At 41.7% G+C, this 57671-nt stretch carries 61 protein-coding genes and 3 pseudogenes (1 of these 64 running past the window's edge); 1 reads left to right on the forward strand and 63 read right to left on the reverse strand.

Annotated features, from left to right (window positions below; translation table 11 throughout):
* Nucleotides 1-208: 208 nt before the first annotated feature.
* The 17 genes and pseudogenes from G4407_RS11665 to tnpC all read right to left on the reverse strand — a co-directional run bounded on the left by G4407_RS11665 (nucleotide 209) and on the right by tnpC (nucleotide 11879).
* Nucleotides 209-538, reverse strand: a complete 330-nt coding sequence (locus G4407_RS11665) for a TfoX/Sxy family protein (RefSeq protein WP_173689028.1) — start codon at nucleotides 536-538, stop codon at nucleotides 209-211.
* 33 nt (nucleotides 539-571) lie between these two features.
* Nucleotides 572-955: a VOC family protein gene (locus tag G4407_RS11670; protein WP_173689029.1), complete on the reverse strand. Its 384-nt coding sequence runs from the start codon at nucleotides 953-955 to the stop codon at nucleotides 572-574.
* Nucleotides 956-1318: 363 nt separating this feature from the next.
* Complete coding sequence (locus tag G4407_RS11675; protein WP_173689030.1) at nucleotides 1319-1741, reverse strand: YjdF family protein; 423 nt, start codon at nucleotides 1739-1741, stop codon at nucleotides 1319-1321.
* Between the two features lie 4 nt (nucleotides 1742-1745).
* Nucleotides 1746-2270: a PadR family transcriptional regulator gene (locus G4407_RS11680; protein WP_118701651.1), complete on the reverse strand. Its 525-nt coding sequence runs from the start codon at nucleotides 2268-2270 to the stop codon at nucleotides 1746-1748.
* A gap of 82 nt (nucleotides 2271-2352) precedes the next feature.
* On the reverse strand, nucleotides 2353-2973 hold the full coding sequence (locus G4407_RS11685; protein WP_173689031.1) for a CatB-related O-acetyltransferase: 621 nt from the start codon (nucleotides 2971-2973) through the stop codon (nucleotides 2353-2355).
* 13 nt (nucleotides 2974-2986) lie between these two features.
* Complete coding sequence (locus G4407_RS11690; RefSeq protein ID WP_330586069.1) at nucleotides 2987-3361, reverse strand: hypothetical protein; 375 nt, start codon at nucleotides 3359-3361, stop codon at nucleotides 2987-2989.
* Nucleotides 3303-3656: a CatA-like O-acetyltransferase gene (locus G4407_RS11695; protein WP_201856675.1), complete on the reverse strand. Its 354-nt coding sequence runs from the start codon at nucleotides 3654-3656 to the stop codon at nucleotides 3303-3305. Before G4407_RS11695 ends, G4407_RS11690 begins: the two co-directional genes overlap by 59 nt.
* A 25-nt stretch (nucleotides 3657-3681) precedes the next feature.
* A complete protein-coding gene (locus tag G4407_RS11700; protein ID WP_173689033.1) occupies nucleotides 3682-4335 on the reverse strand; it encodes a hypothetical protein in 654 nt (217 codons plus the stop codon).
* 34 nt (nucleotides 4336-4369) lie between these two features.
* On the reverse strand, nucleotides 4370-4846 hold the full coding sequence (locus tag G4407_RS11705; protein WP_173689034.1) for a GNAT family N-acetyltransferase: 477 nt from the start codon (nucleotides 4844-4846) through the stop codon (nucleotides 4370-4372).
* Nucleotides 4847-4856: 10 nt separating this feature from the next.
* Nucleotides 4857-5273: a hypothetical protein gene (locus tag G4407_RS11710; protein ID WP_173689035.1), complete on the reverse strand. Its 417-nt coding sequence runs from the start codon at nucleotides 5271-5273 to the stop codon at nucleotides 4857-4859.
* 15 nt (nucleotides 5274-5288) lie between these two features.
* Nucleotides 5289-5795: a flavodoxin domain-containing protein gene (locus G4407_RS11715; protein ID WP_173689036.1), complete on the reverse strand. Its 507-nt coding sequence runs from the start codon at nucleotides 5793-5795 to the stop codon at nucleotides 5289-5291.
* 49 nt (nucleotides 5796-5844) lie between these two features.
* A pseudogene (locus G4407_RS11720) lies at nucleotides 5845-6040 on the reverse strand (cysteine-rich KTR domain-containing protein).
* 14 nt (nucleotides 6041-6054) lie between these two features.
* Nucleotides 6055-6669, reverse strand: a complete 615-nt coding sequence (locus G4407_RS11725; protein WP_173689038.1) for a TetR/AcrR family transcriptional regulator — start codon at nucleotides 6667-6669, stop codon at nucleotides 6055-6057.
* Between the two features lie 146 nt (nucleotides 6670-6815).
* A complete protein-coding gene (locus G4407_RS16745) occupies nucleotides 6816-6941 on the reverse strand; it encodes a hypothetical protein (RefSeq protein WP_274597657.1) in 126 nt (41 codons plus the stop codon).
* Between the two features lie 396 nt (nucleotides 6942-7337).
* Nucleotides 7338-9188, reverse strand: coding sequence for a hypothetical protein (locus tag G4407_RS11730; protein ID WP_173689039.1), 1851 nt, complete (start codon nucleotides 9186-9188; stop codon nucleotides 7338-7340).
* 95 nt (nucleotides 9189-9283) lie between these two features.
* Nucleotides 9284-10051, reverse strand: coding sequence for a PHP domain-containing protein (locus G4407_RS11735; protein ID WP_179963148.1), 768 nt, complete (start codon nucleotides 10049-10051; stop codon nucleotides 9284-9286).
* Between the two features lie 115 nt (nucleotides 10052-10166).
* The gene (gene tnpC / locus G4407_RS11740) at nucleotides 10167-11879 is read right to left on the reverse strand and encodes an IS66 family transposase (protein ID WP_243259214.1); all 1713 of its coding nucleotides are present in this window, start codon (nucleotides 11877-11879) and stop codon (nucleotides 10167-10169) included.
* A gap of 51 nt (nucleotides 11880-11930) precedes the next feature.
* On the opposite strand from tnpC, the gene G4407_RS11745 reads away from it, so the two are divergent.
* A complete protein-coding gene (locus G4407_RS11745) occupies nucleotides 11931-12125 on the forward strand; it encodes a hypothetical protein (RefSeq protein WP_173689040.1) in 195 nt (64 codons plus the stop codon).
* A 64-nt stretch (nucleotides 12126-12189) separates the two neighbouring features.
* On the opposite strand, the gene tnpB is transcribed toward G4407_RS11745, so the two are convergent.
* The 46 genes and pseudogenes from tnpB to G4407_RS11975 all read right to left on the reverse strand — a co-directional run.
* Entirely contained in the window at nucleotides 12190-12549 is a 360-nt protein-coding gene (tnpB, locus tag G4407_RS11750) for an IS66 family insertion sequence element accessory protein TnpB (RefSeq protein ID WP_274597658.1), read from the reverse strand.
* On the reverse strand, nucleotides 12543-12926 hold the full coding sequence (gene tnpA, locus G4407_RS11755) for an IS66 family insertion sequence element accessory protein TnpA (protein ID WP_173689042.1): 384 nt from the start codon (nucleotides 12924-12926) through the stop codon (nucleotides 12543-12545). Before tnpA ends, tnpB begins: the two co-directional genes overlap by 7 nt.
* A 177-nt stretch (nucleotides 12927-13103) precedes the next feature.
* Entirely contained in the window at nucleotides 13104-13376 is a 273-nt protein-coding gene (locus G4407_RS11760; RefSeq protein WP_173689043.1) for a hypothetical protein, read from the reverse strand.
* Between the two features lie 263 nt (nucleotides 13377-13639).
* On the reverse strand, nucleotides 13640-13876 hold the full coding sequence (locus tag G4407_RS11765; protein ID WP_330586070.1) for a recombinase family protein: 237 nt from the start codon (nucleotides 13874-13876) through the stop codon (nucleotides 13640-13642).
* Nucleotides 13848-14009: a hypothetical protein gene (locus tag G4407_RS11770; RefSeq protein ID WP_173689044.1), complete on the reverse strand. Its 162-nt coding sequence runs from the start codon at nucleotides 14007-14009 to the stop codon at nucleotides 13848-13850. Before G4407_RS11770 ends, G4407_RS11765 begins: the two co-directional genes overlap by 29 nt.
* Before the next feature lie 13 nt (nucleotides 14010-14022).
* Nucleotides 14023-14628, reverse strand: a complete 606-nt coding sequence (locus tag G4407_RS11775) for a helix-turn-helix domain-containing protein (protein ID WP_173689045.1) — start codon at nucleotides 14626-14628, stop codon at nucleotides 14023-14025.
* 30 nt (nucleotides 14629-14658) lie between these two features.
* Nucleotides 14659-15318: a phosphatase PAP2 family protein gene (locus G4407_RS11780; RefSeq protein WP_173689046.1), complete on the reverse strand. Its 660-nt coding sequence runs from the start codon at nucleotides 15316-15318 to the stop codon at nucleotides 14659-14661.
* 152 nt (nucleotides 15319-15470) lie between these two features.
* Nucleotides 15471-16373: an ABC transporter permease gene (locus G4407_RS11785; RefSeq protein ID WP_173689047.1), complete on the reverse strand. Its 903-nt coding sequence runs from the start codon at nucleotides 16371-16373 to the stop codon at nucleotides 15471-15473.
* On the reverse strand, nucleotides 16373-17284 hold the full coding sequence (locus G4407_RS11790; protein ID WP_173689048.1) for an ABC transporter ATP-binding protein: 912 nt from the start codon (nucleotides 17282-17284) through the stop codon (nucleotides 16373-16375). The genes G4407_RS11785 and G4407_RS11790 overlap by 1 nt, the downstream gene beginning before the upstream one ends.
* 159 nt (nucleotides 17285-17443) lie before the next feature.
* Nucleotides 17444-18382, reverse strand: a pseudogene (locus G4407_RS11795) (erythromycin esterase family protein).
* An 80-nt stretch (nucleotides 18383-18462) separates the two neighbouring features.
* Complete coding sequence (locus tag G4407_RS11805; RefSeq protein WP_173689051.1) at nucleotides 18463-18645, reverse strand: cysteine-rich KTR domain-containing protein; 183 nt, start codon at nucleotides 18643-18645, stop codon at nucleotides 18463-18465.
* Nucleotides 18623-18877, reverse strand: a complete 255-nt coding sequence (locus G4407_RS11810; RefSeq protein WP_173689052.1) for a hypothetical protein — start codon at nucleotides 18875-18877, stop codon at nucleotides 18623-18625. The genes G4407_RS11805 and G4407_RS11810 overlap by 23 nt, the downstream gene beginning before the upstream one ends.
* A gap of 104 nt (nucleotides 18878-18981) precedes the next feature.
* Nucleotides 18982-19593, reverse strand: coding sequence for a GNAT family N-acetyltransferase (locus G4407_RS11815; protein ID WP_173689053.1), 612 nt, complete (start codon nucleotides 19591-19593; stop codon nucleotides 18982-18984).
* Between the two features lie 188 nt (nucleotides 19594-19781).
* Nucleotides 19782-20375, reverse strand: a complete 594-nt coding sequence (locus G4407_RS11820) for a TetR/AcrR family transcriptional regulator (protein WP_173689054.1) — start codon at nucleotides 20373-20375, stop codon at nucleotides 19782-19784.
* 232 nt (nucleotides 20376-20607) lie between these two features.
* Nucleotides 20608-21375, reverse strand: coding sequence for a zinc ribbon domain-containing protein (locus G4407_RS11825; protein WP_173689055.1), 768 nt, complete (start codon nucleotides 21373-21375; stop codon nucleotides 20608-20610).
* A gap of 332 nt (nucleotides 21376-21707) precedes the next feature.
* Complete coding sequence (locus G4407_RS11830; protein ID WP_173689056.1) at nucleotides 21708-23708, reverse strand: oleate hydratase; 2001 nt, start codon at nucleotides 23706-23708, stop codon at nucleotides 21708-21710.
* Nucleotides 23709-23840: 132 nt separating this feature from the next.
* Nucleotides 23841-24416: a TetR/AcrR family transcriptional regulator gene (locus G4407_RS11835; RefSeq protein WP_173689057.1), complete on the reverse strand. Its 576-nt coding sequence runs from the start codon at nucleotides 24414-24416 to the stop codon at nucleotides 23841-23843.
* A gap of 50 nt (nucleotides 24417-24466) precedes the next feature.
* Nucleotides 24467-25288 (reverse strand): purine-nucleoside phosphorylase, encoded by an 822-nt coding sequence (locus tag G4407_RS11840; protein WP_173689058.1) that lies wholly within the window; start codon nucleotides 25286-25288, stop codon nucleotides 24467-24469.
* A 36-nt stretch (nucleotides 25289-25324) separates the two neighbouring features.
* Nucleotides 25325-25450, reverse strand: a pseudogene (locus G4407_RS16750) (phosphopentomutase); the annotation flags it as partial.
* Nucleotides 25451-25467: 17 nt separating this feature from the next.
* Entirely contained in the window at nucleotides 25468-26445 is a 978-nt protein-coding gene (add, locus tag G4407_RS11845; RefSeq protein WP_173689059.1) for an adenosine deaminase, read from the reverse strand.
* A gap of 190 nt (nucleotides 26446-26635) precedes the next feature.
* Entirely contained in the window at nucleotides 26636-27286 is a 651-nt protein-coding gene (locus G4407_RS11850) for a thiamine diphosphokinase (protein ID WP_173689060.1), read from the reverse strand.
* The gene (rpe, locus tag G4407_RS11855) at nucleotides 27279-27941 is read right to left on the reverse strand and encodes a ribulose-phosphate 3-epimerase (RefSeq protein ID WP_173689061.1); all 663 of its coding nucleotides are present in this window, start codon (nucleotides 27939-27941) and stop codon (nucleotides 27279-27281) included. The genes G4407_RS11850 and rpe overlap by 8 nt, the downstream gene beginning before the upstream one ends.
* Nucleotides 27942-27944: 3 nt before the next feature.
* Nucleotides 27945-28832 carry a ribosome small subunit-dependent GTPase A gene (rsgA, locus tag G4407_RS11860; RefSeq protein WP_173689062.1) on the reverse strand — a complete coding sequence of 296 codons (888 nt, stop codon included), beginning with the start codon at nucleotides 28830-28832 and terminating at the stop codon, nucleotides 27945-27947.
* Nucleotides 28833-28844: 12 nt separating this feature from the next.
* Nucleotides 28845-30959 carry a Stk1 family PASTA domain-containing Ser/Thr kinase gene (gene pknB / locus G4407_RS11865; RefSeq protein WP_173689063.1) on the reverse strand — a complete coding sequence of 705 codons (2115 nt, stop codon included), beginning with the start codon at nucleotides 30957-30959 and terminating at the stop codon, nucleotides 28845-28847.
* Entirely contained in the window at nucleotides 30953-31696 is a 744-nt protein-coding gene (locus G4407_RS11870) for a Stp1/IreP family PP2C-type Ser/Thr phosphatase (RefSeq protein ID WP_117822698.1), read from the reverse strand. Before G4407_RS11870 ends, pknB begins: the two co-directional genes overlap by 7 nt.
* A gap of 3 nt (nucleotides 31697-31699) precedes the next feature.
* The gene (rlmN, locus tag G4407_RS11875) at nucleotides 31700-32737 is read right to left on the reverse strand and encodes a dual-specificity RNA methyltransferase RlmN (protein ID WP_173689064.1); all 1038 of its coding nucleotides are present in this window, start codon (nucleotides 32735-32737) and stop codon (nucleotides 31700-31702) included.
* Nucleotides 32737-34041 (reverse strand): 16S rRNA (cytosine(967)-C(5))-methyltransferase RsmB, encoded by a 1305-nt coding sequence (rsmB, locus tag G4407_RS11880; protein ID WP_173689065.1) that lies wholly within the window; start codon nucleotides 34039-34041, stop codon nucleotides 32737-32739. The genes rlmN and rsmB overlap by 1 nt, the downstream gene beginning before the upstream one ends.
* The gene (locus tag G4407_RS11885) at nucleotides 34028-34738 is read right to left on the reverse strand and encodes a zinc metallopeptidase (RefSeq protein ID WP_173689066.1); all 711 of its coding nucleotides are present in this window, start codon (nucleotides 34736-34738) and stop codon (nucleotides 34028-34030) included. The genes rsmB and G4407_RS11885 overlap by 14 nt, the downstream gene beginning before the upstream one ends.
* Nucleotides 34739-35087: 349 nt before the next feature.
* Nucleotides 35088-36026, reverse strand: coding sequence for a methionyl-tRNA formyltransferase (gene fmt, locus G4407_RS11890; protein ID WP_173689067.1), 939 nt, complete (start codon nucleotides 36024-36026; stop codon nucleotides 35088-35090).
* Between the two features lie 23 nt (nucleotides 36027-36049).
* Entirely contained in the window at nucleotides 36050-36520 is a 471-nt protein-coding gene (gene def, locus G4407_RS11895; RefSeq protein ID WP_173689068.1) for a peptide deformylase, read from the reverse strand.
* A gap of 24 nt (nucleotides 36521-36544) precedes the next feature.
* Nucleotides 36545-38773, reverse strand: coding sequence for a replication restart helicase PriA (gene priA, locus G4407_RS11900; RefSeq protein WP_173689069.1), 2229 nt, complete (start codon nucleotides 38771-38773; stop codon nucleotides 36545-36547).
* Entirely contained in the window at nucleotides 38752-40308 is a 1557-nt protein-coding gene (locus G4407_RS11905; RefSeq protein WP_173689070.1) for a UDP-N-acetylmuramoyl-L-alanyl-D-glutamate--2,6-diaminopimelate ligase, read from the reverse strand. Before G4407_RS11905 ends, priA begins: the two co-directional genes overlap by 22 nt.
* Before the next feature lie 153 nt (nucleotides 40309-40461).
* Complete coding sequence (locus tag G4407_RS11910; RefSeq protein ID WP_173689071.1) at nucleotides 40462-41979, reverse strand: Mur ligase family protein; 1518 nt, start codon at nucleotides 41977-41979, stop codon at nucleotides 40462-40464.
* Between the two features lie 33 nt (nucleotides 41980-42012).
* Complete coding sequence (gene cuyB / locus G4407_RS11915; RefSeq protein WP_008370818.1) at nucleotides 42013-42717, reverse strand: cysteate racemase; 705 nt, start codon at nucleotides 42715-42717, stop codon at nucleotides 42013-42015.
* A 25-nt stretch (nucleotides 42718-42742) separates the two neighbouring features.
* Nucleotides 42743-43954, reverse strand: a complete 1212-nt coding sequence (locus G4407_RS11920) for a carboxylate--amine ligase (protein ID WP_173689072.1) — start codon at nucleotides 43952-43954, stop codon at nucleotides 42743-42745.
* A gap of 116 nt (nucleotides 43955-44070) precedes the next feature.
* Nucleotides 44071-45324, reverse strand: coding sequence for a Y-family DNA polymerase (locus G4407_RS11925; RefSeq protein ID WP_173689073.1), 1254 nt, complete (start codon nucleotides 45322-45324; stop codon nucleotides 44071-44073).
* A gap of 218 nt (nucleotides 45325-45542) precedes the next feature.
* A complete protein-coding gene (locus tag G4407_RS11930; protein ID WP_173689074.1) occupies nucleotides 45543-45743 on the reverse strand; it encodes a hypothetical protein in 201 nt (66 codons plus the stop codon).
* A gap of 235 nt (nucleotides 45744-45978) precedes the next feature.
* Nucleotides 45979-46818, reverse strand: coding sequence for a tyrosine-type recombinase/integrase (locus tag G4407_RS11935; protein ID WP_173689075.1), 840 nt, complete (start codon nucleotides 46816-46818; stop codon nucleotides 45979-45981).
* Between the two features lie 188 nt (nucleotides 46819-47006).
* Complete coding sequence (gene rhaD / locus G4407_RS11940) at nucleotides 47007-47828, reverse strand: rhamnulose-1-phosphate aldolase (RefSeq protein ID WP_173689076.1); 822 nt, start codon at nucleotides 47826-47828, stop codon at nucleotides 47007-47009.
* A gap of 103 nt (nucleotides 47829-47931) precedes the next feature.
* A complete protein-coding gene (locus tag G4407_RS11945; protein ID WP_173689077.1) occupies nucleotides 47932-49368 on the reverse strand; it encodes an L-arabinose isomerase family protein in 1437 nt (478 codons plus the stop codon).
* A 42-nt stretch (nucleotides 49369-49410) separates the two neighbouring features.
* Nucleotides 49411-50820: a rhamnulokinase gene (gene rhaB / locus G4407_RS11950; RefSeq protein ID WP_173689078.1), complete on the reverse strand. Its 1410-nt coding sequence runs from the start codon at nucleotides 50818-50820 to the stop codon at nucleotides 49411-49413.
* Between the two features lie 129 nt (nucleotides 50821-50949).
* Nucleotides 50950-51927 (reverse strand): AraC family transcriptional regulator, encoded by a 978-nt coding sequence (locus G4407_RS11955; RefSeq protein WP_173689079.1) that lies wholly within the window; start codon nucleotides 51925-51927, stop codon nucleotides 50950-50952.
* A gap of 340 nt (nucleotides 51928-52267) precedes the next feature.
* Nucleotides 52268-54103, reverse strand: coding sequence for an alpha-amylase family protein (locus tag G4407_RS11960; RefSeq protein ID WP_173689080.1), 1836 nt, complete (start codon nucleotides 54101-54103; stop codon nucleotides 52268-52270).
* A 2-nt stretch (nucleotides 54104-54105) separates the two neighbouring features.
* Complete coding sequence (locus G4407_RS11965) at nucleotides 54106-56289, reverse strand: alpha-galactosidase (protein ID WP_173689081.1); 2184 nt, start codon at nucleotides 56287-56289, stop codon at nucleotides 54106-54108.
* 27 nt (nucleotides 56290-56316) lie between these two features.
* Nucleotides 56317-57159 (reverse strand): carbohydrate ABC transporter permease, encoded by an 843-nt coding sequence (locus tag G4407_RS11970; protein ID WP_117555417.1) that lies wholly within the window; start codon nucleotides 57157-57159, stop codon nucleotides 56317-56319.
* Nucleotides 57159-57671 carry the 3' portion of a carbohydrate ABC transporter permease gene (locus G4407_RS11975; protein ID WP_173689082.1) on the reverse strand. 363 nt of this gene lie beyond the right edge of the window, so 513 of the gene's 876 nt are visible here — the last part of the coding sequence; its start codon lies off the right edge, out of view; its stop codon occupies nucleotides 57159-57161. Before G4407_RS11975 ends, G4407_RS11970 begins: the two co-directional genes overlap by 1 nt.

The raw sequence follows: 57671 nt of genomic DNA on the forward strand, positions 1-57671 counted from the left end.
GGTATTGTACCAAAGGGAATCGGGGAATAACAGATACGGATGATTACCTACTTACACACTTGTAAGCGACCTTATTTGTAAAACTTAATTTTCTCTAATAAATCTGTTGTGCCTGCCACCAATGGTAGGTCGTTCTTGATGAAAAAATTTTCCCGGTTATTTGAATACTTGAAAGCAAAACACTCACCCATTCCGGGTGAATGCCTTATCAAAACTTCATTATTTTATTGTTTGATTTATGTACTAGCAATTCATCATACATTGCTTTAAAAAGTCCAGCCAAATATTCTTTACTGTCAACATCTTCTACTAACAGCATCTCTTTTGCCCCTTCATACGGTAATTCATAAATCGCAGTTGCCATATAAGAAACTGCAGATTTTGTCGGTTTCACAAGTAACCTGTCATCATATATGTCTCCGACAATCCTGTCACGATAATATATGATATATTCTCCCATCATTGCACGATAACTAATTTCTTCCAAATCAGATAACTGCTCTAATATAAATTGTAAATATTCTTTGCTAGAAGCCATGTCTTTGTCCTTTCAAATACCTGCATTTTCCCATTATACTGTAATCTCAATTTGATTATCCTCAACCACAACAATGCAGCTTTCGTAATATCCATCCCCCGTAATCCGAGGTCCACTAATAACCTCATAACCATCCGCTTTTAGTTCTGCTGTCAATGCATCCACTTTTTCCTTACTTCCCACGCTAAAAGCTATATGTGAATATCCAGTACGAGCTGGTTTCTTCGGTAAATCAGCCATTTCCGGTATATTCATAATTTCAATACGTGCACCATCCTCAAATGTGAGAAAATAAGAACAAAAGCCTGTTTTCTGATTGTGATATCCATCATTAGATTTTGCTCTGAAATATTTCATAAAGAATTTTTTTGTACTTTCCAAATCACTTACATAAAGTGCAACATGTTCAATTCTCATGATTATTCCTCCACTTCTGTATTGATAAGCTGTTTAATAATCTGCCTTTTCTCTTCTACTATTTTACAGCTTTGTTCCATTCCACTCCCGATTCATCTGTCCATGTATCTTTTGCAACTTATTACTCCAAGAAACGTGGAGAAGGCAAACCGCACCGAGTAGCCATTACTCATGTCGCAAAGAAGCTAATTAGAGTCATCTATGCATTGGAGAGGCTAGATATAGACTTTAATACTCAAAAGCTTCATTAAATCCAACTCTTCAAAGTTGACTACATCCATCTGAAATACGGTATGTTCAGATGGCTTATTAAGGTTACCCTTTTTTTACAATTTTAAAAATTTTTTAAAACCCCTTGACTGTTTATAGTTTGTCACCTCTATGTTTAGCTTTTCGTTTTTCTTGACGCAAAGCATACTGGCGTTCTTTTTCAGCTTCCCGTTGTTCTTTACTTTTAACTTTTCGTTCCATTTTGTTTTGTTCATGTTGAAGTTTCAACGCCTGTTGTGCTTTGGTTCCCATTCCTTTATTTTGTAACTGATTGTTGATTTCTCGTTGCATACGTTTAGGATTGATTTTTCGTTCTTCTGTTATTTCTGATTTGATAGGGGGACTGAATTTAAGGCTATTCCAATTTTTTAGTAAAAAATCATAAACTTCATAGTCTTTAGGTTCACTACCAAAAGTGATTTTACAAACTTCATAATATCCCTCGTCAAATCGTTCATATACGCCAATCCAAAATGGAGCTTCAAACATGACCGTCAAGCTACTTTTTACAGACATAACATCATTCCTTACTCATTTGAGCTTCAAAATTGTTAAGCCATTCTAAAAGTGAATTATAGAGAAGTTTCTGCTGTTCAAAAATCGTTCTCCCTACAAGTGGGATAGTAGCATATTGAATTGCATAATCTTCATTAGCTTTAGCAGAGATTTTTATACTTTCTCTTAATTGAGCAATAAGTTTAATCGCTTCATTTGAACTAACTTTATTCAAATTTGCAATTACCACATTAAAATCAAATAAGAGAGGAACATCTTGAGAAGCATAGGCAAACATTAACTTTTCAAAATATTCTTTCCCTTTCTCTGTAATAGAGTAAATCGCTTTATCAGCAAATTTATCTCCTTTTACAATATCACTTTCTAAATAGCCTTTTTCTTTTAATTGCAGAACTTTTCTATAAATTGACGGCACACTTATTTTCGTCCACTTTGATAAGTTATGATATTCTACATCTTTCTGTATGTCATAAGCACTTTGCGGTTTTTCTAACACGATACCAAGCACCACTAAATCTATTGATGACATATTATTTCTCCTTTCCTTTTACTATTATCAATAGTACTATTGTTGATAGTAAAAATCAAGAGAAATATGGTCTGTGTTTCCTTTATAATAAATATCCAAGATTACCGGATTGAATAGCGGCAATATTTTTTGCTATTTTTTCTTTAGACCAATCCCACCATTTTAATTTGAGCAATATATCAATCGTTTCCTCATTAAATCTTTTTCGTATAGGTTTTGCAGGTACACCGCCCACGATTGTATAAGGTGGAACATCTTTCGTTACAACTGCTCGCGCTCCGATAATAGCACCGTCGCCAATCGTAACGCCCGCTAAAATGACTGCTTCATAACCAATCCAAACATCATTTCCGACAACAATATCTCCTTTATTATCCCATGCCTTTGTAATGTCTTTTACGTCTAATCCCCATTCTTCAAAAAAAATAGGAAATGGGTATGTTGATAAGGACGATAATGTATGATTTGCACTATTGAAAATAAACTTTGCTCCACACGCGATTGAACAAAATTTCCCAATTATCAATTTGTCTTGATTGATAGGGTATTGATATAAAACATTATTTTTTTCAAAGTCTTTTGGTTCTTTCACAAAATCATTATACATAGTATAATCGCCCACTATGATATTAGGGTTGGTGATAACACTTTTAAGATATACCGTTTCTTTATCTTTGGAACGTGGATAAATTTTCTGTAACATAATGGTTCCTCCTTTATCGCTCTAACGGAAAAGTGAATGTTTGAATACATTCAAAATGGTTATTTTCTACATAATATACGGTTTGCTCTTTGGTAGAATACACGAAAGAAACTCTCGTTGCCCATGCGCCCTCTTGACGTACATCATAAAGTAAATGAATTGCGTCTGAAATTGAAAAATCGAAGCTATATTTTTCTAATTTTTTCAAAGCACGTTCATATCTATCGTCCCCCGGAACAATAAAATCTTTTGTACTTTCCGGCTTCATCAAAGAATAGTTCGTTATTAAGGAATATTGTTCGTGTTCTTCTTTATAGCCTATTCCCGGTTCAATGATTAAAACACGTCCATGACTGTCTGATAACATTGCCTGCATAAGGAATATCACAGGAGCTGACCTCTCCGTTTCTATTCTTCACAATAGTATTTACAGCCAGTCTCTCATACTTATACAGTTTTCCATCAACCGGAAGCATATAAAATTCTTTTACTTCACCAGCAGCCCTGCCAATGCACCAACATAACAGCATATTAAACTTCCATTTATATTTTCTGCTAATATGTACCAGATTTGTCACATCAATTTTCTTGAAAAAAGTTACCATTGGATTTGGTGAATTCATCCATAATTCAAATGCCTCTGCTCTTGTTGTTTCTTGAGGATTTATTTCCTGTGGTTTCATGCTTATTACCTCCATCTAAGTAATTTTATATGCCTTGATAATACAATAATAAATATGCCAATACTGTACATAAAAAAGGAAATACCGTGCCTGGGAACCCCTTAAATCCATCTCTTTTTGCAAGTACTTTTACGGTGATTGACTGTATGATTGTTCCAACACATACCATAAATGCTACAAATACATAAGACATTCCAAACGAACTTAATGCATGCGTTCCTGAAATCCACATAGCATAGTACAAATAATCTCCAAACCCACAAGTCGGTATAAGCACATCATTCTTGTCCAATCCATATACAAACAACTTTGCTGCTACAGTTTTATTTGACATAGCTTTTGCATTAACAGTTCTTTTCCCAATTTTTGTAAAACTAATAATATCCATCGTAGTCACAACAACTCCGATAGATATCGTACTCTCAAGATCAAGCTGTTTTCCAAGCCATATTCCAGCAAACATAACAGCCAAGGCTCCAAAAATCCCATTGACAAACAGCTTTTCTCTCTTATATGGGATGAAAAACAGATTGAATATTATGTAAATTATTCCGCTAACTCCTACAGTAATCAATAATAAATTTGGCAAATATAGATTTGCGATTACTGTACATGCAGAATACAAGAATATGTATAACAATGACCAAAATATTGTTTTGTTAATGCCATCTCTGTTCATCACTAATTTTCTCCAATTCAATTATGTTGCCAGATTATCGTTCATTTTCTTTTCCTCTGTAAACAAATCTGGGACCTTCTTCTCCAATTACTCCATTCTTCACAAAACCAGCTTTCATTAAAACATTCTGCGATGCCACATTTTTTAGATCTGTCTCTGCTTCTACAGCACAGACTCCTTCCATCGATAAAGCCCATTCCGTAATTACTTTTACAGTTTCTACCATATATCCGTGATGTCTAAATTCTTCCCTTAATCCATATCCGATTTCCACTACGCCATCTTTTCCAAGACCCTTGAAGCAGAAATCGCCGACAATCGTTCCCGGAGCATTTTTTAATTCCATATTCCAGACTGCATACCATATTCTGTTGTCAGGATGAGAAAGACTCCCTTCAAGCATCTCCGTGTAAGCCTGTTTCATCTCAGGATCAGACTCTTTTTCAATAACCAACCGCATTTCTTCATCACTTAAAGGATAAAGATACATTCTTTCAGTCTCTACTCTCATGAAAACACTCCTAAAACATCTGTATAATTCTTGCAATCTCCATAACTACAATCTTTAGCATCACTCCACCGGACATCACATAAAACCATATCTCACGCATATGCTGTGACTTTGCAATTGGTGTTGCTATTGCTGCAATAATTATGATTGCAGCTCCGACACATCCAACGATGTTTGGAACGCTCACAAGTGAAAATATTCCCGGATCACAGCTTCCATCTATCGTATACTGAATTGTTTTATCCAATCCGTCCCTTGCCGCTGCAAAGCAGCATATAACAAGACCATATGCCAAAACAAACAGGCTCCTTCTGCCCCAGAAATTAATGTTGCTTCTGTTACTGATTGAGTATCCAACAAACCCAACCAGCGATACAATCATAAGTGTAGTAACTGTTGTTACCATATTTCCAAAATAGAGTTTCATCTGTTTTACCTCCTGCTAATTCAAATTTTTATACCACTCAGTAACTGCATTCAAATTCTGTAAAGATACTCGTTTTCCACCATTTACCATCATATCTAACATATCATCCTCTTCGGGCGTACGGTCGGTTTTATTTGCCAATCCCTTTCCGACAGTTTTAACCATGACATTCATCATGAAACGATACGCCCCATGAAGTTTCTTCACATCAAAGTTCCCCTGTAACGTAAATAAAGGAATCCTCTGTGGAATAGCATTTTTATCCCTGACCTCTTTTAGCTGTGTGCCTGTCTGTCCCATGCCGATACCACAGACTGCACGCACTTTATACAATTTTGCTGCCTCTTTATATCCTTTGATTCCTCCTGCCATAATCCAGCCGAGATAAATGATTTCACTGCCGGAAAGCACCTTGTTTTTTGCCTGCTGTAAACTATGTACCGGAAGATTCAATTCCTTTCCCAGTAATTGTGCATACTCCGCTGTGCTTCCGGTATTTGATGTATATATGATTGCTTTCATTCTTATCTGACCTCCCATAATATAAATGACGCAGTGCAAAACTGTAATATTACAATCTGCACTGCGTCTTAGCGTCTGGCTTCCTTTACTATAAATTTTTCTGCATCAATCAGGCTTTCTTCTTTACACTTCGGACAAAACAAAGGAAAATTTGTAAGTACCGTATCCTTCCTTAATTTCAATCTTGTCTTATTTCCACATTTGGGGCAAAGAATCCATTCCTGATATTCTGATTCATCGTTCAAATCACTTCACCCTTTCAACTTATCTGCATTTCCAGTAGAAAATGATCCATATGCTCTTCCAGTAACTTTATCACATAACTTTTGTCTTCTACTCCATCATATATGCTATAAAGCAAAAAAATAGGTCCATAAAAATCAAGTGCTGTCTGTCTGGCTTTTCCTGCATCTCCCAGCATTCCTGAAAACAAAGCTTCCATATAAGCTAATGGTCCGCTTGCAAGGTAATTCTGATATAGCTGTGCCATCTGTGGCTCTCTGTACTGTTCCAATGTCAGCATCTTACGAAAACAGCTTGAAAATTCTTCCTCTGTCCAATGAAGAAACTGCGCCTTTGTGAACTGCTTAATCTTATCAAATGCCGTTTCTTTATACTCAGCTGTAACCTTTTTCAGATCACCCTCTGGCATTTCATACTGCTTTACTCTCTCAATATCCAATTCATTCATTTTTTCAATAATACTGTCCAATATCTCCTGCTTGCTTTTATAATGCTTATACAATGCAGCCTTGGTTACTCCAAGTTTTGAAGCAATATCATTCATGGATGTTCCCATATATCCACTCTGTGCAAATAACTTCAAAGCTTCTTCCAATATTTTTTCCTTTGTGTTCTTTTCTTTGCTTTCCACATCTATCTCCTAATTTAAATCTGTTATCAAGTTACCCTTTGGTCACTTTAATTATAGTTACCTATCGGTCACTTGTCAACAGTTATGATTAGAAAATACAAAAGAACATTGCTAACTTAATCATCGTTTCTCGATAACCTGATTTATTAATCCATAGACTGTTTGTTATGCACGCTGTTTTCTATGTAGACCTCGCTTTTCAGTATCCTTGACTGTGATACGCCGTAGCGTATACGCTTTTCTTTCAGTTCCTGTATAAAATCATTGTTCATAAATCACTTATCCTTTCTGTTTTGTTGCACGAAAAAAGGACAGTCAATGTAAAATCAACTGTCCTCGGATATGCAGTATTCAGTTTTGTATTGTGACGCAGGCACATTTTAAATCACACTTTGAAAATGCCGTTACAGCGCATAAACAAAGGATTTTTATGCCTTGCAGAATATAGTTTCCAGTTTCTTGTGCCCCCTTGTTAGGTAACGGGGGCTTTATGGCTCGCTGACGCTCGCCCAACCATCAGAGTGAACCAGCCGTTTGCCAGCAAAGCTGGCATGGCTTGATGTCTTACGACAGCCACCACGTCTGGATCACTCCGATGGTGGTTGTTTGAGTCCTTAAAAGTACGTTCTAAAAAGGACAGAAACCTTTGTCTCTGTCCTCATTCTACCTTATCTGCATTTTCTACGCTTGAAGAACAATAACGTTATTACTCCTGCAAGGGAAATGACCGTTACCATACTCCACAGCAAAATATTTGTACTATCGCCTGTCTTAACTGCTGTATCTGGCTTTGTAGAAGTAGTAGGCTGTTCTTTGTTGGAAATCATAGAAATGACTGCTATTTCTTTATAATCACAACGTTCACAAACACGTTCTTTTTTGCCTGTTTCTGTGGTTGTTGCTTCCTTGATGACTTTCCATTCTCCCCACGTATGACCTGTCGCATCTACCTCATTTCCTTTGTAGCTATGACTACAATTCCTGCAAGTATATGTCGTATATCCTTTCTCTGTGCAATTTGGTGGTGTAACGACTGCAACATAATCATGTTCGTTTACAGTAAACTGTAGCTCCGTTGTTGCTATTTGAGCATTAGCTGCTGTTACAGTAAGCGTTGCCCGATATATACCTGTTGCTAAACTGTCTTTTGGTGCTACTGCTACTTTTAGAGTGTCGTTTGGCTGGATGGTTGTAGTACCATCACCACTCAACTCGAACTTATCCTTATCTGTACCCGTGATAGATATATCTACATTCTCTAAATCAACATTTCCGTTATTTGTAATCGTAAATTCCTTTGCGTTAATTGGTTGATATCCTACGCAAGTTCCTGTAAATGTTCCGTCACCACTTAAAAGCATGCTGTAAACTGCCTTTGTTGCAGGTGGCAGTGTGATATTCACATCACTTGCTGGCGTACCTAAAATGGTAAAACCGTTTTTAGTGATATTTGTTACTGTCAATCCGTTCAAGCCCTGGATACCATCCTCATAACCATCCGGAAGAAAATATCCGTCAACAGCTTCTACTATAATATCTGTAATTGCCTTGTTTGGACCAACTTCCTGCACACCATTATTCGATGTGATATTCAATCCCGCACCCGCAACAATATTCACAGCAGTTTCTTGTTCTTTCTCTGCCAAAGCCGCATATGTGATTCTATTTGCTGTATCTGTTGTTTCCAGCCATATCTTGCAATTCGCAAAATTATCTAAATTCATACCACTTGCAGAAACTTCTGTTTCATTCGTAATTTGTTTCGCATACGCACCATTGCTGTTTTGCGTAACCAGATATGTACCATTTGGAACATCTGTTAAGATAACCTTGCTATCATCATAAGAAATTACGGCTGAACCTAGGTTCTTGCTATACTTACCAGCGTCATAGCGTAATGTAAACGCTCCATCTCCATCCGTATCCTGCAGTGTTAAATTACCTGTAGATGTTGCTGTCGGAACAGCCGATGCAAAAAGAATCATCGATGAATTCAGTTCAAAAGCAGGCCTTATTTTTTCTACATTGCTTGTTTGCGCTCCATTAAAAGAAGGATTCTTCTTAGAAGGCCACGCGGTCAAAACATTACTTCCATCATTCGGATCATCATTCCTAACAAGTGGTGAACGAATCCAAAATAATTCAAGAACAGATTCTCCCCAATAACTTGGATCGATACGAAGACCATCATTCAAATCATTTGCGCTGTTCTTTCCCACAGTAATGTGTTTATCATCTTTTTGGTCTCCATAAGCAAAATACAGCTTATCCGTTGTGGAATAGACGCTGTTGTTTTTCGTATCATCCGTATAAATCGTTGTTTCGTTTATCAGTGCCTGTTCTGAACCTGTAAAAAAAGAAGTTTCCATCTCTTTTAAGGTAACATTCCTTATATAACTCGCTCCGTAGTGATTCGGGAAAACTTCTGTCGGTTCTCCATTAGGATAGGTACAGTTCCACTTATCATCATATGTTTTATTGGCCATATAATTTGATTCAAATTGTACTCCATCTCCCATAGAACTTACAGAAGGTCCCCAATATATGGCGAAACCTTTTACATATTCCTGCGATTTATCATGATTTTACAGGTTAGGAGGGCATCAGCAGAAACTTATTTTATATATGCCCCTTTATAGCAGTTTCCATACCTGTCAAACACATAATCCCCATTTGTAAGCACATAATCTTCTCCTGATAAGACTGCATGACAATAATCCTGGATGGATGTCAAACGTCGCTTAAAAGCCACTCCGCCCCCGAACATATTGGTACTGTGTATGTCAGAACCGGCGGTCATGGGAAGATGGTGTCTGTTGGCATATGCAATGGCTTTTTCGTCGAATCTTTTCTCATTATGGCTGGTACTTTTGTGGCAGGAATGGGTAGCGTTGATCCCTTCTACGCCGTCTACAGAATCGGGATAAAGACGGATTTCCGGGATGTACCAATCTTCGCGAAATGGGTGTGCGTGGATGACCATTCCTCCTGCAGAATGTACCAGTTGGAATTGTTTTTCGATGGCAGCATTTTTTATCTCCGGGTGGTGGATCAACCAGTCAATATCAACTCCATAAATGAGAAATTCTGTTCCGTTATATCCTGCTTCATAACCAAAATAGACGTCGAAATCATGTGCATCGCCATAAGATTTTGCGTCCAGATAGCCTTTGGAAAACTCCCGAAGCCATTCTTTCCACGGCAGATGGGAGTCAATGCAATTGTTTCCGCCCCAGTTGTGATCCGTAACGATAATTCCTGTGTAGCCAGCCTCATGGGCGGCTCTTGCCATTTCATAACCGCAGTTCTGCGCACAGGCACTGCTTTGGCTGGTGTGTAAATGGGTTTCATATAAGTATGGATAATCATTTATTTGTATCATAATTGTGGAATTCCTTTCATTTAATTTGGCAAAATATGGTTCTGGAACAATAATGTAATTATGCAGTTTTTATGTAAGCAATGAATAACCACCCGTGTACGACTCCTAGGAAACCTCAGATAGGAAGGTCCCCTCGATTTTCCGGCAGTATTTTTTCTGTATCTGTTATTCCTGAACAGTTTCCCTTTATGAATTCACTCCACGGCATCAGCTGTTTTATGCCTGCGGGCTCATTTTTGTAGTCCGGCATATACAGCAAGAGTGTGTAGAGGTATTGATAAATGTTCAGGTTGTTTGCCTTGGCTGTTTCAATCAGGCTCATGACGATTGCGCTTGCATTTGCACCATCAACCGTATCATGAAACAGAAAGTTCTTCCTGGCTGTTGCGTAAGACTTTGCCCTCCGTTCCGCTGCGTTGTTTGAAATCTCACATCTTCCATCAAGAAGATAGTTCATCAGTGTTTCTTTGTGGTTGAAGGCATAGTTTACTGCTTTTTCAAGTTTGCTTGCGCCTGTCGGATTCAGGGTTCCCAGCCATGACCAGAATTCATTCCATATTTCCGGTTCCTTTTCCTGGCGTTTCTGCTTCCGTTCCTCTGCAGGAAGTTCCTTATAGCAGCGTTCCAGGAAAAACAGACGGTTGCAGAAAGCTACTCCTTTTTCTGCCGGAAGAAGGCAGTTGTCATCTGACATTCCGGAAGAAGGCTCTTTCAGTTCCTCTTCTGAATTGATATCCAGAAGCTTCAGCTTTTTCCGGCGTCCTGCCGGGACAGCTTCATAAAACTTCCTGCGGCAATGTGCCAGGCAGCATACCAGGATCACATCTTCGATCCTTCCGTATGCGGAGTAACCGTCACAGTGCAGCAGCCCTTTGAATCCGGACAGGAATTCGATCGGGTTTTCCCCGCCTCTGCCGGGCCGGTAATCGTAAAGCACGATCCCCGGAAGCCCATCGCTTCCACTCAGATAGATCCACATATAAGATTTTGAGGTGGCTTCCTTCCCTTCTTCATGAAGAACCTGGCATGGTACCTCATCCGCATGGATCACTTCCCGGCCTAAAAGTTCCTGGTGAAGTGCCTCATATATGGGGGCAAAGTATTCCAGCGCACAGTAGTTATACCAGTGTGCTGCTGTTTCCCGTGGAAGAGGGACTCCTTTCTGGAACCAGTCTTTTTCCTGGCGATAGAAGGGAAGATACAGACAGCTTTTTTGGTACATGACCATTGCCACCATATCCGGTGATGCCGGACTATGGGGAAGTAAGGCAGTTGGTGTTTTGGCTGCCCGGATCATTGTATCGTCCTCCTCGCGGCAGGCCGGACAGACCAGGGTCTCTTGAAGATACCTGACACGTTCTACCTTCGCAGGGGTGATCCTCAGTTCCTCACGGACAGTTTTGTACCCAAGATGTTCCATAGGCGCATCGCAGTCCGGGCAGAAACGTTCCGATTCCGGTACGTCACATTTGATATCCCGGATGGGGAGCAAGGCATACAGATCATCACGTACGGATTTCTTTTTTCTGGTACGTGTATGTTCTTTGACCACGACAGTTTCTTCTGGCTCTGTATCCTGTCCAGACAGATCCACGGATATTTCCTTCTTTACTTTTTCGCTGGAAGTACCAAAAAACTTTCTCTTAAACTCATCCAGGGTTTCATTCAGGTTTGCAATGGTACTTTTAAGATCTGTCACCATGTTGCGGAGTTCCTCAACAGTGGAACGCAGGTCAGAGATCGTCTGGTCCTTTTCTTTCAGGCGTTCTTCCTGCTCCGCATTTGTTTTCATAAGCAGCTGGATCATATCCTCAGGATTTACAGGCATTGGCTTTATCCGTCCTTTTCTTTCTTATCTTTATTATAAAGGAAAAGAAAGATGGGCGCAAACCAGCGGGATTTTCGCTTCGTCATTATGACGGGGGATAACTTTCCTGAAAAAGGGCAAAAAGCTGTAAATATCATGCCACTTTGCTTTTTTTCAGGAAAGTTATCCACAGATAAAAAATCAGAGCCGTCCCTGGGGTGGGAACATCCACAAGTCCAAAAACCGCAGGAAGCGGACGGTGGATAAATGCCTATTGTCTTTGACCTGGAACAGAAATGAAAATTTATAAAATCTCTGTTTTGCACAAAGGTTAAAAATCTTTCTTCCGCCCACCAACCCTGATTGCCTTTGGCTGGTCGATGGAAAGGCCTTCCATAAGCCACCGGAATTCCTGCCTGGAAAGAAGCCTTGCTTCGGAAGCAGTCCTCGGCCACTGGAAACGTCCGGTTCCATCCAGCCTTTTCTGCATCAGGACGAATCCTGTTTTGTCAAAGTAAAGGGCTTTGATTTTACGGCTATCCCTTCCGCAGAACAGATAGACAGCATTGGCGTATGGATCCAGCTGATAGGTGTCGCGGATGATCGCCATCAAACCATCGAAACTCTTTCTCATGTCGGTCCTGCCGGTGATCAGGAAAATTTTTGATACACCGGAGATGTCACCTAACATAATGCCCGCAGCACAGAGACCGTATTTGCGATCGTTTCCCTGGCTGCCCTGTTTGAGATATCAAGCTGGATTCCATTCATCCGGATTGTGATGACTGTATCAGGATGAATCCCCTCCCCACCTGCTGTTTGGGTTGGCGGGATACAGAATTCCTGCTCTGCAAAAGAAACCGGAACAACTTCCTGTTTTTGGGGAAGCGTAGCCTCCCGTTCTGTAATTTCACATGCCTTGGCCCGCAGGCGGCGTATATGATAATAAAACTTACTTGTGTGAATATGATGTTCTTCACACCAGGTTTTATCAGGAAGGCCACTGGTACGGCACTCATGAATAATATTTAGCCATTCCTCATCAGATCGGCGCGGATGTCTTTTCAAAGTAAATCACTCCTAATTCTAAAAATATTTGGAGTGTTTTTTTACACTGGACCCTAATGATGTGAAGTAAAATGGTCCGAATAGTAAAGTAACATAGAAGATGTATAGAAGTTCCACTCCATGAGAGAATTATCTCATGAAAAAAGGAAACTGTCTAAACGGTGGGTTATTCATCGCTTACGAAAATAACGTTAAGCTATTATTACTTTGACTTCCTGCAATCCACCACTGTTGATTGTTGTTTCCGAAATAGACTTTTGCAGGGTTTTTCACTCCGTCATTATCATTTGTATCATAGCTTTTTAATTCTTCAACAGTTGAAAACTGCTCTTTCGTTGGCGATTGATTTTCTTCTGCATGAACGCTGGTACTAAATGCCGGAAACATAGTCAATACCATTGCACTTACCAGCAAAAATGAACAAGGCTTTTTCAAATATCTTTGTTTCATATTTACTTTCTGCTCCTTTCCTTGACTTTTCTCAAAAGGTACACTCTTTAATAGCTATTATATCATTATCTAGTATTCAAGTATAGCTGAAAACGCCTGTTTTTCAATAAATTAATCATTTAGAACAGCTTTGAAGATGTAATTTTTGCTAAGATTGCCAGATTATATTTTTTGCAAAAAATGTACCTTTTAATAGTTCAGAACAGACTATTTCTGCTGTAATAAGCGATATTCCCTTAATTTCCTATAAAACATAGCTCCACTCATTTTGCACACTTCCAAGACTTCCGATAAAGGAAACCTTTTCTTTTCCCATTTATAGACAAGTCCCCAAAATTCTCTGGAAGTACAATTTCTGGTCTGTCAAATTTTACGCCCTTTGCTTTCGCCACTGCTATGCCCTGTGCCTGTCTTTTTCTGATGTTCTCACGCTCATTCTGCGCAACAAATGATAGTATCTGTAACACAAGGTCAGCAATGAATGTGCCCATTAAATTCATTTATTGCCTCCCACGGATTGTCTGCATGGTAATCCAGTCCTACCACATCATATCCTGCAAATAATGTTTTATAATGGTCCGCTTCCATAGCATTTCCACCTTTTCCATGAATATATAGAACTAATTGTCTCATGAATCTTACCTCTCTATCTTCCTTTCATGTATAAACCTGCTTTCAACACCAAAAGCAGAAATGCCAGTGCTGTTGCATATGTCTCCCCTGTCAAAGCCAGAAACAGTACTGCTGCGATACCAAGCAATATGGAAAATACAATTACCATCTTGTATACTTTTTCAATTTTTAACTGCGTAACTATGATCTCTACAACTCCAATTAACATTAATAAAAAGAACAATACCCAATAAACCATCCTGTTAAAGGCTGATGTTTCTGCATAGCCGAACAGATTTACGGATGCAATATATTCTTTCATTGATTTTGGATACAGAGGCAGCACAATCAGCAGAAAATGAAACAAGTCAATAGCCCCGATCAGAATGCTGCACAGATTCTGCATATTGGATTTATTTTCTTTCTCCGCAATTGAAAGTAATTTTTCCCCAGACAACAGTTCATCAATTGTCACAGCGAAAAACGACGAAATTTCTTTTAGCGAATCAATACTCGGATACCCTCTGCCCGATTCCCACTTCGAAATAGCTGTCCTTGAAACAAACAGAGCTTCTGCCAATTCTTCCTGTGTTAAGCCTCTGCTGCTTCTTAACTCTTTCAGTTTTTCATTAAATTCCATGGCAGAACCTCCATTCATTCTCACTCGTAATTACTTATCATCACAAAATAACAGAACCATTGCTTTGTACAAGCAATACAGCCCCGCACTCAAAATCATAGCACCAACGATATCCGTAAACCAATGCACTCCTGCAACCAGTCTTCCAAACACCATAAATGTAGAAAAAATGATTGACATTACACACACAAATCTTCTAAGCAACAGATTTGTGCTTCTGCGATTTACCTGATATACCAAAGTAGGCATAACGCTTAGTACAAGCAGCGTTGTAGATGATGGATAAGATGCCTCAAGCATCCCATCAATCAGAATTGGTCTGTAATTAATCGGAATCATCTCAAAAATCAGATATCCCAAAATCACTGCTACATAATAAATTCCAAGGAAAATCAGATCTCTGTCAACCTTAAAAAGACTTTTCCTTTTTATCAGTTGTACGAAACCAACTCCACCAAATGTCATACATACAAATATCGGTACAAGACCTAACCAGTCGGTAATCGTATAGATTGCCATGTGTACTCCGGTAACTCTGTGAAACCAGCAGTTAAAGGTTGCGAATCCAATCTCCGTGTCCTTCTGTCCTACCGACTGCACATCCACACATTGTATTAAACATGTCCAGATTACAAACATTACAAGTAACGCAGTTCCTAAAATTAATAGCTTCTTTCCGTTTTTCTTCATTTTATTTTACCTTCCTTTTCTTTTTTACCTGTTGGCTGATTGGAAGGTAACATATACTACGAAAAATAGTAAGAATCGTGCTGTCACATGAGCGACACCTATCGTGTCATCAGGTGAAACACGCGACTTTCACCCGCCGAAAATAATATTTTCTATCGTCCGCCTTCACCCTCTGGCAGCAATGTAACCAAATAATAAATTATTCCAAATACAGTTATGCTTCCCATCATAATGCCGATCATCTGATTTACCCTTACCACATTTCCATGAAATACCGGATTGCAATCAAGAGTGTCTCTTATCACTTCAACCATTTCATCCGGATAATGTTTTCTCTCCATCTCTCTGAAAACTCCGTGAAGCATATGATTCTTAATCAATGAAGTGGCATAGGTACTCGGAAGATAAGACAGCGCCTTCTGAAGACCTGAACCAAAATTTGAAATCGGCATATAAGCACCACATATAAAACCATATCCTGCGCTGACAATTGTACCCACAGCTGAAAGCTGTCCCTGTGTTGTCAATGGAAAGCTAATGATACTTGAGAGCGTACTTCCAAACAGGACGAGCAATATCATATCAAATAAAACCCATAATACATCTGCTGCATTCATATACCATCCCATTTTAAGTAAATATCCCAGGCATAATACAAACGCAAGTCCATTGACCATCAAAGAATTAGCAACTGTTGACAGAAAATATCCTAAATAAATTTTCCCCTTGCTGACAGGCGAAACATTAAAATCCTTCCTTGTTCCGTTTGCCTTGTCCTGCACCATAGTCAGATTCACACAGAATGTTACAGTAATACAGCTCACTGCCATAAGTGATGCTGTCAGCTGTGCTGCCACGGTTCCATTGATGAGCTTATCCGAAATCGTGATCATATCCGGAATCGCCGCTGTAAAAGAATCTCTGAAAACTTTTGCAAGAAACGTAGCATACAGAACAATCAAAATGACGGGTGTGATCATTGACGTAAACAGCATACCTTTATCTTTAAAAAACAGTTTCCTGTTCCTGTTCATTAATGCCAATACTGTTCTCATCAATGCTCACCTCCAAGCCTTTTTCCTGTGACTGCAAGAAACACATCATCCATACCGCCTTTTACTACCTCATAATCCCTAAACAGCTCCTGATGTTCTACAATAAGTTCCGTAGCTTCCTTCGTATTTTTTACTTTTATCTGATATCCGTCACGTATTTTTTTATATTCTCTGTTCAATGACTTTATTTCATCTTCAGAAACACCATAAACAGACACGATATCCTGCACATAATCATTTTTTAGTTCAAACGGTGTACCTTCCGCTGCAATACTTCCTTTATCAAGAATCACAACATACCCGGCATTAGCAGCCTCCTCCATATAATGTGTGGTTAGAAATACTGTCATATTTTCTGTTTTCTGAAGCGTCTCGATAACATTCCAGATTAACTGTCTTGTCTGCGGATCAAGCCCGGTTGTAGGCTCGTCAAGAATCAAAATCTCCGGTCTGTGCAATAATGCACGGGCAATATCAATTCTTCTTCTCTGCCCTCCCGACAGCTTACCTACAGGTCTGTTTAAGAACTCGTCAAAATCCAGAATCTCGACCAGCTCCTGTAATCTCTTATCAAAGGCATTTCCTGTAATGCCATACAAAGCTGCTCTGCTCATTAGGTTTTCTTTAACCGTAAGCGGTTTATCAAGTACGCTATCCTGAAATACAACACCAAGCATCCTTTTTGTCTGTGCGCCGGCTTTGTCAGTTTCTATTCCATTTACCTGAACCGTTCCACTGTCTTTTTTCAGCAGTCCGCAGAGAATAGAAATGGTTGTGCTTTTCCCCGCACCGTTTACTCCAAGAAACGCAAACAATTCTCCTTTTTTCACACGAAAGCTCAAATCATTTACCGCTTTTACTTCGCCAAAGCATTTATTCAGGTGGCTGATTTTAATGATATCTGATTCCATATTTTCTCCTTTGCTTCATTGAAACCTGTTAACATTGGCGGTCATTCCGCCTATCAGGATCGTGTCCTGACTAATGCTGTTCATCCTCCTCCATTCTCCAACAGTTACCATTTGGTAGCTTACATTATAGTAACCCATCGGTAACTTGTCAATCTTTTTCTAATCTTCTATCACTTTTATCGGATGAGCATCCGAAACATAAATCATCGCATCATAATTTCCTGATTTCTTCACATGTCCGTTATGTCCGGAGATAAAAATACGTCCATTCCCTCTTGCTTCTTCCTGCTTTAATATCCACATAATGTTTTCAGCCATCATTTTATCCCTGTGGATATTGATTTCTCCTGCATTGTCTATGTATTTGCCAAGTTCCATATTCTGAAGAAGCACATCGGCTAAATGAACTGCCGACGCATTCTGTAATGTGTCTTTCTCTTCAAACTCTCTTTTTACATCTTCAATTATCTTTTCTCGCTGCTCTGCCGTATATCCATCTGTATATTCCAGTTTATCCTGATTCCAGATTTTCTCCAGTTCTTCTGCATCCATTCCCGCATTTTTTACTGCTTCCAACAAATACTGATAACTATATTCTCTTCTTTGCATGTCAAAACCATAAAATCAAATATCATTACCCTGTGCTGCAGATTTATTATACTCCAGCATCCACGAGATCAAATTTTCCATTTCTTCTGTCTGACAAATTGCAAAACCAATAGCAGAAACAGCATCTTTTACCGTTCCATCACCGCCATGAATATAGCGGTTAACAGCCTCACATCCACCATAATCTCCTTCTAATGAAAACGCCCGGACTCCATAATCTTCTACCATGATTTTGAATATATCCAGCTTTAATTGTTGAAATTCCTTATTTCCATGAGTTGCTTCACCTAATGCCACAATCTTTGCCTGTTCCGGAATTGAAAGATCTTCAACTGTTACCGCATATTTTTCAAATTCATTTACATTGGCACATTTTCCTGTTCCAATCCCTCCATAATAAGAGTAAACCCCTGTTATAATACAGCCTATAATCAAAATGATACATACTGTACGTTTGATAAAAGAATGCTTTTTCATATTCTTCTTCATCACACTGTTGCCCCTTTCCAATCTTTAACTCAACTATTAAAAAGACGCAGGCAAAAAACATTTCGTTTCTGCTCTGCGTCTTAGCGTCTGGCAATAGATTGATAATCCACTATATGATCCTTTACATTGATAATAAAACTTTTTTTACATTTAGGACAAAACAGCGGAAAATGCTTTAATTCCGTATCATCCAGTATCTGTGTCCGTGTTTTTGCACCACATACCGGACACAAGATCCATTTATCCGTTACTACTGCTTTCATCTGACCTGTCACCTCCTGATAAATCCCACAAAGTGCTGTCCTTCACACCTAAGCCTTTTAAATATGTCATACCGGTATTATGAAGCATACGATACATATTTTCTTTCGTATCCTTGACGATTCCTGATGCAATAAGGGTTCCTATCCCCTGTGTATACACCATCATTGTCATCGCAAAATCCATTACCTGTCTTGGTGTAATCCCAAGCAGTTCTGCCATCTCCTGATACATATTAGCGGCATCTTGATTATTCGTCTGTAACTCGAAGCCTGTACTTAGCAGCTGGCTTCGCTCTCCCATGTAAAGGAAACGAAACAGATTAGAATTTTCTAATGCTAAGTCAATGGAAACTGCTTATCAAACTCTTCTGCCTCCTGCTCATCTACAAGATAGCTTTCCGGTGTTGCATACTCTCCAGTAATCCCGTTAAGATAACCCGGTACAAGTTCTTTACACAAGAAGAATGATGCATCTTCCCCCTCTGGCAATCCATGATATCGAATGCCATACTCGCTTGCCTGTCTGAATCCACTCTTACCGTAAAAATCAATATTTCCTTCAAAGCATAGTGCTCCACAGCCAAGCTCTGCAGCTTTCTCCAATGAATAATCAAGCAGGATTTTACCATATCCTTTCCGCTTATATTCATTCTTGATACAGATTGGTCCCATCGTCATAATTGGAATATATCTTCCATCATCTGCTTTAATAGTTGTTCTCATAAACATATTCTGACCGATCAGCTTGTCCTCTTTGCCATTTTCATTAAGAAACATCACAAAATCCAGTTCCGGAACAAATGCCGGATCATTTCTGAGCTGATGCAATACATAATGCTCAAGGCATCCTGGACGATACACATTCCAAAAGCTGTCTCTTACCAAATTTTCTACTTTCTGATGTTCTTCCTTTTTCTCTAAACGAATCATAATATTACTTTTTTCCATTTCTTTTATGTCCTCTCTTAAAAACTACGAGAAACACGCTTTGCGAGTTTCTCGAGTTATCGCGGTGCTCGCCAAATCTGCATGCAAGCATGCGATTTTTCTCGCTACTCGCGTAAATAAAAACCGATAATCCTGATTTTTCAGTATCAGAATTAACGGCTCTGCGTCTTAAGCGTCTGGCTCTTATTTTACTGTTTCATTTCTTCTACCATTTTGTTCAGCATCTGTTCAAACTGGCATTTTACTTTCGCCTTATCTGCTGCTCCATCATACATGCTATAATAGAAAAACATATTTGCATAAAATTGAACCGCAGTTTCTTCTGGATTTTTCATTTCCATACTTTTGAACAAATCCTTCACGTATTCTGCCGGTCCGGATGCCAGATATTGCTGATATAAATTCTGCATCTCTTCACTGCGAAACTGCTCTATGGTCAGCATCTTCCGAAACGATGATGCAAAATCATCCTCTGTCCAGTATTCAAACATAGACTTGCTGTATTCCACAAAATCATCCAGTGATACTGTCTCATACTTTTCAGGCATTTTTTCTTTTTCCTCTTCCGGCATATCATATTCTGTTGCCTGTTCGCCATCCTGCTGCTCCATACGCTGCACAATACAGTCAAAAATATCTCTTTTGCTTTTGTAATGACGGTACAATGCCCCTTTTGTCATATCAAGTTCTCCTGCTATCTGGCTGACTGAGACAGCCTCATAACCATCTCTGGCAAACAGATGCAGTGCCACAATTAATATTTCCTCTTTCCTATTTCCCATACACATTTCCTCCAAACTATGAGAAACACGCTCCGCGAGTTTCTCAAGTTATCGCGGCATCTACACTTCGTTCCGGTCGTTGCCGAACAAGCGTCACTGGCGCTTGGCAACGCCAAGGTCTTGTGCAAGCACAGACTTTGGCTCGTTGCTCGCGTAAATAAATAAACGACCGTTTACATCTTTATAATAGTAAACGATCGTTTATTTGTCAAGACTTTTCTTTTTGCTTATATTATCTCTTTTTATAAATCAACAGCTCTGGGTTTTCACCAGCCTTCTCATATGTACATACCAGAATAAAATCCATACTTGCAAGAATACCGAAGCACCTGTCTCCTCCAAATTCAGACTCCAGTTGATTCCCCAGATAGGTTTTCTGATCATCAAGAAATTTCACTTTTCGTCCATTAGGCAGAGTATATTCCAGATTCACATATTTCCCCACAAGTGCATTTAGCTTGTCTACCCTTGGAAGTCCGTCTATATGCAGATCATTTATTTCGTTTATCAATTGCTTTTTAAACTCTTCAAACTGCCCATTGTCACTAAGTTCATCATATCTTTTCCAGTAATCTAATTTTGGAAGCATTTCTTTCAAATAAGATTGTGCCTGTTTTTCGGTAAAGTTTTCATTTACCATATTCTTTACACACACATCAATCAATTCATCCATATCGTTATATGTGTATGTTCCATCTGCATAGCACCATTTACAATACTCCTCATTTAATGTGCCATCCTTATCACGTCCCAATATGGAATCATCATCAATAGGCATGCCACAGCACTGACAGATCAGCTTTCTGGGTTCTCCCAAAAGCGTATTGATTGAGACATCAAATTCTTTAGATAAGAGCTTAAGTGTATCAGTATTGGGAACGGTATCACCATTTTCCCAACGTGATACTGCCTGCCTTGTTACCATGATTTTATCTGCCAGCTCGTCCTGTGACATTCCTCTTTCCGTGCGAAGTTTCAAAATAATATTTTTTGTTTCCATAGTCGTCACCTCCGTTATCTTTATCATATCGATAAATCTGCTGGATGAAAAGCAACCTGCTGTTGCGATAAGCATTTCAGTCGACTTTTCCAAAAGCTGAAAGGATATTCTCCCAGAGAATACCGAAAGACTAAAAAGAATGTGCCTTGGCACATTCTCGCGCCGAGCGCAGTCGCTTGCGACATTCTTCATCTTCGTGCGAGTGCGCATCTCCGGCACGTAGTGCCTTTTATTTCATAGGAAGTTCCTTCGGAATTTCCTATGAAATAAGAAAAGGATGTGACTAAAAACAAGCCACATCCTTCCCAATATGAAATTTATCTGTTTTTATTCTACATTCCGTCTTTCAGCACGTTATGATCACGAAGTACCTTTTCGATCACATTTCCTTTTACAAGCTTCAGAAGCGGTTTTTTCAGTGCATTCAGAGGACCCGGAAGCTGGATTTCAAGCGGAGATTTTCCATCCATAAGTTTTACGGAGCTGTCAAGAAGCTCACGGATATCATAGACACTTCCCCATACTTCCGGAACCCCGCGGTCAACTTTGAGAAGCCCATAGACAGCTTCCATTGCTGTACGCACCGAATACTCTGTTGTGAACACAGTATCTCTCGGAGTCTCTGCAAACTGTCCAAGGAATGCAAAGTTGACGCATCCATCCGGAATAACATCCGGGCGGTCACCTTTCGTACGCGGCATGAAAAATGCTGTAATATAAGGCATCATTGTCGGTACGCAGACTGCACTGTTTTCTGCCAGATCCATGATCTGATCTTCCGGCACACCAAGATGATAGAGCCATTCAGCGGTGATTTCTTTTCCGGTACAATCTTTCATCGGTTTCTTGATATAATCTCCCGGTACATCTGTAAATAATCCGTAAACCCAGACACAGACTTTGTCTTTATCCTGATCCTTAAACTGTCCCTGACGATTGATGGTCCAGCTAAGGAGCCAGCTGGAATCTTGACAGCTGACAATACCACCCGTTACAACATTTCCGGTACGTGGATCACGTTTACAGATATCTGTGATATATGGAATGATCTTTTCATCCAGTGTTGTAACTGTCGCAGACTCCCAATTTGTCTTGGAAATATCAGAACAGAATTTTTCAGGATGTCCAAAAGAAGGATCCTGACTTGCAATATTTTTCCAGAGACTCCACACTCCGCTTGTACGGACTTCTGCATCCCCGTTCGGTGCATGATTCTGATCTCCGTAAATAGTTCCTTCTGTACAGCTTCCGTTTGTAACAAACACAAGATCGTTTTCTGTCAGAACAATGCCTCTTTCCTGTCCGTTTACCTTACACTCAATTGCTGAAGCAATCTTTTTATTTCCTTCAAATTTAAATACAACATTTGTAACTTCTGTATTGAACTGGAAATCTACACCTGCTTCTTCCAGATATTTCTGCATTGGAAGGATAAGTGATTCGTACTGGTTATATTTTGTAAATTTCAGTGCACTGAAATCAGGCAGTCCTGCGATATGGTGGATAAATCTCTGGAAATATAATTTCATTTCCAAGGCACTGTGCCAGTTTTCAAATGCAAACATGGTTCTCCAGTAAAGCCAGAATGTGGAATCAAATACTTCCTCATCGAAAACATCTTCAATCTTCTTATCATAAAGATCTTCATCCTTTGTCATGAAGAGCTTCATAATCTCCATACAGCCTTTCTGACTAAGATTAAATTTTCCGTCTGTATGTGCATCTTCTCCACGATTTACCGTTGCACGGCAAAGAGAGTAGTTCGGATCATGCTTATTGAGCCAGTAGTATTCGTCAAGTACCGAAACTCCCGGTGTTTCGATGGATGGAATGCTTCTGAAAAGATCCCAGAGACATTCGAAATGGTTTTCCATCTCTCGTCCGCCACGCATTACGTATCCGCGGGAAGAATCATAGATTCCGTCACAGGCGCCTCCGGCGATATCCATTGCCTCCAGAATATGGATATGCGATCCCGGCATCTGAGCATCACGAACAAGGAAACATGCAGCTGCAAGTGAAGCAAGTCCGCTTCCTACGATATAGGCATGTTTTTCATCAACACCTTCCGGTTTTTCAGGATGTGCAAATGCTTCATAGTTTCCGTTGGAATAATAGATTCCTTTACTGTTACGGTCATATTTTCCACGTTCTGTATTGCGATAATTATTCGGAACAGAAGAACCGGCAGATGATTTTTTTCCAAATATAGAAGTATTGGATTCCGAAGAATTGCCGGATTCTTTTTTAGCCTTCTGTGCGAGATAGATTGCTGTTCCTGTTCCTGCTGCCACCGCAGAGATCACACCGAGTTTCGATTTTTTATTTGCCATAATGATAACCACCTTTCAAAACTTGTTGTGGCTATCATATGATTTTTTGTGAGGATTTTCAATTTACAAAAAAGGACAAGTGATAAAAAACTTATCATCTGCCCTCTTTTGTAAAGTTTCTCTCGAATAGTATTAAAGCTTTTCCTTTTCGGAAATAACTGCAAAGTTCTCAATAGAATTAGTAAGACTTCCATGGATCGTAATGCTGATCTTTTTTGCAAGATCCACATAATCATCTTTCATTCCCTGCTTGATCCAGTCAAGCATAATTCCTACAAAACTATATTTATAAAAATCAGCAATAAAACGCCTGTCTTCTTCGGAAATATTTGTTTCTTCCGCCTTTTCTTCTACAACGTTCATCAATAGATCTGATGTCAGATGAAACAAAAAACTTTCTATCTGATCCCTGCTGATACAACGGTAAGCATTCAGAATAAAAGGTTTATTCTCATAAACGGCATCAAAAATCTGTACCAGACCTTCCGACCAGGTATCATAGGTCTTTTTTCCGGCAAGGGCACGTGTCGCATCTTCTAAGCAGGCCCACTCAACCAGATCATAAATATCTTTAAAATGATAGTAAAATGCCATGCGACTGATTCCGCAATCTTCCGTCAGATCACGGATCGTTATTTTATCAAGTGGCTTATGAAGCATTAACTTTTTCAGAGATTCTTCCAGAACTTGTTTTGTCTGATTCACCATAGCATCTTTCCTTTCTGATTCTCTTTTTATTGAATGACGCGGTTCGCTCGTCAGATATTCGTAACCACCGCAGTGATCAGTTCTTTAAACTGTACTGCCACCCGGTCTGCCGTTTCCTGCACTTCTTTGTGATTAAGAGGTTTCTTCGATACACCTGCCGCCATGTTCGTGATGCAGGAAATTCCACAGATTTCCATTCCCATATGTTTTGCCGCAACAGCTTCGCATGCCGTACTCATTCCCACTGCATCTCCTCCCCAGCTTCGACACATTCTGATTTCCGCAGGCGTCTCATATGCCGGTCCTGTAAACTGCACATAAACTCCTTCTCGAAGAGGAATTTCAAGTTTTTCAGCTTCTGCTTTGATGATTTCCCGCATTCTTAAGCTGTATACTTCACTCATATCCGGAAATCTTGTACCAAGTTCCTCCGGATTTTCTCCGATAAGAGGACTTGGAATGGCTGTGGTGATATGATCGGTGATCAGCATAAAGTCTCCCGGTTTATAATTCAGATTGACACCACCTGCCGCATTGGTAAGTACCAGCTTTTTAGCCCCCAGCATTCCCATAAGCCTTGTAGGAAGCACCACATCTGTCATCGGATAGCCTTCATAATAATGCACTCTTCCCTGCATGATCACTATCGGTACTTTTTCAACGTATCCGAATACGAATCTTCCCTTATGACCTGCAACGGTAGATGTTGGAAAGCCTTCAATATCAGCATAGTCAATGGTCGTCTCTATTTTTATCTGATCGGCATAATCACCAAGTCCTGATCCGAGAATCAGTGCAACCTCCGGTACAAAATCTGTTTTTTCCCGTATACTTGCAAGACATGTCTTGATTTTTTCATATACATTGTTCATCCCTTATTCTTCTCCTTTTTCTGCTTATTCTTATCCCAATCTTTCAAGAATGGAATGACCGATGGTTCCTTCCGGCATTTTTACATCAAAATTTTCTGCCACCGTCGCTCCGATTCCAAGAGAATCCAGGACAATTACAAAAATTCTGTTGTATTTTTTCATGCTGTTCTACCTCTCTTCTACTTGCCCTCCAGCTTACGGTACAGCTTTTCTCTGACAGCATCATCTGTAAAAGCCACATCTGCCGCATTTTTCATCATAAGCAGGATTTCCTCATCCGTGATATTATACATCTTCTGAATAAATTCCAGCTCTTTCGTCATTGTTGTATTGCTGACTGTCCGGTTATCCGTATTTACTGTAACCAGTAATTTTCCATCTATAAATTCTCTGAGAGGATAAGCTTCCGCCCCCGGCACCGCCTTTGTCTGCAGATTACTGATCGGACACATCTCGATTCCGATTTTCTTTTGGGCAAGTTCGCGGATCAGATCCGCATGTCCACGCATAGCGATTCCATGTCCGATTCTTGCTGCGCCTGCATCTACTGCATTCTTTATATTTTCTGCACTTCCGCATTCGCCTGCATGAATGGTAAATGGCATTCCGATTCTTCGGGCATTTTGGAACAGATTCATAAACTCGGTCATCGGATAAGATGCTTCTGCACCTGCAAGATCCGCCGCACAGACACCTGCTCCCAGAAACTCTCTTGCAGCCTTGATCATCCGCAGGTTTTCTTCCTCGCTGTGATGACGCATTGCACAGGTAATCAGACCATACTCAATTCCAAATGTCTGCTTTCCTTTTTCCATTCCTTTTAAAAGTGCCTCGATTGCTTTTGTACAACTCATGGATGCTGTTTCTGAAAAAAGTGGTGCAAAACGGATTTCCGCATAGCATACATTTTCTCTGCTCATACTTTTCAGTACGTCAAATCCAGCTTCTTCCAGACCTCTTTCGTCCCGCAGGCACTGCCCTGGCAGATCAAATTTTTCCAGATACTCCGCAAGGCTTCGGCAGTCATCCGATACGCTCAGTTCTTCCTTCCTTACATGCCTTCCCAGCCTTCTTTCGATAAATTCCTGACTCAACGATCCATCCAGATGGCAATGAAGCTCTATCTTTGGTAATTTAATCATTTCTTCCCGCATCATATTTTTTCACACTCCTGTTCGTTTGAAATGCGATCCATATCTTGTTTTTTATTATATCACTTCCGGGAAATTATTTCTCCATAATATCCGTAAGGAAGATATACAAATTCTGAAAAAATACATATCAAAAAAGGAGAAAAGCAATCTATCATCTCCACTAATGATATCTGACTTTTCTCCTCTGTTTTTATCAGTCTCTCGTTTCCATTATCACAATACGGCCATTGCCAAAATCAATTTTCACTTCCTCTGCCTCAAACTGATTGCTTACTGTAAGACTATCACAAGGCATCAGATCATGATGACTGAGTGGCCATTTTGTACCTGTGAGATTGAAATCATAGATTTCTCCTTCCATTGAAAAGACAGAAAGATAGTTTCCGTATGCTTCTGACTTTTTCAACACACAAGATCTGTTTGTTACCCATATTTTATTTCTCGGATCCAGAATATACGCACGTACACCGGCATCGCACGCAACGGAAAGAGTCTGGATATTTGCCCACAAGTGATCGATTCTGCCACCTGTAGCTCCAAGGAGGATCATCTCCTTGCTTCCAAGAGTAATTCCCAGTCGGAGTGCAATTTCGGTATCGGTTGCATCTTTTACCGGATTGTATTCTCTGATCGGAATATTCGTTTCATTACGATAATAATCAATTACCTTAGAATCGATACTGTCAAAATCTCCAACAATATACTGTGGTTCAATCTGATGATTATACAGATATTCAAGTCCCTTATCTACCCCAATAATATATGCTTCCGGATTTTCTGCGAGAACCTTCTCTACAAATCCTTCATCAATTGTTCCTCCGCTGATAATTACTGTCTTACTCATAATTCTTTAAAATCTCCATCAACTCTTTTGTGTTCTCTCCCGGGTTACCTTTGAATACTGCGGATCCCGCAACGATCACATTCGCTCCGGCATCGAGTGCATCTTTTATATTCGATGCATAGATTCCGCCATCAACCTGAATGTCCGTCTCAAGTCCCCGTTCGTTTAACATGCCTCTGAGTTCTCTGACCTTATCAAGGGTTTCAGGAATCAATTTTTGCCCACCGAACCCCGGATGTACAGTCATGATAAGAAACATATCGACTTCACCAAGAAATTCTCTCAGAACCTCTACCGGTGTATCCGGTGAAATGGAAAGTCCTGTCTTCATGCCGCATTCTCTGATTTTTTCAAGTGTTGCACGTACATCTTCACATGCTTCATAATGAATCGTAAGGATATCTGCACCTGCTTTTGCAAATGCCTCCACGTAACGAATCGGTTCTGTGATCATCAAATGGGTATCCATTACCTGCTTCACCAATGGTTTAATCGACGCGAGCACCGGCATTCCAAATGAAATACTCGGCACAAAAACGCCATCCATTACATCGAAATGCAAGTATTCTGCCCCATTTTCCTCTGTCTGACGGATATCTTCTCCCAATTTGTAAAAATCCGCCGATAAAATAGATGGTGATAATTTGTACTGCACTTCCTAGTACCTCCTCTTTTCCTTTTGTTCCAGTTCACGGTACATCTCACAATAATCTTCGTACCGCACCGGATGCACTTTTCCTTCTTCCAAAGCTTCTTTTACCATACATCCAGGTTCGCTGATGTGGTTGCAGCCCTGGAAACGGCATCCGTTCTGATATTCCTCAAATTCCGGAAAATAGTATTTTAATTCTTCTTTTTCAAAATCATTTGTATATAAAGATGAGAATCCAGGTGTATCCATGATATACGAATCCTCATCAATCGGGATCAGTTCCGAATGGCGGGTTGTGTGCTTTCCACGCTCAATCTTTTTACTGATACTGCCTGTTTCCATATTGATATTTTCCTGCAGACAGTTGATAAGTGAAGACTTTCCAACTCCGGAAGGCCCTGCAACCGTTGTCGTCTTACCTTTCAGAACAGCTTTAATCTTCTGAATGTTTTCCCCTTCTTTTGCACTGGCAAATATTACCTGATAACCGCAGGCTTCATAAGTCTTCTCCAATGCTTCAAGTTCCGGTTTATCAGCCATATCCTTTTTGTTGAAGCAAATGATAACCGGTATCTCCTGCCGTTCCATCATTACCAGGAAACGATCCAGAAGATTAAAATGTGGATCCGGCTTCTTTACCGCAAATACCACAAGTGCCTGATCAATATTTGCCACAGCGGGCCGGATGAGTTCATTCTTTCTCGGTAAAATCCGAATGATATTCCCCGTCTTCTCCTGGGCATCCAGGACCTCATATTCTACCCAATCTCCCACTAATGGTTTGATTTTTTCTTTCCGAAATATTCCTTTTGCTTTACATTCATAAACAACAGATTCTACTACGTCATAAACGTAGTAGAATCCTGCAATTCCTTTTATAATTCTTCCCTGCATATAACAGTCCTTTTAATTTCCCGTTGTGTTGCCTTCTGTGTTTCCACTGTTACCGCCGGTGGAGTTATTTGTGCCACTGCCGCCTGAGGTATTACCTCCGCCTCCGGCCTGGGATCCATTGCTTACATACAAAGTAACCACTGTTCCCACATCAACCGATGTTCCTTCTCCCGGATCAACTTTTACAATAATACCGGATGCTTCTGTACTGTCAATGTCAACTTCTGTATAAGTCAGATTTCTTGCATTTAACGCTGAAATCGCTGCTCCCAGTGTTTTCCCGGTCAGACTTGGTACCTTCACCTGATCTGCCGGCTTTGGACCTTTACTGACAACATAGCTGATGCTGGTTCCTTCATTTACTTTTTCACCGGCCTCCGGACTCTGACTGATGATCGTGCCTTCTGCATAATCATCGGAATACTCTTCGCTGCTTGTACCTCCGTCAGAAAGGTTATTTGCAGCTAAGGTTGCTGCCGCATCACTTGCATACATTCCCACAATTGGCGGAACCTTTACTTTATCCGGCTTTTTCTCACCTTTACTGATGTACAAAGTAATCTTAGAATCTGCTGAAACCTCTGTTCCTTCTGCCGGATTTGTCCTGATTGCCTTTCCGCTATCCACATCACTGCTGTATTCGCTTGTCACTGTAATGTTTTTGCTTGCGAAGCCTTGTTTTACCAATGCTTTTTTCGCTGCATCCTCATCCATTCCTTCTACACTCTGGATCGTGATCTTTGCAGGTCCTGAACTTATTACAACCTTGATCACCGTATTTTTCTTGACTTTCTTTCCGGCTTTCGTCTTCTGTTCAATAATCGTACCGGCTGCCTTATCTGATGCTTTCTCGGATTCTACTTCCAGCTTCAGCTGCTTCTTTTCGCACATCGTCTCTGCAACATTCTGCGGCTGTCCGACCAGATTCGGTACTTCGATATCACTTGAAAATGAAATCTGACTGTCTGAGCTCTTACCAAACACGCCTGCTGCTTTGCCGATCAGGAAAATCAGTGCAAATGCAACGATCACTGCAACCGCAACCATGAGGATCTTCATCATCTTGTTCATCTTCGGATCTACGCCATTTTTACTGTTACTGCGTCTGCCCCCGTTATAATCATCCTCTTCGTCATCCTCATCATAGTCATCATTTTCATCATATTCTTCATCGTCATAGCCATCATCATATTCTTCGTCATCATAATCATCGCCCTGACGCTTTTTCATACGTGCCATCCGCTCCGGCGAGATCATCACCGTATCTCCCATGCTCCGGATCGGAACCATATCTACAAATTCGCCACTCGGATCGACCAGAGCTCGCTTCAGATCCTGGATCAGTTCTCCGGCACTCTGGTAACGTCTTTCCGTGCTCTTCTGTGTACACTTGAGAATAATCTTCTCCAGCGCCGGATATAAATCCGGTGCATACTCAGAAGGCGGAGTAATATTCTCCTGTAAATGTTTCATTGCAACCGAAACAGTAGAATCACCATCGAAAGGAACCCTTCCGGTCACCATCTCATACATGGTGATACCTGCAGAATAGATATCACTCTTCTCATCACAGTAGCCGCCCCTTGCCTGCTCCGGAGATACATAGTGTACCGATCCCATTGCACTGGTGCTGACTGTCTGCGATGTTGTCGCCTTTGCAATACCAAAATCCGTAACCTTTACCTTTCCTTCTTTGGAAATGATAATATTCTGCGGTTTGATATCTCTGTGTATGATGTGATGATTGTGGGCTGCCTCAATACCGGTACACATCTGAATTGCAATACTGATCGCTTCCTTGGAAGAAAGCTTTCCTTTTTTCTGCACATATTCTTTCAGAGTGATTCCCTCTACCAGCTCCATGACCATATAATAGAGTCCTCGATCCTCCCCTACATCATATACATTGACAATATTCGGGTTCAGAAGCCCTGCTGCTGCCTGTGCTTCTGACCGGAATTTCTTTACAAAGTTTTCATCTTCCCTGTATTCTTTTTTCAGGACTTTCACTGCGACATATCTGTTCAGCATACAGTCCTTCGCCTTATATACATCCGCCATTCCACCGGCTCCGATCTTACTCAGAACCTGATAACGGCCACTTAAATAAATCCCGTCTTTTACCATATACTCACCTCATCAGAAAACGGTTCTGCAAGAACAACACTGATATTGTCATTGCCTCCGTTCTCATTCGCCCGGTCAATCAGATTCTGACCGGCTTCTACGATATCTCTTGCCCCTTTAACTATCGCAAAAATTTCTTCATCCTCTATCATATTACTTAACCCATCGGAACACATGAGAATGATATCTCCCTTTTTGAGACTGAATTCATAAAAATCTGCCTCTACATCCTCTTTTACTCCAATTGCTCTGGTAATGATATTCTTATCCGGATGATGTCTTGCCTCTTCCTCATTGATTCCTCCCAGACGAACCATCTCTTCTACCAGGGAATGGTCTCTGGAAAGCTGTCTGATATCCTTATTCAGAAGATACAGACGGCTGTCACCTACATTTATAAAATAAAGTGTATGATCGATCACAGTTGCCGCAACCAGAGTGGTTCCCATCCCCTCCAGATTAATGTCCTCATCTGCTTTCTCGATCAGCTTGTGGTTCGCTGTCTGAGCCGCATCTTTTAAAATTTCTTCCGGCCCGTCCTTTAATGTATGCTTCAGTTCTTCTTTCAGAACCTCCACCGTATATTTTGACGCAAAATCTCCTGCCTTGTGTCCACCCATTCCATCGGCTACTACCAGAAGATTCGGCAGCGTACCTAATGACTCATCTGTGGCAAACACGTAATCCTGGTTCATTTCACGTTTTCTTCCAACATCTGTCATAGAAAATATTTTCATATTTTATACTCCTTGCATCGTCTTGCGCCGTAACTGTCCACAGGCTCCGTCTATATCTGAGCCCATTTCTCTTCTTATAGTAACATTTATCCCGTTTTTTTCAAGTTTATTTTTGAAATTCTCGGCACTTTTTTTGTCCGGTTTTTCGTAGTTTCTCTCCTTGATCGGGTTCACCGGAATCAGGTTTAAATGGCAGTTTCTGTCCTTTAAGATTCCCATCAGCTCTTTTGCATCCTCCGGTGTATCGTTTACGCCGTGAACCAGGCTGTACTCAAAAGTGATCCTCCGTCCGGTCTTTTCAAAGTAATAATCACACGCTTCCAGGACCTCTTGAAGCTCGTATTTATTTGCCACCGGCATCAGCGATCTTCTCTTTTCCTGGTTGGAACCGTGCAGGGAAAGTGCCAGCGTGATCTGCAGTTTTTCTTCTGCAAGTCTACGGATGTTCGGTACAATCCCACAGGTAGACGCCGTGATATTTCTCTGGCTGATATTGAGTCCGTGCTCATCACTGACCATGTGAATGAATTTCAGAAAATTATCATAATTATCCAGCGGTTCTCCAGTTCCCATGATCACAATATTAGAAACTCTCTCGCCAGTGATCTTCTGGATCTGGTAAACCTGTCTTAACATCTCTGACGGTGTCAGGTTTCGTTCCAGCCCGTCCAGTGTAGATGCACAGAAACGGCATCCCATCCGGCAGCCAACCTGCGAGGAAATGCATACCGAATTGCCGTGTTTATATTTCATCAGAACACTTTCTACCATATTCCCGTCTTTCAGACAAAACAGGAATTTATTGGTCCCGTCAATCTTTGAAATCTGTCTTTTTTCCATCTCGACTCTTCGTATTTCGTATGCTGCTTCCAGTTTCTGGCGTAAAGTTTTTGAAAGATTGGTCATTTCTTCAAAATCATCCACCAGCTTTTCATGGATCCAGGAATAAATCTGTCGGCTGCGGAATCCTTTTTCTCCAATCGCCAGCATTTCTTCCTGTAACTCTTCAAATGAATACGAAGCGATATCTTTTTTTCCCATTATCTGCCCCTCCGGATAAATTTAGCAATATAGAAACCATCGGTTATATCAGATGGGAAAATCTGTTTTTCCCATTCCAGGTCAAATTCCGGATGTTTTTCGGCAAACCATCCGGCGTTTTCCTCATTCTCTGTCCTGCTGACCGTACAGGTGCTGTACATCAGTGTTCCCTCCGGCTTCACATATCGGCAGACCGTATCCAGGATCTCTCTCTGAAGTGCTGCAACTTCAGTCTCCATCTCCGGGTTCATCTTATACTTCAGATCAGTCTTCTTCGCAAGGACACCAAGACCGGAACACGGAAGATCCGCGATCAGCACATCTGCTTTTTCCTCAGAGTTTGTATCGAAGCAGGTTGCATCCTGCTGTACTGCACGGATATTTTCAAATCCCATCCGTGAAATATTTTCCCGGATCAGCTCTACTTTCATCTCTGTCAGATCCCTTGCCTCTACCATACCTGTCCCGTTCAGGATCTGTGCTGCATGGAGCGCTTTTCCTCCCGGTGCCGCGCACACATCCAGTATGTAATCTCCTTCTTTAATTCCTGCCTGCTCCGCTACCATGATCGAAGCTGCATCCTGTACCTGGAATTTTCCTTCCCGGAACGCCGGGATTGCTGCCAGATAATCATAGCCTGAGATCAGAAGCGCAGACGCAAGAAGCGGATGTTCTTTTATCTGAATGCCTTCTCCTGTCAGTTCTCTGATCAGCTCTTCTTTGGTCGTTGCATTTCCATTGATCCGGATTGTTGTTGCACGTTCTTTATAATAACCTTCCAGGATTTCTTTCGTTTTCCCTTCTCCATAATCTCTCATCCACATACGGATGATCCACTGTGGCATGGAATACTTTACTGACAGAAATTCTTCTGTATTTTCCGGATACGCAATCTTATCAATGTTTCGTGCAATATTTCTGAGTACACCATTTACAAATCCCCGCAGGTTCTTAAATCCTTTCCGGATCGCAAGGTTGACTGCCTCATTGCATGCTGCCGAATCCGGAACCTGATCCATGTATTTGATCTGATAGACCGCACAGCGCAGGATATTGCGGATCACCGGTTTCATTTTTTCTGTCTTCACTTTTGAAAACTGGTTGATAATATAGTCTAGTTCTATCCTCCGCTCTGTTGTCCCTTCTGCAAGCCTGGTCAGAAATGCCCGGTCCTGCTTGGACAGATACTGATATTTTTCCAGCACCTGTCTGAGCACGATATGACTTTTCTCTCCACGCTCGATTTCCAGCAGGATCATCAGTGCAAGTTCTCTTGTACTTACTCCCTGGTTATTCGTCGTCATTTCTTCTTCCTCCTGTCAGGATCAGTATTCTTAAAAGCTGCAGAAGTGCAGATGCTGCACTCGCCACATAGGTAAGCGCTGCCGCTGTAAGAACACTTCTTGCCTCACGTACTTCTGATTCATATAGCATGCCTGAATTTTTCAGGATTTTAAGTGCTCTTCCCGATGCATTAAATTCTACCGGAAGCGTGATGATCTGGAACAGCACTGCCAATGAAAACATCAGGATCCCAAGATTGATAAAAAGTGTAGACATTTCTCCTCTGATAAATAATCCCATTATGATCAGCGGCCATGAAATCCCGGATCCAAAATTCGCCACCGGAACAAGTGCTCCGCGTATTGTCAGCGGTATATAATGCCTTGCATGCTGGATCGCGTGTCCACATTCATGTGCTGCAACTCCAAGTGCCGCAACCGATGTCGAACCGTAGGTGGAATCCGAAAGTCGCAGTACATGGTTCGCCGGATCGTAATGATCGGTCAGTTTTCCACTTACTCTCATCACCTGTACATCATAAATCCCTTCCATCCTGAGAATCTGCTCTGCTGCCATCGCACCGGTGATCCCGGCGTGGTTGCGGACCTGATCGTACCTGGCGTAGGTGGAATTCACTTTGGCGGATGCAAGGGCGCAGATGATGACGCCAATGATGACAAGGAAATAAGTTGGATCAAAATAATATGGGTAGTACATGTTTGCCTCCTTGTTGAATAAGGGTCCGCCCGGAAGCGAAATATATTCGCACGCAGGCCCGCTCGCGCTTAGTCCGGAAACGTAGCGGTACTAAATTCGGCTTTCGCTAACGCTCAGCCTCATTAAGTGCCGACGTTTTCGATGACCTGCTCAGCGAATATATTTCGCTTCCGGGCTACATTTTTCAATGGGTGTCGGCTGTTTGTCCTATCGTGCGGTGCACGATGGGACAAATGCGCTGTGATGGGCGCGAAAAACGCTTGGCGTTTTTTGGCGCCAATTAGATTTGTTTGGCAGACCAAAAACTATTTATTAAATTTGCAAAGCTCAAATTTTTAGAGTTATAATTCTAGCCTAATTTTGTTCCTGTTTCTATGTGGTATCCGCGTAGGAAGGCATCGGATTCCATGCGTTTTTTGCCTGGGATCTGGAGGGACTTGATGGCTAGTCTGCCTTTGCCGGTCTGGACTTTGAAGCCGTGTTTTGTGACTTCTGTGATCGTTCCGGGCTCATGAGTATCTGCGGTTTCTACAACATCTTCTACTTCGGCTTCCCATATTTTCATCGTTTTGCCTTCCCACTGGGTGTAGGCACTTGGCCATGGGTTTAAGCCGCGGATCAGGCGTTCGATTTCTACTGCTGTTTTCGTCCAGTCGATTTCACCGGATTTTTTGTTGAGCATTTTTGCATATTCGGTGGTGCTTTCACCCTGTTTTTGTGGAGTGATGGTTCCTTTTTCCAGTTCTGCAAGGGTATGGACGCAGAGTGCGGCTCCTTTTGCGGAAAGTTTATCGAAAAGGCTTCCTCCTGTTTCTTTTTCATCCAGTGTGACTTCTACTTTTTCCAGCATATCGCCGGTATCAAGTCCTTCATCCATCTGCATCGTTGTGACGCCGGATACTTTCTCTCCATTGATGACTGCCCACTGGATCGGTGCAGCACCGCGGTATTTCGGCAGAAGGGATGCATGGACATTGATACATCCGTATGGTGTCATTTCCAGAATCTCTTTTGGAAGGATCTGTCCAAATGCCACGACTACGCAGACATCTGCCTGGTATTTTTTCAGCTCTTCGATACATTCCGGTTCCCGGATCTTCTTTGGCTGATAGACCGGGATATTATGTGCAAGTGCACATTCTTTTACCGGAGTGAACTGCATTTCTTTGCCTCTGCCCTTTGGCTTGTCCGGCTGTGTGACAGCGAGCACTACTTCATGTCCTGCTTCTACCAGTGCTTCCAGTGTTCCGACTGAGAAATCAGGAGTTCCCATAAATATTATCTTCATCTTATCTTCCTCCCGCTTCCGGCCTAGACTTCTTCGTATTCTGTGCTGTGAAGTTCACCTTCTACTTTTTCTACATAAAGATGACCGTCCAGATGCTCCAGTTCGTGACAGATTGCTCTTGCCATCAATCCTTCTCCTTCGATCTCGTATTCTTTCATATCTTCATCAAGCGCTACTGCTTTTACATAATTCGGACGGGTAACAATACCGGATTTACCTGGTACACTAAGGCATCCTTCTTCCCCGGTCTGTTCTCCGCTGCTCTCTACGATGCGTGGGTTGATCATGACAACCGGACCTTCTCCGATATCGATGACAACGATTCTTTTGAGAATTCCAACCTGCGGTGCAGCAAGACCTACCCCCATTGCCTCGTACATGGTCTCTAACATATCATCGATCAGTTCTGTTGTTCTTGGTGTCATCTTTGTGACTTCCTTACACACCTTTGTCAGTACTTCATCGCCCATTTCTCTGATTTTTCTAATTGCCATTTTTTCTTCCTCCTGCCTTTTCTTTTAAAATCCACTCATCGGATCAAAATCAAACTGAATCCGCATTTTCGCAAATCCCCGGTTCAATTCAATATATTGTTCCATTTTATCTTTCATTTCAATCAGGATCTCATAGGATTCCTGCTTCAGATACAAAACTCTCCGGTACACATCCTTGACCTTTCCGACTGCCGGAGCTGCCGGACCGATCACCTGTACCTTGCGGTTCTTCGTGATCCGCATTGCATATAATTTGAGATAGTGCATTCCTTTTTCCAGAAGTGCTTCATCCTCACAGGCTACCAGTACCGCCATCAGATGCTCTGCCGGCGGATACCCCATCAGTTCCCTGTAATTCATCTCTTCTGTATAAAATGCCTGATAATCCTGACGTGCTGCCGTCTGGATACTATAATGCTCAGGGCTGTAGGTCTGAATCACGACCTCTCCTTTTTTTCCCCCTCTTCCGGCCCTTCCCGCAGCCTGCGTCAGAAGCTCAAATGTCCTCTCTGCTGACCGGAAATCATCCGAGTATAAGGACATATCCGACGCAAGCACGCCAACCAGAGTCACATTTGGAAAATCATGTCCTTTTACGATCATCTGCGTTCCGACAAGAATATCTGCCTCTTCATTTGCAAATGCAGAAAGAATCTTTTCATGTCCTTCTTTGGACCTTGTAGTATCCAGATCCATCCGAAGCACCCTTGCCTGCGGAAATTCTCTTTTTACCAGTTCTTCAATCTGCTGTGTTCCTGCGCGGAAACCTCCGATATGAGGGGAGCCGCAGGACGGGCATTTTTTTGCAACCGGTTCTTCGTAGCCACAGTAGTGGCACACCATTTTCCCATTATTGTGCGCTGCCAGTGAAACATCACAATGAGGACATTTTACTACATATCCGCAGGACCTGCAAGAAAGGAATCCGGCATACCCCCTTCGGTTCAGAAACAAAATGATCTGCTCTTTCTTTTTCAGACGGTCTTCCATCAGCTCATGAAGTCTGTCACTTAAAATAGAACGATTCCCTTTTTGCAGTTCTTCACGCATATCCACCGTGTAGACCTCCGGGAGCTCTGCTTTTGCGGTCCGCCTCTTTAATTCCAGCAACGTATACTCTCCCAGCTCGCACCGGTAAAAAGCTTCCATGGAAGGAGTTGCCGATCCCAGTACCACACTTGCCCCTTCCAGGCTTGCGCGTTCGATTGCCGTCTCCCGCGCATGATACCGGGGAACCTGTTCACTTTTATAAGCTGCCTCATGTTCCTCATCGATTACGATCAGCCCAAGACTCGGAAACGGGGTAAAAAGTGCAGATCTTGGACCGATCATCACATCAATCTCTCCTTTTTTTGCCCGCATCATCTGGTCATACCGCTCTCCCGCTGAAAGTCTGGAATTCATGATGGAAACGCGTTCCCCAAATGTCCTGTAAAAGCGCATCACCGTCTGGTAAGTCAATGCGATCTCCGGAATCAGCACGATTGCCTGCCGCTTTTCCTTTACCACCTGCCGGATCATTTCCATATAGACCTCTGTCTTGCCGCTTCCGGTCACACCGTATAAAAGATAGGTCTTTCGGATCCCTTTTTTATAATCGTTTTCAAACGTCCGGATCGCTCTTTCCTGCTCATCCGTGTAGGTAATAAAATGCCGCTGCTGCTCTTTTTCTTTCACCGGATTACGGTAAATCTTATGATTTTTGATTTCCAGAACCCCCTGCTCTTCAAGCGCTCTCACCACCGTCATCGTGATATTCAGCTTCTGGCTGATCAGGGAATATTCTACCTCTTCATCATCCAAAAGTGCTGCCATCAGTCTTGCCCGCGCTTTCTGGTTCTTGTGAAGATATTCTTCCAGTTTCTTTTCGCCGGCCTCTCTGGAAATACATCTTTTTAAAATCCGCTGTTCCTTCTGCTGCTCGGTACGCTTGATCGGAAGCACCGTCTTCAATGCCTGGATCATCGTACCGCCATAATATTCTTTCATCCACGCAGCAAGTGCGACCAGCCTTGCCTCAATCATCACACTCGATGTATCCATGCGCAGAATACTCTTTATTTTTTCCGCATCATAATCACATGTTTCCGAAAAACCGACAATGTACCCCTTCGTTTCCCGGTTCCCCCGTCCAAACGGCACAATGACGCCTGCACCGGTCCGTAAATTTCCTTCCAGTTCTTCCGGTACGCGGTACTGAAATACTTTATCCAGTTTTTCATGTGTAATATCTATAATAATGTCTGCGTACATTCTGTCTGTTCCTTTTTCTGTCTCTTTTGTGCCATCATCCTGACGGCTTTTCGCACCAGTTCCCGGTCATCCATCGGATGTCTGATGCCCCGGATCTCCTGGTAATTTTCATGTCCCTTTCCCGCAATCAAAAGGATATCACCCTGTCTTGCCATTTCCACCGCAAAGAGTACTGCCTCTTCCCGATCCCGGATCATCCGATAGGCTCCGGAAGTTTCTTTGATACCTTCTTCAACGTCTTCCATAATCTTCGCCGGCTCTTCCCATCTCGGATTATCTGAAGTGATGATCGTCAGATCCGCAAGCTCTCCTGCCACTCTTCCCATCCTGCTTCTTCTGCTTCCGGCACGGTTGCCTCCGCATCCAAATACCAGTAAAATACGTTCTGGTTCATAAATTCTCAGCATTTTAAGAACTTTTGCAAGACTCATGGCATTATGCGCGTAATCAATGTAACACAGGAAATCTTCTCCTGCATCTACCCGTTCCATCCTGCCTCTTACCGCCAGATGCTTTAACACGTTTCCTGCTTCTTCTCTTTCAAATCCAAGACAGCTCACTGTCTGCAAAGCAGCCAGTGCATTGTACACATTAAATATTCCGGGAAGGGCAAGCTCATATTTTTCACCATCTGCGTAAAATACCGTTTTTAATTCTCCGTCCTCTATACGGAACCGGATTTTTTCTGCCGTCAGTACATGACTGTTTCTGAATCCTCTTTCCTGCCATTCTTCTTCCCGACAGGTAAATCCGTATTTCGCGCAACATTTTCTCTGGAACATATAGCTGCACTGTGCATCATCCAGATTCCCGATTCCAATCCTGCACTGTTCAAAAAGACAAGATTTGTAATATCGGTATTCCCCAAGACTTGCATGCTCGCCTGGTCCGATGTGATCCTCCCCGAAATTAGTGAACACCGCAATTTCAAACCAGATCCCAGCGATCCGATGCTGCTTTATTCCCTGTGAAGACACCTCCATCACCGCATAGTGGCAACCTGCTTCTACCATTTTAGCAAAATACGACTGAATGGTAAAGGCATCCGGGGTCGTATTTGGCGAAGTTACCACTTCATTTCCAAGATGATTGGCGATCGTACCGATCAGTCCGCATTTTTGCCCCAGACTTTCCAGCATCTCCCGGATCATCACTGCCACCGTACTTTTCCCCTTTGTGCCGGTCACGCCAATCACTTTCAACCTGTCAGCAGGACTTCCAAACCAGATCCGGCTGATCCCGGCAAGGGCTTCCCTTGTATCTTTTACCAGAATGACCGCAACATTTTCCGGAAACTTCAGCATCCTTCCCCCAGATACCAGTTTTTCTATCAGAATGCAGGATGCCCCAAGGTTGCAGGCTTCTTCTATATAATCATGGCCATCTGCCCGGCTTCCCTGAATGCAGACAAACAGACTGTCTTCTTCTGCCTTTTGGGAATTACAGGTAATCCCCCGGATTTCCATCTCTTCTTCTAATTCCGGCATTTGGATCACCGCATGCTGAATCTTTTTAAACAGAACCGAAAGCTTCATAAGGCTCCTCTTTTTGGGCTCTTTGTTTTCAGAATATGCTGTTTCCCATCAAACGTCACACCGGATATGAAAATATATAAAATGGGTGGATTTCCTGCTTTCGTTTTCACGCATCCTGTGCGTTTGCAGGAACACCCACCCATCTCTCAGTCTCTATTGATGCTTTTTATCATACTCGGCAAGATATTCTTTAACATACTGTGTATCTGATTTGCAGTCCAGATACTCACAGCCATATTTCTGTCTTGTCTCATTTCCTTTTCCGGTAATCAGGAAAATAGTCTTTCCCTCTGCTTCATCCATCGCTGCTTTGATCGCCTCTCCCCGATCCTCGATCATGATATACGGACAGTTCTGTGCTTCCACATACTGTGCGATTTCTTTGGAAATCTGCTCTACCGGCTCATATCCCGGATCTTCCGCTGTCAGATAAACCTTTTTCGCATACTGGCCCGCTACCGTTCCAAGGTCTCTTCTCCGGATAAATGCTTTCTTTCCGGGGCATCCGAAGATCGATACGATATTATAATCCGGATATTCATCTTTTATTGAAGAGAACAGCTTTTCAAAACTGAGCTTGTTATGTGCATAATCCACAACAGCGATCAGATTCTTATCTGCACTTCCATAAAGCTCCATACGTCCGCTGGATCTTGCCCTCAAAAGACCACTGTGCATATACTCCTTCGGTATTTCAAGAAGAATGGATGCCGCAATGACAGCCAGTGCATTTTCCACATTGAAAAGTCCCGGCATCGTCAGACGGAATTCTTCATCAAACTGCTCTGTCTTTACCATAAATACCGTTTCATGTCCGTCTTTCTGGATCTCATAACCATAAACATCCGCTTCCGGATTCTTTGTACTGAACGTCAGCACCTTCTCACAGACCTTTGACTCTTTCAGAATACGGTCTGCAAAATCTGCATCCATGTTCACAACTCCGTAACGTGATTTCCCGAAAATTTTCAGTTTAGACGAAAAATAGTCTTCAAAATCCGGATGCTCGATCGGACTGATATGGTCCTCTGAAATATTCAGAAAAATCCCCACATCAAACTGCATGTTATCGACACGATTGTATTTTAACGCCTGTGAAGATACTTCCATCTCGGCAAATGTAATACCACTTTCTACGGCATGGCGCAGATGCTCCTGCAATTCTACCGACTCCGGCGTAGTAATATGAGATTCTTTCTTGATCACTCCGTCATAAATATCGATTGAAGAAAGGACTGCACTTTCCTTTCCACCGGTTGCTTCCATATAATCATCCACGATTGCTTTCATATAGTAAGCGGAAGTGGATTTTCCTTTTGTTCCGCCGATTCCGGTGATCGTCAGCTTCTTCCACGGTGCATTATTGAACTTCTCTGCAAGTGGAGGCATTGCCTTACGGATATCGTCTACCAGAAAATATGGAACCTCTTCTTTTGTTTCATATTTTACTTCGCTGACATAAGCAATCGCACCTTTTTCGATCGCTGCATCCAGATACTCAGCCTTAAATGCCGCACCTTTGCAAATAAACAGTGTCCCTTCCGTCACCTCTCTGGAATCATAGGTCAGATATCTTACTGTTTTTTCTTCTTCCCCATTTGAATAAAATTCTTTCATCATACGCAGGTTCTGTAACAGATTTGCGTACTCCTGTAATGTATATTTTTCCATCTGGTATTTATCTCCCTTATATTCTTTCCGGTATTATTCCCGGTACTCTGCGCCGGATCGGATAATGGATTCTCTTACCAGAACATCCATTGCATCCATGCAGTCTGCCGGTACCTGATAATATTCTTTGAATACCGAAATCTCTGTACATGCAAGAATTACCGCATCACAGCCCTTTGCCTTCAGGTCATTATAAGCACGGTCAAATTTGTTCTTGTCTCCCGGCTTTCCTTTTTTGATATCATCATAGATCAGCGACATCACATCTTTCTGGCAGGCTTCTCCCGGAACTACCGGTGTGATTCCAAATTTTTCGCAGGCACGGTGATAAGTTTTTGCCTGCATCGTTCCATCTGTTCCCATGATCCCGATCTTCTTTACTTTTGGATGAGCCTCTACTACATATCTGACACTCTCTTCTACCATATTGATGATCGGAACACTTGTAGATTTCTGGATATCTTCCAGGAAATAGTGCGAGGTATTGCACGGGATCGCTATATTTTCCACTCCCAGCATCTCCAGATCTCTTGCGTCCTGCGTGATCGCTTTCAGAAACGGAAGCTTATTTCCTGTAAGGATTGCCTGTGTTCTGTCCGGCATTGTCGCATGACTTAAAATGATCATGTTGATATGCTCCTGATCACTCTCCGCCTTTGTCCTTGCGATCACTCTTGCATAATAAAAACTTGTCGCCTCCGGTCCCATTCCACCGATAACACCTAATTTTTTCAGCATATCATTCTCCCTGTTTCAGCTTCTCTTAGCTGTAATATTTCTTAAAGTTACCAAACTGTCTGAGATGATTCTTCACCATAGCAAGATAACGTCTTGGTTTAAAATCACCTCTTTTAAATACCGGATTGACCATCTTGTTTTCCTTAAGAAGGCGTCTCATCTTCTCACGGTTTGCTTCTTCTTTGATATATTTGAAAGCAACTGCCTTCGGTACTGTCATCCAGAGATGTTCTTCTTTTGCGAATTCAAGCGGCAGTTCTTTTCCGTAAACGTATTCTTCTACTACATATTTTGCAACATTGAATCCAGATCCTGTCACATAATAATTACTTCGTCCCTGACGGGTGTTGATCTCGAAGAAACGGTATTTGCCATCACGCTTGTCATACTTGATATCAAAGTTGGAGAATCCTACATAGTGCAGGTCTTCCAGCAGATTCTTCACCTTCATCATCAGTTCTTCGTTTGGCTCTGTGATGATAACTGCATGATTTCCAAGTCCGTGTGGTGTGTGTTCTTCCAGGAGTACATGTCCCAGACACATCATTTTAACTTTTCCATTCCGGTCAGAATAAGAAGTCAGAACACGCATATATTCATCATTTCCCGGAATCATATCCTGGATGATCAGTTTATCAGTATAACCTGCTCCATAAATATCCTGAATTACTTTTTCCAGTTCTTTTCTGTTCTTGATCGTGTAGATCTTATTCTGGGTTGCAAACGGATGCTCCCAGTAGGAAATACTGTCAGACGGCTTTAAAATTACCGGATACGGAAAATTCATCTCAAAGTCCAGTCCCATGGACTGATCGTAAATAATCGTTCCCGGATAATCTACCCCATGCTTTTCGCACAGCTTGTAGAAGGTCTCTTTCTGCTGCAGACTGTTCATCAGATCAAAATCGATATATGGTGCAATAATATTTTTCTCAAGCTCTGCTTTGTGCTTACTGATCAGTGCCACATAACTGTCACCACATCCGATGAGCATGATCTTTTTGTCTTTATGCTTTTTTGCAAATCCATTGACTGTCTGAAGGAAATAATCGTCTGTATCAATCTTCGGATTCGGATGATATTCGATGATCTTACTTCCGTAACTCGGTCCTGTTGCAAACTTTCCAAATATATATGTCTTCACCTGATACTGCTCATAAAATGCGCGGGCAACACTGTAAGTATTGATATCTCCACCGAGCAGTACCGGAATAAATTCTCTGTCTTTAAATTCCATTGTTTAAAGAAGCTCCTTTCTATCCCCTTATATTTCTACATATCATCTCATTATACTCCAGGGGTTCTTTAGGTGTCAAGGCATGGAAACAGCTCTGAAAGTTTCCCGGGAAATTTTCAGAACTGTTTTTTTTCATCTTTCTTCTCTTTTTCTCTCTGCTCCAGAACACTACCCCGGATCACCGCATCCGCCCCATACCTTCCGCGGATCTCTCCCATTGCCGCACTGAGCTTTTTCAGCTTTTCCATGCTCTTCTTCGGCTTCTCAGATTTCACCTTGAATTGCAGGTCAAACAGGCTTAGCTGTTCCGGTTCATCTTCATCCACAAGCTTCGCTGTGCGAACACCAAGCAGTCTGATCGGCTCACCGTTCCACAACTCATCGAACAGGCTGCAGGCCGCCTCGTAGATCACCTGATCTGCACCGGATGCTCTGCCAAGCTGCTTCTGGTGAGATACATTCTGAAAATCACTGTAACGGATTTCCACACTAACCATATTGGCTTTCTGCCCTGCTTTCCTTAGTCTCTTTCCCACACTTTCTGCCAGAGAAAATAGAACCTTTTTTGCATCCTCTGCCTTTTCCACATCTTTTGGAAGTGTGGTGGAATTACCGACACCCTTTGCTGCGGTCTCCTCGGATTGCACCTTTGCATCACCGATTCCATTTGCAAATTCCCACAGCGTTCTTCCATGACTTTTCAAATGGAATTCCAGAAGCTTCGGATCTGTCTGCGCAAGCTCACCAATTGTCCTGATTTCCAGCTTTTCCAGAATCGCCACACTGGACTTCCCTGCCATAAAAAGCTCACTCACCGGGAGTGGCCACATTTTTTCCCTGACCTCTTCCGGGAAAAGAGTGTGGGCACGGTTTGGCTTTTCAAAGTCTGATGCCATTTTTGCCAGAAGCTTGTTTGTCGAAATTCCCACATTCACGGTAAACCCAAACTTTTCATAAACCTGGGCTTTGATTTCATACGCAGCCTCCACCGGCGAAGAAAAACGCTGTGCGATTCCGGTAAAATCCATATAGCACTCGTCCACACTGACCTGCTCGATTTCCGATGTATAGGTTCTCAGGAAATCCATCAGTCTCCGGCTGTACTCTCTGTACATCCTGTGATTTGGCGGATCCATGTGAAGATTCGGACACTTGCGGAACGCATTTACCACCGGCTCTCCCGTCCTGATGCCGAATTTCTTTGCCGAAGAAGATTTTGCCAGAACGATACCATGGCGTGATTCTCTGTCACCGCCGATGATCGCAGGGATCGTGCGGATGTCTACTTCGGCACCATTTTTCAGTTGTTCTACTGCCGTCCAGCTAAGATAGGCTGAATTGACATCTATGTGGAAAATAATGTGTGACAATCCTGCTTCCTCCTCTCCCCAAATAATCGAGCAGGCTGACTCCTGCTCGATTTGTATACTTTGTACACCATCTCGCTTAACAGCCAGGTGATGTACATTCGCCAAATGTAGATCCTTGTGCAAGCACAAATCTGCACTTGGCTCATCGTATACACAAAAAATACGGAATATGATATTCATTTTATCATATCCCGCATCCATTTTCATTATTTTATCTTTTATTTATCAAGCTTCCCGCTTACTTCATTCCATCCGCACGCAAACACATACTGTGCAAATTCTTCCAGCTGCTTTTCACTGTATGAACTCAGATCCATCCCTTTCAGCTTGTCTTCTACCGCTTTCTTATTGTATCTCAGATCGGATACATATGAACAGTCTACTCTCTTTATCATGTCATCAAATATATCTCTTTCCATATGCTCCCTCTTTTCTACATAATGTTAATTATGTTGTAATATAAATCGTCCAAACTCAGTCCAACTATATTCTAGTCTGTATTACAAAGACTGTCAACATTAAAAACCGTTGCGGAAATACAAAACAGTTCTTTCGTTTTAATTATGTAAAAACTTTTATTTTTTCCTTTTTATTTTCATATTTTCGATTTAAAATACTTATATCAAAAACTACAACATAATTAACATTATGTCGTCATTCTACAAGCATCTCTAACATTTCCATACTCTTTTTCCATTCCATAATTCCATCCGCAGCATAAATCCTTGTCACCTCGATACTGCTGTGTCCCAGAATATCCGCAAGCTGCACCAGATTTCCAGTAACCCTGTAAAAAATTCTTGCAAACATATGTCTGAAATTATGCGGAAATACTTTTTCGGTTTCCACCCCGGCACTTACTGCAAGCTGTTTTAATTCTCTCCATATATTCGACCGGTCTTTTTCATGACCCGATCTTGTTATAAACACATTTCCCTTTTGAATCCTGTTTTTTCTTATATAATACAAAAGTCTTTTTCTCAACTGATCCGTTAAAATAACCGGTCTGTATTTTCCTTTATTCCACACCTTCACAATTCCGCTTTGAACACTATCAACTGAAAAATATCTCAGCTCACTGATCCGGATTCCTGTCCCCGCAAGCGTCTCCATAATCATTACAAGCTGTTCCTTTCCCTGCTCTTTTGCTTTCCGCACCAGTTTGATATAATCGGATTTCTGCAGTTCTCTTTCCATCATCTTTGAATTACAGCCCTGCGCACGGACTCTGCGGAGCTTCCATTTTCCAAGCCCAACAGCAAGTAAATACTGATTCAGTGCCACAAGCATCGAATTTACACTGCTTACTGCATAATGCTGTATCAGCCACTCCCGGTAAGCAAGCAGAAGTTCCTTATCTATTTCTTCCGCTTCTGCTGCATAGGAATAAAAAGTCGTCACATCCGTCATATATTTCTTCTTTGTTGCCTCCGAAGCTTCCCGCTCGATCAAATATTCCATAAAGATTTCTTTTTCAAATTCCATTCCGTTCATAATGTGTCCTCCTTGTTTTTTCTCTTTACTCACATTATTTCACAGATCTGAAATATTATTAACCGAAAAAGCAGCAGGACAAAAACTTTTGTCATTGTCCTGCTGCTCATATCCGTCTATTTTCCTTAATTGATTCTAATTTAAATCCAGACTCTTTATCCAATCCCGAATTTCAAAATCATTATCTTTTATTTTTCATATAAAAACTCTTCTGAAAGAGTAACATTAAAATCCTTAGCCAGATGCCTAAAATTATCAGGTGTAATTGTCTGCAGTTTATCAGGTCTCATTGACAGCATTTTTACCAGAATCTCTGCTGACTTTTCCGCTGTATGCATGAGTCCAAATGTAAGATCAAAATCCTCCCCTGCTGCAAACATTCCATGATGTGCCCAGATGGCAAGATCATATTTCTTCATAAGTTCACTTGTCGCTACAGCAATTTCTCTTCCCCCCGGAACCATCCATGGAACTACACCGATTCCATCCGGAAATACTACCGGACACTCTGTTGCCATTTCCCAAAGTTCTCTTGTAAAGACTCTATCCTCAAGTGGAAGGACAAATGTAAGTGCTATGATATTAGTCGTATGTGCATGATATACCACTCTGTAGTTTGGATTCTGAAGCTTCTTTACTTCGAGATTCATAAGATGGCTAGGCAGCTCACTTGTCGGTCTTCCACCATTCACAAGTCCCCATACGATACGGTAATTTTCGCCCTTTTCATCAAGCTCTATCATACAGATGGAATCCTCCGGCTTGATTATCACGTTTCTGAAATATTTTCCGCTTCCAGTCACAAGGAAATACTCTCCGGCAAGCTCTGGCACTGTTGTTCCGATTGGCTGCCACTCCTTTGGCTCAAAATTCTCTCTTACTGACTCTACCTCATCTGCCTTCACACGATATGAGAGGTTTCCGCCATTTCTTTCGTGCCAGCCCTGCTCCCATCCGTCATTCGCCATACGTATAAATCCTTTTACAAATTCTGCATCTAAAAATTTCATGATATTTTCCTCGCTTTTCTACTATATTTAAACTACTGTTTTATACTTGATCACCTGCGCAAAACCATACTACACTGTACCTTTTATAGATATGACTATGTTCTTATCTGCATACAATATCAACCGGCACATCCAGTATCTTTGCCACCTTGAGTATTGTATCGATATGCCTGCCGACTGCTGCTGCCATGTGATGTGTAGGACCTGCTTCGCTCCATCGGTTACAGAATTCTCTTGCTCCGATTGAAAAGCGCGTTCTCATATTTGTGTCACCAAATGTGAATATCGGGCCATCCTCGTTTACACCCTCTGCCACAACAAACTTAAATTTTCCGTTCATATCCTGTGTGATTCCAAGGTATGTTACAGCTCCGACAGGTGGATAGAACTGTGTCAGATATCCGCCGCCTGTTTTTCCGTGAAATACATCTACAATCTTCATGGTCGGCTTTTTTGCCTGTGAAATATCAGCATCTCCCGAACCTGAATGTCCGATGATACAGATATCCTCATTAAAGTCGATGGAATACATCTCCGAAAGCTGGCCTGTACCGGAAATCGTTTTTAAAATGCTCATAGCCATAGCAACCTTCATATCTCCCTCAACTGCACAGGCTGTTCCCTGCTTTATAAGCATTGAAAACGCCGGTATCAGCATACTGTCAAGCTTTCCTGCTATTCCCTGGGCAAAACCGTCATAATGAGAGGCTATCATTCCAAGCTCTTCTTCCTTTACCCATTCTTCAAATGCCACAACATATTTTGCCATGTCCCATACAGTCTCAACTGTAGCTGCTTTATTGTCTTTGTCTGGTGCTATATCAAATGTCGCAAGTATATCCTCAGCCTTTGCCCTGATTGCGTTCTCATCTGTGATATGGTCAGCGATCGCCCACATTTTCTCCCAGTCAAACTGCTTTGTGTAAAGTCCCATGCGGTTATACAGATTGGTCTCATCGATATACAGATCCATCATTCCCGGATATGGTCTTCCGATCTGTGCGATATTGGTATAGCGGAATCTTCTTCTGACCTGTGCTGCCTTGCACCACTGTGCTATCTCCGTTGCCACATAATCATCTCCACCTTCTACTACGCCTGTGATCACTGCATGTCTCTTCCCTGCTCTTTCAAGGTCTGCAACCATCTCTCCGACTGCTCCGCATGCATACAGCTCACCCAGCCATTTCGGTGTGTCCGTATTCGCATAATCCGGTGCTTTGAGCTTTTGAACGTTCACCAGAACAACCGGCACATTTAAATCTCTGATTGCAGGAAGCATATTGTAGCTTGTCGCATATGTGAGAAGCTGTAAAATCACCAGATCCACATCTGCCGCCCTGAATTTGTCTCCTGCTTTCATTGAAAGCTCTTTTGTGGTAACAATTCCACCATCCACCAGCTCAACGGTATCCGGTATTGTCTTTTTAAAAGACTCATACTGTGCCTCGAACTCCGGAACGAGTGTCGGAAACTGTGGCAGGTATGCGCCGAGCGCTATCGAAAATACACCAACCTTTGCTTTTGTTTCTACTAACATTTGTTTTCTCCCTTCTTTTGATAGCAATTTTGCATTTATCATTTATAAATTCGGACTATATTCTTTTATTTCAAAAGAATCGAAAATGCATTGTCTTGCAGCTTTTAAATCGTAAAGTTCTTTAGCTGCGATCATTTGTGAAGCTATATTTCCTATCGCAGTGGCTTCGCCCGGTCCCGCGTAAACAGTCATTCCTGTTTCCTTTGCGGTAAGCTCATTCAGGTAAGCTGCATTTGAGCCTCCCCCGACTACATATATATGCGAATATTGCTTTCCTGTCAGCTCCTCTATCTCGTGAGCAGTCCCTGCATAGCACCTTGCCAGGCTGTTATAGATAACGGCTGCCACCTCTGCGACCGACTGTGGAATCTGCTGTCCACTCTCACTGCATGCTTTTTTTACTTCCTCTGTCATGCTTTCCGGTGCTAAAAATCTGTCATTGTTCGCATCCACCACTGACTTTATATCCTCTTTTGCTGCCATCTCACATATTTCAGCAAAACTCATATCCTGTGCGATTTCTTTCTTTACCGACTGTATCATCCACAGTCCCATAATATTTTTCAGATAACGGAATCTGTGATCATAACCGCCTTCGTTTGTCAGATTGCACTTCATGCTGCCGACTGTACAGTCTGCTTCTTTAAGCTCTGTTCCCATAAGTGACCATGTTCCTGAGCTGATATACAAAGCAGCATCCTCCTGCGTTGGAATAGCCATAACAGCGGACGCAGTATCATGCGTCGGTGGAAGAATGACCGTGCAGTTGAATCCCACCTTTTCCTGAATGGCATTTGTTAAGTCTCCCAGCTCATATCCCGGACTTTTTATTTCTAAAAACAATTCCTGTGGAAATCCAAGCTTAGCTATGAGCTGATGATCCCAGTCCTTTGTCTTCGCATTTACAAGCTGGGTAGTTGATGCATTTGTATATTCCTGAGCCTTCCTTCCGGTTAAAAGAAAATGGAAATAATCAGGTATCATAAGCATTGTCTTTGCATTTGCAAACATATCCGGATTTTGTTTTTTTACAGCCATCAGCTGATAAATCGTATTAAAGATCTGTTTCTGAATACCGGTTCTTGTGTAAAGTTCTGTCTCCGGTACAAACTGATACACTGCTTTGTCGATGTCCTTTGTTCTGTCATCCCTGTAGGCAACCGCATCTCCAAGCATTCTGTCGTTTTCATCCAACAGGACAAAATCCACAGCCCATGTGTCAATTCCCATGCTGTGTGGAATTTTTCCCATTTTCAGACACTTTTTCATGCCTGTAAGTATTTCCTCAAAAAGTCTGTCCACATCCCACACCTTATGACCATCTTTTTCTGTCATGCCGTTTGGAAAGCGGTAGATCTCCTCAAGCACCATCTTTCCGTTTTCCATGTGTGAAAGCATATGTCTGCCACTTGAAGCGCCAATGTCAACCGCAAGATAATATCTTGTATCCATATGTGAGTTCCTTTCTTTTTTGTTCTCGGTGGTTCTGAATAATTACCTTTTTTCTGTACTCAATATAACAAAAATAAGGACAGCTTTTTAGAACCTCATTAGTTCAAAAAACTGTCCTTATTTTCCATCCTATCGTGTTTTATCTTTTATGTTTTCTTTTCTGTATTTGTGCGGTGTCATTCCGTAACGCTTCTTAAATTGCCTGAAAAAATAGCTTTGATTCTCATACCCGACATCCAGGGCTATTTCTTCAATCGAAAGCTTTGTATCGCACAGCAGAAGAACCGCCATCTGAAATCTTTTTCTTTGCAGAAGCTCCTGAAAATTGTATCCGGTTTTTTGCTTTATCAGTTTGCTTAAGGCAGTCATAGACTGATTCGTATCCTCTGCAATTCTCGTCAGACTGGCATTTTTACAGTCACTGTTAATATATCCGAGCACTGCCTGGACGATCGTCTCCTTATAATCCATAGAAGAGTTATGGCTAAGATTTTCCAGATGATTCAGCAGATACAAAAATACAATCCCCATGGAATATTGGTTTATTATATCTTCGTTAGCATATCCGTGCAGCATGGATTCCACCATATTTTCCATAAGGTTTTCGACCTGCTCATTCTCCTGCAGTCGAAACAGAAGGTAATGCGAGACCGGATCCTTTTGTCTGAATACGCTTGTCACAAACCGGGCAAGAACATTCTCTTCGCCAAGCATAGATAAAGGTACCTCAAAAAATTCAGGAAGTGCAATAAAATTTATACCTATGTCCTGATAATCCGCTCTTTTTATTGAATGCACCACCTGCTGGTTCAGCATCAGGACATCACCCTTATGAAGTACCAGCTCTTTTCCTTCTATGCAATGCGTAATACTGCCCTGGATAACATACATAATCTCTACATAATTGTGTCTGTATTCCGGAAAATCGACAAAACGGCTATGCGGACGTACTGTAATAAGCTGTCCTCTGCCAAGCAGCAGTTCCCTGTCTATTTCCTCTATCTTTTCTTTCACATACAATTGTCTTTCAATGTCACCCTGACCGTCCAGATATTTCTGTTCTTCTTCCGATACCTTCATTAGTTCATCCAACAGTTTCTGTTTCATATAATATCCCCTTTATAATAGCAGAATTCCAAAATTGATCAGATTCTTAGTGTATGACGTACCTGTAGTCGTACTTTCTCCTACTTTTGCAAGAAAGTCATTTACTCTAAGCATAAAGTATATTTTTCAAAATGAACACCCCCTGGAGCAAAATTTGTCACCTATTCTAAAGAAAAACCGAGTAGGAGGCGGTGACTAACCGCCGACCTCTCACAACACCGTACATACTGCTCTCGTATACGGCGTTTTCAATAGTCATCACATCAGCCCCCGGTGCACAAGTATTAAAGAGCAGGTAAGAAAGGATAGAATTTCTTACCTGCTCTTTTTATATCTGACTTTAGCATTTCTTTGCTAATATAAAGGAATGTCCTTCCATTTTTACTGCCTGAAGGCTGACTTTTTTACCGGTATATAAATCCATATACTCGCCCTCTTCTTCAATCCAGGCTGTCCGGCTCTCTTCTGCGAAATTAAAAAGTGCTGTCATCTGCTCGCCCTCCATCTCCCGCACAACTCCAAGGATTCCATTTTCCCAAGTGTCTAGCGTCCAGACATTTGCCGATGCGTCAAATACTTTTTCCTTGCTTCGAATAGATCTAAGTTTCCCAATTCCATCAAACAGTTCTTTTTGTACCGTTCCTTTTCTCTTTCGTCCGTCTGCCAGCTTCCAGTCAAATTTTCCTCTGTGGATATACCTGGAATCGACCTGTTTTTCCGGATCATTTTTATAGGTATAATCATTTACCTGACCAATCTCATCTCCACTATAAAGCATCGGAATTCCGGATTGTACCATCATATAAGCGTGCAGCATCAGATCGAATCTGACCGCACGTTTTTTCTTTTCTTCATCTTGCTCAAATCCGGCACTTTCAATTCCACACATGGAAGCTGTCGTTGCACAGAATCTGGCATCTCCTGTTATCGGATCTTCATTATAAAGTTCCCCTCGGCTCACACTATCTGCGATCTTTCCCGTGAAGAAGTCATTCAGATATCTTTTGTGCGGGACTTCCTGCATTCCCCAACCGGCAAGTGTCTGGAAATCCAGTCCCCATCCAATATCATCATGACATCTGAGATAATTTAAGAAAGTATACTCTTTCGGAAGGTTGTTCATAATATCAAGCTGCATCCGTAAAAGTCTGGTATCTCTCGTCGCAACCGTATTCCATGTCGTAGCCATCATGGTTACATTATAAAGCATATGACATTCCGGCTTTTCTATGGTACCAAAATAAGGAACTACTTTTTCCGGTTCCATCACGACTTCCCCCAATAATACAACCGATGGACACACAATCTCCCCGATCATACGCATCATCCTGACTATCGTGTGTACCTGTGGAAGATTTCTGCAGCTTGTCCCCATTTCCTTCCAGATATAAGGAACTGCATCGATCCGCAGAATGTCAATCCCCTGATTGGCCAGGAAAAGGAAATTATACATCATTTCGTTAAACACCCTCGGATTCTTATAATTCAGATCCCACTGATAAGGATAAAAGGTAGTCAACACGTAGTGTCTGATTTCAGGAAGCCACGTAAAATTCCCCGGTGCTGTTTCCGGAAATACCTGTGGCACTGTTTTCTCATATTCCCTGACATAGTTTTCATTGTCACAGAAGAAATACCGGCTCATATATTCGCCTTCACCCATTCTTGCCTTCTGTGCCCATTCATGATCTTCGGAAGTATGGTTCATTACAAAATCCATACACAGATTCATGTCTTTTTCATGGCAGGCTTCAGCCAGATCTGCAAGATCTTCTATGGTTCCAAGCTCCGGCTTTACTTTTCTGAAATCCGCAACCGCATAGCCGCCATCGGATCTTCCCTTTGGCGAATCGAGAAACGGCATCAGATGAACACAGTTTACACCACATTCTTCCAGATACTTAAGCTTTCCTTTGACTCCCCTTAAATTTCCGGCAAAATTATCAATATACAGCATCATTCCCAGCATGTTTTTCTTACGATACCACGCCGGATCCTTTTCCTTCTCCAGATCTCTCTTTCGAAGTTTCGCATTTCTTGCATGATAGTAATTCTGCATCTGTTCGCAGAGTTCTGCAAACATTGCTTCATTATCATATAATTCCATATAGAGCCAGCGAAGCTCATCTAAATGCTTCGCCAGTCTCTTTTCAAAAATCTCATCTTTATTTCTCATTTTTAATCAACCATTTCCAGATAAATCTGATATGCCATGTACTCACCGAATTCAAGAGGCATCGGCATACCAGCTTCCATCAGAGCCTCTGCCGGATAAATTTTTCCGGTATTTGAATCTTTATAGAATTGTCCGGCACACAGACCTTTCAGTTTTACATAATTAACCGTCATGTTTCCATGGATTTCGAGCATAATCACATTTACAAGGGCTTCTCTTCCATCTTCTGATACAAACTCCCAGGCACCGACTTCTTCTGCGAATGGATTGCTCAGTCGATAATAAAGCCCATTTTGTACGAGTGGTGCATATTTTTTGTATTCTATTATCTGTTCCCGGATCTCTCTGCGCTCTTCATCTGTCATTTTCGCCGGATCCAGCTCATAGCCAAAAGTTCCTGCCATAGCACAGACACCTCGTGTATGAAGGGATGTTTTTCTTCCTGTCTGGTGATTCGGAACTGCTGATACATGAGATCCCACTGCTGATACCGGATATCCAAAGGATGTTCCGTATTGAATCCTCACACGATCCACTGCATCCGTATTATCACTGCACCAGATCTGTGGTGTATAATACAGCATTCCCGCGTCAAAACGACCTCCTCCACCACTGCAGCCTTCGATCAGAAGATCTGGATAGCGGTTTATAATACGCTCCAGGAAATCATAAAGTCCAAGCATGTAGTCATACTGCACACTACCTTGTTCTTCTGCTGTCATAGAATATACTTCTGCCATACTTCGGTTCATATCCCATTTTACATATTCGATATTTCCCTGATCGAGCACCTGACACATCTGCTCATAAACAGCATCCACAACTTCTTTTCTCGAAAAATCAAGGAGTAGCTGGTTTCTTCCTTTTACCGGTTTTCTTCCCGGGATCTGAATTGCCCAGTCCGGATGTTCACGGTAAAGATCACTGTCTTCATTTACCATCTCCGGCTCAAACCAGAGCCCGAATTTAACACCTAACGCATTGATCCTGCTGATCAGGTCACCAAGACTTCCCTGCAGCTTTTCTTCATTTACCTTCCAGTCGCCAAGTCCACTGTTGTCATCATTTCGACTTCCAAACCATCCATCGTCCAGTACAACCATATCGATTCCCAGATCCTTTGCCTGCTCGGCAAGATGATAGATATCTTCTCCCGTAAAATCAAAATAGCATGCTTCCCAACTGTTGATTAGTATCGGTCTTACTTTTTCTTTATATTTTCCGCGACACAGATTTTTACGGATACATCTCTGCAGATTCTGGGAAAGCTTTCCAAGTCCCTGATTGCTGCAAGTTAAAATAACTTCAGGGATCACAAATTCCTCTCCTTTTTTCAGTGGATAAGAAAACTGTTCTTCCTGCAGTCCCATCTGCATTCTTGTCTGCCCGAACTGATCCTTTTCTACTTCTGCCTTAAATCCTCCGCTGTATACAAAAGACATTCCATAACAGGTACCGGAATCTTCTGTCGTTTCTTTTTCTGCCAGTATCATCATCGGATTGTACTGATGGCTGGATGTTCCTCTGCGGCTTCCAATTACAAAAGCTCCATGTCCTACCGGTGTTCTTTGCATATTTCTTTCCATCGCATGGCGGCCGTAAAATGAAATCACATCAAACTCACCGTGAAGAAGATCAATACAGGCTGCCTGTGCTTTTGTCAGTCTGATTTTATCTTCTTCTGTATTAATCACTTTTGCACTTCTTGTGATCACATCATACTCCGGAAGAACTCCATAAAGTAATTCTACCTGTAATCCTGTCACCTGATCTTTCATATAAATGATCAGAGTCTGGGCTTCCTCTTCGGCAGCATAAACTGCCGGAAGTCCCTTCAAATTGTATTTTCCATTACAAATCTCATATCCCTGATATCTAAGATCGCATCCAAAAGAACCATCTGCATTTACAAGATCAAGCACCGGACTCCTGAAATCTCCTGTCAGTCGACACGGAAATTCCTGCGGCAGCACATCAAGGGAATATGTTCTGTCATTTCCTGTATCCTGCGGATTTCCTGAGAAGCCACGGTCTGCATAGGTCAGAAGATAGTCCATAACTCCATCTGTCTTTCTTCCATAATATAAATGCAGTAAAAATCCATATGCATCAATCTGCATCTGATACGTTGTATTTTGGGTATGTAATGTAAATGTTTTTGCTTTCTCGTTGTATATGATTCCCATGTTCTTCTCCTTAAGCTTCTGTCAAATTTATTTTACTGCGCCATTTACAACACCGTTCAGAATCTGTTTCTGACAGATCAGATAGAAAATCAAAATCGGAAGCAGTGCCAGTAAATAGGATGCAAATGCAAGATTATAATTGGTTCCAAATTGTGTCTGGAATGTCATCTGTGCAAGTGGCAGTGTGTTCACATCACTACCTGCCAGAATTACAAGTGGTGTCATAACGTCATTCCATGTACCAAGTGCTGTAAGTACCGCTACTGTTGCATGCATCGGTTTCATGATTGGGAAAATAACGCTCCAATAAGTTTTCCAGGTTGTTGCCCCGTCTACATGTGCAGCCTCTTCCAGTGCCATCGGAATATTTTTCAGATAACCGGAGTATAAGAGCACATTCATCGGCATATAAAATACAAGATAACACAAAATAACACCGAAAATATTGTCAATTCCCATCTGTGCTGTCTGCTTCACAAGTGGCATCATCAAAATTGCAAATGGAACAAACATACCGCTTACAATATAAAGATAGGCTACTTTGTAAAATTTACTGGTACTTTTACTTCTTCCGATCACATAACCGATCATAGAATGAATCAGAATGGAAAGAACTACCGTTACAATCGTTATCAGCACACTGTTGCCCAGTGAATGCCAGAAATCTGTTACACGCATTGCTTCTGCAAAGTTAGAAAAACTCCAGCTTTTCGGCAAAGATAAAATTCCGGAAATACTGTTTGTCATTTCCGACGGTTTCTTAAATGCAATCACAACTGTAAGATAAAGAGGAAAAATAACGGTTACAAGCCCCAGAATCAATAAAATTGTGATTGGCCAGTTTACTCTTTCTTTCACCTTTACTTTCATTATAACTGTTCCTCCTTATTTCCCAAAAAGTTCATCTGTAATACAGAGATCACAACGATCACTACAAAGAACACAACTGCATTGGCACTCTGGAACCCAAACTGTCCTCCTGCCATACCATTGTTATAAATCAAAAATGAAATTGATTCCGTACTCTGTGCCGGACCTCCTTTTGTAAGAGCCATGATCTGATCAAATACCATCAGAAAGTTTTTCATACAGAGTACCATGTTGATGGTAAAGAACGGAAGGATCAGAGGGAATGTCAGATTTCTGAATTTTTTCCATCCGGTCGCTCCATCAAGGGAACCTGCTTCATATACATCCTCCGGTACCGTCTGAAGCCCGGAAATATAAATGATCGTATTCATCGCAACAGACTGCCATGCACATACAATTACGATTGCAACCCATGCCCATTTTGAGCTTGCCAGGATACTGTCACCTTTTCCGCCCATCATTTTTACAACTGCCGGAAGAATATAAGTGAAAAAGTAATTGAAAATATAGCC

The organism is Allocoprococcus comes (assembly GCF_013300725.1).
In the GTDB taxonomy this organism is placed as follows: Bacteria; Bacillota; Clostridia; order Lachnospirales; family Lachnospiraceae; genus Allocoprococcus; species Allocoprococcus comes_A.

Excerpts from the sequence above, each read along its gene's own strand:
- G4407_RS11665 (WP_173689028.1), bottom strand. The coding sequence starts at position 538 with ATGGCTTCTAGCAAAGAATATTTACAATTTATATTAGAGCAGTTATCT.
- G4407_RS11670 (WP_173689029.1), bottom strand. The coding sequence starts at position 955 with ATGAGAATTGAACATGTTGCACTTTATGTAAGTGATTTGGAAAGTACA.
- G4407_RS11675 (WP_173689030.1), bottom strand. The coding sequence starts at position 1,741 with ATGTCTGTAAAAAGTAGCTTGACGGTCATGTTTGAAGCTCCATTTTGG.
- G4407_RS11680 (WP_118701651.1), bottom strand. The coding sequence starts at position 2,270 with ATGTCATCAATAGATTTAGTGGTGCTTGGTATCGTGTTAGAAAAACCG.
- G4407_RS11685 (WP_173689031.1), bottom strand. The coding sequence starts at position 2,973 with ATGTTACAGAAAATTTATCCACGTTCCAAAGATAAAGAAACGGTATAT.
- G4407_RS11695 (WP_201856675.1), bottom strand. The coding sequence starts at position 3,656 with ATGAAACCACAGGAAATAAATCCTCAAGAAACAACAAGAGCAGAGGCA.
- G4407_RS11700 (WP_173689033.1), bottom strand. The coding sequence starts at position 4,335 with ATGAACAGAGATGGCATTAACAAAACAATATTTTGGTCATTGTTATAC.
- G4407_RS11705 (WP_173689034.1), bottom strand. The coding sequence starts at position 4,846 with ATGAGAGTAGAGACTGAAAGAATGTATCTTTATCCTTTAAGTGATGAA.
- G4407_RS11710 (WP_173689035.1), bottom strand. The coding sequence starts at position 5,273 with ATGAAACTCTATTTTGGAAATATGGTAACAACAGTTACTACACTTATG.
- G4407_RS11715 (WP_173689036.1), bottom strand. The coding sequence starts at position 5,795 with ATGAAAGCAATCATATATACATCAAATACCGGAAGCACAGCGGAGTAT.
- G4407_RS16745 (WP_274597657.1), bottom strand. The coding sequence starts at position 6,941 with ATGAACAATGATTTTATACAGGAACTGAAAGAAAAGCGTATACGCTAC.
- G4407_RS11730 (WP_173689039.1), bottom strand. The coding sequence starts at position 9,188 with ATGGGAGATGGAGTACAATTTGAATCAAATTATATGGCCAATAAAACA.
- G4407_RS11735 (WP_179963148.1), bottom strand. The coding sequence starts at position 10,051 with ATGATACAAATAAATGATTATCCATACTTATATGAAACCCATTTACAC.
- tnpC (WP_243259214.1), bottom strand. The coding sequence starts at position 11,879 with ATGCCTGTAAATCCTGAGGATATGATCCAGCTGCTTATGAAAACAAAT.
- G4407_RS11745 (WP_173689040.1), top strand. The coding sequence starts at position 11,931 with ATGGGCGCAAACCAGCGGGATTTTCGCTTCGTCATTATGACGGGGGAT.
- tnpB (WP_274597658.1), bottom strand. The coding sequence starts at position 12,549 with ATGTTAGGTGACATCTCCGGTGTATCAAAAATTTTCCTGATCACCGGC.
- G4407_RS11760 (WP_173689043.1), bottom strand. The coding sequence starts at position 13,376 with ATGAAACAAAGATATTTGAAAAAGCCTTGTTCATTTTTGCTGGTAAGT.
- G4407_RS11765 (WP_330586070.1), bottom strand. The coding sequence starts at position 13,876 with ATGAATTTAATGGGCACATTCATTGCTGACCTTGTGTTACAGATACTA.
- G4407_RS11770 (WP_173689044.1), bottom strand. The coding sequence starts at position 14,009 with ATGAGACAATTAGTTCTATATATTCATGGAAAAGGTGGAAATGCTATG.
- G4407_RS11775 (WP_173689045.1), bottom strand. The coding sequence starts at position 14,628 with ATGGAATTTAATGAAAAACTGAAAGAGTTAAGAAGCAGCAGAGGCTTA.
- G4407_RS11780 (WP_173689046.1), bottom strand. The coding sequence starts at position 15,318 with ATGAAGAAAAACGGAAAGAAGCTATTAATTTTAGGAACTGCGTTACTT.
- G4407_RS11785 (WP_173689047.1), bottom strand. The coding sequence starts at position 16,373 with ATGAGAACAGTATTGGCATTAATGAACAGGAACAGGAAACTGTTTTTT.
- G4407_RS11790 (WP_173689048.1), bottom strand. The coding sequence starts at position 17,284 with ATGGAATCAGATATCATTAAAATCAGCCACCTGAATAAATGCTTTGGC.
- G4407_RS11805 (WP_173689051.1), bottom strand. The coding sequence starts at position 18,645 with ATGAAAGCAGTAGTAACGGATAAATGGATCTTGTGTCCGGTATGTGGT.
- G4407_RS11810 (WP_173689052.1), bottom strand. The coding sequence starts at position 18,877 with ATGTATCAGGAGATGGCAGAACTGCTTGGGATTACACCAAGACAGGTA.
- G4407_RS11815 (WP_173689053.1), bottom strand. The coding sequence starts at position 19,593 with ATGGAAAAAAGTAATATTATGATTCGTTTAGAGAAAAAGGAAGAACAT.
- G4407_RS11820 (WP_173689054.1), bottom strand. The coding sequence starts at position 20,375 with ATGGGAAATAGGAAAGAGGAAATATTAATTGTGGCACTGCATCTGTTT.
- G4407_RS11825 (WP_173689055.1), bottom strand. The coding sequence starts at position 21,375 with ATGGAAACAAAAAATATTATTTTGAAACTTCGCACGGAAAGAGGAATG.
- G4407_RS11830 (WP_173689056.1), bottom strand. The coding sequence starts at position 23,708 with ATGGCAAATAAAAAATCGAAACTCGGTGTGATCTCTGCGGTGGCAGCA.
- G4407_RS11835 (WP_173689057.1), bottom strand. The coding sequence starts at position 24,416 with ATGGTGAATCAGACAAAACAAGTTCTGGAAGAATCTCTGAAAAAGTTA.
- G4407_RS11840 (WP_173689058.1), bottom strand. The coding sequence starts at position 25,288 with ATGAACAATGTATATGAAAAAATCAAGACATGTCTTGCAAGTATACGG.
- add (WP_173689059.1), bottom strand. The coding sequence starts at position 26,445 with ATGATGCGGGAAGAAATGATTAAATTACCAAAGATAGAGCTTCATTGC.
- G4407_RS11850 (WP_173689060.1), bottom strand. The coding sequence starts at position 27,286 with ATGAGTAAGACAGTAATTATCAGCGGAGGAACAATTGATGAAGGATTT.
- rsgA (WP_173689062.1), bottom strand. The coding sequence starts at position 28,832 with ATGCAGGGAAGAATTATAAAAGGAATTGCAGGATTCTACTACGTTTAT.
- pknB (WP_173689063.1), bottom strand. The coding sequence starts at position 30,959 with ATGGTAAAAGACGGGATTTATTTAAGTGGCCGTTATCAGGTTCTGAGT.
- G4407_RS11870 (WP_117822698.1), bottom strand. The coding sequence starts at position 31,696 with ATGAAAATATTTTCTATGACAGATGTTGGAAGAAAACGTGAAATGAAC.
- rlmN (WP_173689064.1), bottom strand. The coding sequence starts at position 32,737 with ATGGGAAAAAAAGATATCGCTTCGTATTCATTTGAAGAGTTACAGGAA.
- rsmB (WP_173689065.1), bottom strand. The coding sequence starts at position 34,041 with ATGACGACGAATAACCAGGGAGTAAGTACAAGAGAACTTGCACTGATG.
- G4407_RS11885 (WP_173689066.1), bottom strand. The coding sequence starts at position 34,738 with ATGTACTACCCATATTATTTTGATCCAACTTATTTCCTTGTCATCATT.
- fmt (WP_173689067.1), bottom strand. The coding sequence starts at position 36,026 with ATGAAGATAATATTTATGGGAACTCCTGATTTCTCAGTCGGAACACTG.
- def (WP_173689068.1), bottom strand. The coding sequence starts at position 36,520 with ATGGCAATTAGAAAAATCAGAGAAATGGGCGATGAAGTACTGACAAAG.
- priA (WP_173689069.1), bottom strand. The coding sequence starts at position 38,773 with ATGTACGCAGACATTATTATAGATATTACACATGAAAAACTGGATAAA.
- G4407_RS11905 (WP_173689070.1), bottom strand. The coding sequence starts at position 40,308 with ATGAAGCTTTCGGTTCTGTTTAAAAAGATTCAGCATGCGGTGATCCAA.
- G4407_RS11910 (WP_173689071.1), bottom strand. The coding sequence starts at position 41,979 with ATGGAAAAATATACATTACAGGAGTACGCAAATCTGTTACAGAACCTG.
- cuyB (WP_008370818.1), bottom strand. The coding sequence starts at position 42,717 with ATGCTGAAAAAATTAGGTGTTATCGGTGGAATGGGACCGGAGGCGACA.
- G4407_RS11920 (WP_173689072.1), bottom strand. The coding sequence starts at position 43,954 with ATGGAATTTAAAGACAGAGAATTTATTCCGGTACTGCTCGGTGGAGAT.
- G4407_RS11930 (WP_173689074.1), bottom strand. The coding sequence starts at position 45,743 with ATGGAAAGAGATATATTTGATGACATGATAAAGAGAGTAGACTGTTCA.
- G4407_RS11935 (WP_173689075.1), bottom strand. The coding sequence starts at position 46,818 with ATGAACGGAATGGAATTTGAAAAAGAAATCTTTATGGAATATTTGATC.
- rhaD (WP_173689076.1), bottom strand. The coding sequence starts at position 47,828 with ATGAAATTTTTAGATGCAGAATTTGTAAAAGGATTTATACGTATGGCG.
- G4407_RS11945 (WP_173689077.1), bottom strand. The coding sequence starts at position 49,368 with ATGTTAGTAGAAACAAAAGCAAAGGTTGGTGTATTTTCGATAGCGCTC.
- rhaB (WP_173689078.1), bottom strand. The coding sequence starts at position 50,820 with ATGGATACAAGATATTATCTTGCGGTTGACATTGGCGCTTCAAGTGGC.
- G4407_RS11955 (WP_173689079.1), bottom strand. The coding sequence starts at position 51,927 with ATGAAACAGAAACTGTTGGATGAACTAATGAAGGTATCGGAAGAAGAA.
- G4407_RS11960 (WP_173689080.1), bottom strand. The coding sequence starts at position 54,103 with ATGAGAAATAAAGATGAGATTTTTGAAAAGAGACTGGCGAAGCATTTA.
- G4407_RS11965 (WP_173689081.1), bottom strand. The coding sequence starts at position 56,289 with ATGGGAATCATATACAACGAGAAAGCAAAAACATTTACATTACATACC.
- G4407_RS11970 (WP_117555417.1), bottom strand. The coding sequence starts at position 57,159 with ATGAAAGTAAAGGTGAAAGAAAGAGTAAACTGGCCAATCACAATTTTA.